This is a genomic window from Paractinoplanes toevensis (genome assembly GCF_018332695.1).
GTDB classification, from domain to species: Bacteria; Actinomycetota; Actinomycetes; order Mycobacteriales; family Micromonosporaceae; genus Actinoplanes; species Actinoplanes toevensis.
In genome coordinates, this window is the sequence record NZ_BOQN01000107.1 from 1 (window position 1) to 57028 (window position 57028).

Genomic DNA, 57028 nt, shown 5'->3' on the forward strand with positions numbered 1-57028 from the left:
CTTAAGCTACGCGGCATTGAGGTTGACCTCTCCGCTACTCGACCGGATCGCGGCAAATCCGGACGCGAACTCTCCTCCCGGCATGACCAAGCCTGTGGCTACCCTGCCGTTGTGCGGAAACGATTTGAGTTCGTCTTGGCGCTGACCCCTGCCGACCTGCGCCTGGTCGAAGCTGTGCGCGCCGACCCCTCAATGCCGCATCGCGAAATAACTGCGCACGCCGTGCGCGCTGACTCGCTCACCGCCGTCTGTGGAGCCGATGTCACTCCGGCTGCACCGAAGACTGACTTCACGAATGACCACATCGATGAACAGTGGGGGCCAATCCATGTATGTGAGCCGTGCAGCTTCGGCGCTTCGACGCCTTAATGCCGCACAGCCCGGTTGGCACGCAACGCCCCACGGGGCCAGCAGACATGCGCTTCCCGGCTACTTCACCGCCCCTGCACACCCGCTCTCGTACCCTTGATCGCCCCGGCGGGCGCTGTTCCCGCAACCGCCCGTCGGCGCACTACCCGAGAATCGCGCATTATCGGCGGTAGATCCGGACGTCGGGGCGTGTCCCGTTAGAACCAGGTGGTGGTCACTGCCTGAAGCAGCCCGGCGTCAATGTCCAACGGATCGGTCGTGCGGAGTGCACTCTCCAAGGCGATCGCTGCATCCCGTTCGGGCGAGTTGCCGTGACATGCGCAGTCCAGCCATTCCGAGGCATAGTAGGCGTCGCCGATGAAGCCGCCCGGATAGTCGAGATCCGGGGCGAGCCGCGCCAGGAACCGGATCGCCGCGAATTCGTCGCCCTCCGGTCGCACTCGCGCGACCTGCCCTACAAAACGAGCGACCAAATCGCCGGCCTCCTTGACGGGCATCTCCTGAATGCCAAGTTCAGCCAACACGTTGGGCACCAACTGGTCTACCAACCATGGCGACGCCGCTCGCGGCAGGCCGGCGAGTTCCGAGACACCTTTCCCATCTGCTCCTTGCGCAAGCAGATGAGCGGCCACGTCCGGCCAGTCGCTGCTCAGGATGAGGCCGAGGCGCCGCGCAGCACCGACGATGAGGCGCTCGTCGTCAGTGAGCAGACCGTTCACGTCCGCGCCTCCGTCTCATCACCGATCCAAGCTTTACATCGTGCCAGACAAAGAAGACGCGTCTGGCCAAGCGCCGATACGGTCACCGACGAGCAATGCACCCGCGGAACCCGCCGTCGGCCCCGCGCCTTCCCAGCGGCATGAGGGCGCGCGGACACTCCCGCCAAGCGAGCCGCCCAATCCTGTCGCGGCCCGAAGCGGCAGCTGGCATCCTGCCTCCGTGTATAGAGCGCTCGACGACGGCATTGAACTCGTGGCCGATGATGGACAAGCCCGTGTCCGTCTGCTTGCCCCTCAGCGGCCCTTCGCGGACGAGTTCGTTGATTTCCGCGTCGATTTGCATGATCACGGACTGAACGCGGCGACGGGGGTACGTACGATTGAAGGTGACGGCCTCGCCTCCTGGGCCAAGACGCTGGCCGAATCGTATGCCGGCTGGGACGGTGCGCAATCGTGGGAGTCACTTGAACGAGATGCTCGCATCCACGCGCTGCACGACGGACGCGGACACGTCATGCTCAGGTTCGTGATTCGTGGCCCGCGCGCATACGAAGAGGCCGCTTGGGAAGCCTCCGTCAGTGTCAACCTCGACGCCGGGGAGGACATGAGGGGCCTCGCCCGAGAGATCGAAATCTTCCTCGCGTAGCGGGTCTCTCTCGAAATCCGTTCGCACGCGCGCGGTCAGCGGCAGATCCGGATAACGGCTGGCGGTCCGGTGGCTTGGCGCGTCAGGGTGAACCGTGATCACTATTCAACGACTGCGTGTGCGCTGGAGTGCGGCAGCACGTAGGGTCCCGGCGGGGTCTGTGCAGCCCAGCGGTGCTTCCACCGTCGATGCCAGCCGGTGATGTGGTCATTCACGACGTGCTTGCAGACGAGGCAGACTGACGGGTTCGTCTCACGCGAGCCCGACCATCATGTGACCACCGCGTCCACCTTTACGGCGGATCGAGACGACCAAGCCGGGGACACGGCAAGTGATTGCGAGGCTTCAGCCGACGCGCACGATTGGCGGCAAATGAGTGCGGCACGATGAACCCCCTAGAGCACGAAGGCGCCCGTAATTTTTCGCAGCACGTTTCGAACGCCGGACCAGTCTTGCTTCGCAGCAATTGACGGATTCTTTACTGCGGCGGCAGCCTTTTCGCGAAATCTTCGATGCACATCCACCTTGTTGACAACTTCTCCCTGGTAAGAGCCTACGGCGGAGATTAGTGAACTCCACTGCACCGGCATTAAGGCGCCATCATCGTCGGAAAGAACATCTCTTCCGAGGTACAATTCAATACTTCCCGCCAACCCATTAACGTTCGCCAAGAACGTCCCCCCGCCGGGATGTTCCAGTGATGGCGGCCCTATCGTTGGATACGATTCGGCAAGTGAAATATCAGGGTAGCGAAGTACCCTAATGGTAGGCGGCAAGCGGCGCAGATCGAGAGATCGGAGCGCATCGGCGGCGGCGCTGTCATTGTCAAAGATTGCCACCGTTCTATTCGCTATGCCAGCCGCAGCGAAGGACTTCACAAGTCGCACCAGGGCACCTGCGCCGCCATCATTCTTCTGTTCGAAATCCAAGAACTTTATTAAATCAACTACATGTGGGTATAGAATCGAGAGTCCTGCCGCAAGAAATTCTGCGTCAGTTCTTCCCTCTGTCAAGACCACTATTGGGGAGAACAATGAACCGTCACGACGCAGGTCATTCAACTTGGCCGAAGCGTGTGAGCCGTCGCCCTCGCCGACCCATGCCCAGCCTGAACCCGTGACGTCCGTGATCACCTGCGCTTCCGGGAATGCAGCCACTGCAAGTCGCATCTCCCTCAGCGGATCGAAAGCAAAGCCAGCTAGACCTATCAGCCATTTGGGTGATCCAGGCAGCGAATTTCTGGAAGAAGTGCTATTGGAAAACACCATCGGTGCATCGTCGGCCATTTGCGAAAGGATTGACAGCCATCGAGGGCCATCTAGCATCCTAAGAGCCTCTACTTCATCGCCCTCGCCTTTCGGAGAAAGCCTATCGGCGTGGGCAAGAACGTTCCTTTCCCAGATATCCAGGCTGGACTTCAAATCGAATCCCAGGAGGTCGAGCCGATCAGCTACATCTCGGGCCTTGGCTTCGTATCGCCGTACCTGGACCTCGTCTGTCGCGCCTTCCTCGCGGCGGGGTGTTACTCCAGGCCGACTGTAGAACTCGGACCTCTTCACTACATGAACCTGAAAATCCGCATCTGTAAACGCAGCCAGGAGGCGGCTCTCATCGTCCTCATGCCATGTTTGTACGTATGGCCCGATAAACACGGATGCCGGTTCTAACATGTGCTTCCTTCGGTTGTCCAGGCATCGATTTTGCCCTGACCGGGAGGAAGGCGCCATATATTTCTATCGGCAGAGCCACACTGCGGCGGCTGGCCGGCTCCGGAGGCAGGGCACGGTTGGCGCCGGTCAAGGTTCTCGCCTTCGCAGCTGCAGGCCAACGGCACATGGCTCGTGTCGTGGGCGATTCAGATCTTGAGTTTTGGGCTGGCGTCGACCATATCTATTTAAGATTTCCTTGGTTTCGCTGACCGTAGTTCACCCATACCTTAGATTCGGATTGGAGTGAACAACCGCGTTGACCTCACGGGGATGATGAGGCTCGTGGAGTTGAAGAGCCGTTTCGGCCCGGAGTTCGTGGCAGCGCAGCAGGCCAGGTACGCCAACCGCCCCAGGTCTGGTCGGCCACTGACCTACGACGTCGCAACGTTGGAGCAGTACGAGCCCTGGCAGCTGTGGCTCGATGCACAGCTCGCTCTTCTGTCAGCCGCCGACGCCCAGGCGTTCGAGGGAAAGCTGCGGCTGGACGAGAGCCATTGGCCGTCGATCTTCGAGCTCGCCGCCCGCTCGCAGGCAGAAAGGGCGTGGAGTAGGCCGCCAGTCGGCAACGCAGTCGCAGTGTGCGTAGAGACACAGCGGCTCCCCCATGTTCCAGCGTCCGCCGTGGTCCATTGCGTCCAGTTTCGCGACCCTGCGTCCAGTTTCGCGATCCGTATACCCTTACAGCGCGTGATCAAGCCGGCGAGATCATGTGAACAACGAGTTTTGTCACATGCTCGCGTTATCGTTGGCGGAGACGGAAGCATCCAGGGAGGGCCGTGCTATGAACCCGCCGCAGGTCACCGCGCTATGTCAAACCGCCGCCGACGAGCCGGAAATGATCGAGCTGTCGGCGGAGGAGTACGGCCAGGCGGTTGAGCGCACGCTCAAATCACTCGGGTATACGCGCGATCAACTTCGACGTCAAGCAGAGGAAAACTCGTTCGATTCGCCCGTAGCGTTCATGGTGTGGAATACGATTCGAGACCATGGCGACATCGGGTGCGTTGACAAAGCAAGCGTTTGACTTCGCAGCAAAACTGACCGAGCTTCTTAATAGTACCGTCACCGATAACGTTCGACTGGCTGCAGTGTTTTCCGAAGAAGTAAACCGCGTTCATCTCGGCTATCGGCTGAGCAAGCACAACCTAGTTAGCAGGCAATACTTCCCTCTGCGTCAGCGCGACAACAATCCGCGACTGTACATGCAAGTCTCGGCTCAGTGTGTCCTTGACCCGGAGAAGCAGTATCTCACCATGCATCAGTCCGTCTTTGCGCTTGCGTTCGACGAGGACGGCGAAAGGGAGTTCTGCCACTTCGATTACGAGCGCGATAAGGGAGACGGCTACCCGGAGTCCCACTTCCAGATCAATGCCGACTCGGAATTTATGCAGGATTACCTGTCCAAATGCAAAGAAGCGGAACCGCCTCTCCGTTCGGTCGAGAGAGATGAGGAAGGTCGTCGCGTTCGCGGCCCTCGCATAATTGGTAAGATCCACTTTCCGTCTGGATCGCGAAGGTTCCGCACATCACTAGAGGACATCGTAGAGTTCCTTGTCGGCGAGAAAATCGTCCCTGACCTGACAATGGATCAGCAGAATTTTTTGAACCAGTCCAGGCAGGACTTTCACGACTTACAGTTGTGCGCGGCAATTCGTCGTCGGCCAGAAGTTGCGGCAACGGCGCTAAGGTCTGCGGGCTGGTCGGTCCAGACTCCATAACCGCGTCTGATGTCCGTGCGGATTGAGCGGAATGCTGCCCTCGGCAACCAGGTTGAATCCACTCTCATCGGCAGATCCGGAAGTCGACCGCACGAGTTAGGTAACTCTGCGTAGCGCGGAAGTCTCCATCCGGTCTGGACTGAGGGAACGCCGATGGCCCTCGGCGGACAAACTTCGATGGCGAGAACTGCTGCTGGAGCATGCTTCGATGACACGGACATTCTTTACTGGCAAAGGACAACGAGTTCTCCGTCGGCGTCGCCGACGGCGACGTGGCTCCAGTCGTGGGATCTGGGCTCTATCCCGCGAAGAGTGATCGACGCTAGTCATGGCCGATCGTTGCCTGAAGGTGCGACAGGGAGACGGGGCTGGTACGCGGTAGGCGATCTTCGGGAAGTGCCGACGCTGGGCCGATCGATCTTCTACCGTTCGCCAGCAGAGGATCGAGGACGAGGAAATGCCTGCCCATGCCGCCGGACACGTTTGTCACCTTCACCCCGGACCCGCAGGATCCGTCATGGCGTAGTGGGTGGGATCCCATGGTTGACCTTGCAAAGCCGACTGCGTTCCGGGACCTGCCTCAGTCGGTGTTCCTATGGCGGAACTTCCAGGTCAAGGTGGTCTTCACGGTGGGTGGCGTTGACCTCAGCCAGAGCATGGGCGTTCCCGTGAGCATTCTGGACTTCGTCCTGATGTTGCAGGCAGTAAAGGTGATCGTGCGCCGCGAAGGCAGGGCTGACATCGGATTGTCCGACCGGGGTGACCAGTGGTCGTTCTCGCAGCACGGTGAGCTGCTGAGGGTGCGTATCCGAGGTTTGCTCGATGATGGCTGGGTCGAAGGATCGTGCCTGGTTGAGGAGTTTGAACAGCTCGTCGATGTTTGCCTGGCCGACGCGCTGCGGCTGATGTTCTGGGAACAGCCCGCTCTTCGACAGAACACCTACCTTCAGACGTTGGTTCGCCAGGCGGCCGGAGCTTGATCATTCCGCGAGTAAGACGCGTTTGCGGAGCAGGTCGAAGCCTGCTCGGCCATACATCTGCCGTTTGAGCATCTTGATCCGGTTGACGTTGCCCTCGACCGGTCCGGAGCTGTAGGGCAGGCTCAGTCCGGCGGTCACAGCGTCGAGGTCGGAGATCACGCCGTTGACGAAGCGGTTGATGCCAGGCAGATCGGCCTGCTCGAGCTAGCGCCGGGCGGCCGGCGAACTAGTCTTCGCGGATCTCGAGCAGTAGTGGCAGCGAGTCGTCCTCGCGTTCGAGATTGATCTTTAGAGTAAGACCATGAGGCTCGGACCGTACTTCGAATGCGGGATCACACTCAGCTCCGAACAACTGCTGGGATCCTCGTCGAGCGCAGCGATCGTCGTCCGATCGATCGTTGCCTACTCCGATGGTATCCGGCTCAGCTGGTCGTTCCACACCCGGCGCCCGCTGGGAGACGCATGGGACGAACTAACTAACGGTCAACGACCAGGCAGCCTAAAGATCAGCTACGGCTATCTGGCCGACGGCCCGCCCCCGTTCCAGGCGCCGGTAGTCTGGCCTGAGACCAGCAGCGTGGAGTCCGAACTACTGTCCGCCGCCGGCGGCGACGGCGACTTCGCCGAATGCACCGTCACCCTCTGGGTGTCGCCACGCAAACCCGGAACGTTCCGCTTAGCCGCGCTCTGGCCGGACGAGGGAATCTCACAAGTTCTACACGACTACGCCATCCCCACCGACGAGCAGTGCTCCGAGAAAGTCGTGAAGATCTACCGACAAGCAAGCTGACTGCCGATCTTCGAGGCAACCACGGGAACGCCGCCGCCATCCCCTCCTGTCAGGTCGTGGCCTCCCCACCCCGCGGTCACAGCGAGCAGGGACACCTGAGCGGGTCCCAAATACGCGAACACAGAAACCGGCGGGCGATAGGCGGGCTCAGAATTCACGCCCGAACGGGACCGCCAGTCGGTTCTGGCGCATATTCCGTGAATGATCACCGGCAGGCGCATTTCGGCTGCACAAGGTCACGTCTGCGTGGACTCGTCGATCACAGGCTGCCCTTCCCGGCTGCAAGCAGGACGCAGGCATCCCGCAACAGCTCGACTCCGCCGACAATCGTAAGAACTACACAGATCTACGCGCACCACCAGCGGCAGACGAGTATGAAGTCGCCTCATGTGACGTCTGCTCCCAGGTGCGGCGACCGCTCTGCCGTAAGTTGACCGATCAGCCCCGAGAGAGTCGATGAGCACGTTTTATGGAACCCATGGGTTCGCGTGCCACGCGGTGGCTGTTTCCCTACTTCGCGTTCTCAGCAGGCATTCTGGCGCTGTGGGCCGGAGGGTTTCTCGGCGCCACGCTAGCCTTCGGCATCGCGGCCGCGATCGCATGGAAAACGGGCAGGAGCAGTGCGCTGCGGTGGACGTTGATCACATTCGCCGTGCTCAGCATGGTCGGGCTCGTGGTCATGGCCCTGGATACCAGCTCCGGTGTGGGCACGCTGATCAGTTCATCGGGCTGATCCCGAGAGGCGAGTTCTCGACGTAGGACGACGGATAGAACGTCTGCCGTTGGGCGACCCGGCCCTCCCCTCAACAGATCGACTGGGCTACGTACCGCGCCAGCGAGCGCACCGGCTTGCCCGCCTGGCTGATTCCAACTGCCTACATGTCCTACGTGCCTGTCCCGCCGCCGCCAGCTTAATTTCAACTCCAAGAGCCGGGTTGTGAGATCCCGGACTGCTGCGCTTCGGCTGATTGTAAGGGCCAAAGTCTGGAATTACTGGAGTCCTGAGCGCTGACGAGATCGGTAATATCATTCATCCTGCAATAGCACTCTCCTTGGCGCAACCGAACGCACTATCATCGGCAAATGAGTGAATTGATCGTGGGAGCTAACGGTCAGTTCTGTCGCGATCAGCCGCCACGGCCGTTTCGGCGGGGCTGTCCCCACGGCGAAAGGTGGGCACTCGAGACCGCTCCGGGACCGTGAACAGGACCGAGCCACCCCCGTTCTATGTGGCCCGGTCCGGCCCCGGTTCCGGCCTTTCCGCCGGCCGGTTCGATCGTGTGACACCAAGCGTGGCTCAGCGCTGTTAATGAACTGTTGTCGCCGAGGTCCGCCGGATGTGAGGCTGGTCGGTGGGCGAGTGGCGGCGTGCCGTCGCAGCTCGAGACGTTCGAGGACGGGAGGCCGCGGTGGAGGTCCGCCTGCTGGGTCCGGTGGAGACATGGGCGGACGGCCGGCCGGTCGAGCTCGGTCCACCGCAGCGACGGCACACGCTGGCTGCCCTGGCGGTCGATGTGGGTCGCCCGGTCACCATTGACGTTCTTGCCGCCCGAGTGTGGGACGAGCCGCCACCGGCGGCCGCCCGGATTCTGCAGGTGCACATCACGCACCTTCGGCGGCTGTTGGCCTCCGCCGCGGGCCCGCCATCGGCCCGCCTGCTGCGCCGCTCCAGCGGTTACCTCCTCGACATGGCGCCCGAACGAGTCGACGCCCACCGGTTCGCCGACCAGGTCCGACGTGCCCGTGGCGCCGACCCGCCCACCGCGCTGACGCTGCTACGCACGGCCCGGGAACTGTGGCGGGCCGAGCCACTCGGCGGGCTGAAGGGAAACTGGGTGGAACGGACCCGGCACGCGTACGGGGAGCAGCACCTCGCCGCCACGATGGCTTGGGGGCTCGCCGAGTTGCGGGCCGGCAACCCGCTCGTGGTGATCCGGCCGCTGGCTGAGCTCGCCATTGATCACCCGCTGACGGAGCCGCTGGCCGATGTCGTGATGCGGGCTTATGCCGCCGCTGCCCGGCCCGCCGACGCCTTGGCGTATTACGCCAAGTTCCGCCGCCGGCTCGCCGACGAGTTGGGTGCCGATCCGAGCGCGACACTGCAGGCCCTGCACCAGGCCATTCTGCGCGGCGAACCGGTGGTGCCGCGGGACACCATCGAGGTGGCGGCCAAAGCACCGGTCACTGTTGTCGTGCCGGCCCAGCTACCGGCGGACGTTCCCGGTTTCGCCGGCCGTGCCTCGGCCCTGCGCGCCCTCGACAATGTGCTGACGGAGACCGCGATGGCGGTCGCGGTGGTGTCCGGCACCGCCGGGGTGGGCAAGACCGCCCTTGCCGTGCACTGGGCGCATACGGTGCGGTCCCGCTTTCCGGACGGTCAGATCTTCGTGAGCCTGCGCGGCTTCGACCCCACCGGACAGGTCGTCTCCCCGCAAGCGGCACTCCGCAGCCTGCTCGACGGGCTGGGCGTCGCCCCCGAGCGGGTGCCGACCACCCTCGACGCGCAGACCGCCCTGTACCGCAGCGTGGTGGCCGGCCGGCGGCTACTGCTGGTGCTGGACAACGCCCGCGACGTCGAGCAGGTCCGGCCGTTGCTGCCGGGCACCGCCAGCGTTGTCGTCGTCGTGACCAGCCGGGCGCAACTGATCGGTCTGCTGGCCGACGGGGCGTCCGCCGTACCTCTGGGTCTGCTGTCCCGGGGGGAAGCCGAGGAACTGCTGACGAACCGGCTCGGACCGGGGATCGTCGCCCAGCGCGACGCACTCGACCAGGTCATCACGGCCTGCGCCAGGCTGCCACTGGCGTTGAGCATCGCCGTGGCCCGGACCCGGCAGACGAACTTTCCGCTGATCGCGCTCGCCGCCGAGCTCAGCGAGGTCAGTGACCGGCTGACCGCGTTGGACGTCGGCGATCCGGCCGGTGATGTCCGGACGGTGCTCTCGTGGTCGTACGCGGCCCTGAGCGAATCCGCCGCCAGATTGTTCCGGCTGCTCGGACTCGTCGTCGGACCCCACTTCGACGTCCCCGCGTTGACCAGCCTCTCCGGGTTGCCGGAGCGGGACCTTCGCACGCCCCTGCGCGAGCTGACTCGGGCGAGCCTGGTGACCGAGTACGCTCCCGGCCGCTACAGCCAGCATGACCTGCTGCGCGAGTACGCCGCCGAACTCGCCCGTCGCGACGATTCGGAGGACGTACGCCGGTCCGCTACCGTCCGCCTGCTCGATCACTACCTGCATGCCGCGTACGCAGCGGATCGCCTGCTCAACCCGGCCCGCGAACCCATCGTCCTGCCCATGGGCCAGCCGGCAGCCGGCGTGTGTCCGGAGCGGTTCACCGACCTTGGCGACGCGATGGCCTGGTACGGCGAGCACCACGCCGTCCTGCTGGCCGCCCTGCGGCAGGCCGCGGCGGTGGGACTCGACCGGCTCGCATGGCAGCTCGCCTGGTCGATGGACACCTATTCGTCCCGGAAGGGTCACCTGCACGATCAGGTCGAGGCCTGGCAGACCGCCATCGAGTGCGCGTGCCGCCTCGGCGAACTGCAGGCCCGCGCCTGCGGGCACCGTAGCCTGTCTCAGGCCGACACCAGACTCGGCCGCTATGGCGAGGCGAACGGCAACCTGAGGCGCGCGCTGGAACTCTTCACGAAGGCGCGCGACCGCATCGGCCAGGCCCGCACCCAGCACCACCTCGCCTACCTGTGTGGCCAGCAGAAGCAGCCCGCGACCGCCCTCGAGCACGCCCGGCAGGCCTGGGCGCTCTACGCCGGCACCGACGACCGGACCGGGCAGGCCGAGGCTCTGAACGCGATCGGGTGGTACCACGCGCTGCTCGGCGAGTTCGAACAGACTCTGACGCACTGCCGGCGGGCGCTGGAAATCTTCGAGGCGGACGGTGACCTGCACGGCGCCACCGGCGCCTGGGACAGCTTGGGGTACGCCCACCACAACCTCGGTCACCTCACCGAGGCCATCGACTGCTACCAGCACGGCCTCACGTCGGCCCGAAGCCTGGACCACGACCTGTTCGTCGCCGAGTTGCTGGTGCACCTCGGCGAATCCCACCATGCGGCCAGGCAGCCCGCCGCAGCGCGCATCGCGTGGACGGAGGCGGAACAGCTGCTGACAGCGCTCGACCACCCGAGCGTCTCCAGCGTCCAGGAGTCGCTGCGTCGCCTCGATGACTGAGCCGCGGCCGGATCAGCCGCATCGGCGGTTAGGGTCCGGCTCGCGCGGGGCTTCGCGGTCCTGGCCGGCGCTGTACCGACGGCGGCGGCCGGCTACGTCGATGAGGGCTCCGACATCAGGCCGTCGCCCGGATCCAGGCGACACACGCCTTGTCGACCGTCGCGAACGGTTTCTTGAACGCCCGGCGCGAAGCGTCGTCGTACTCGAAGCCGTTCTGCAGCCGGTAGCGGACGAAGTCGAACAGCGCCCGCTGCCCGTACTTGTTCGCCATACAATTCATCGCGAAATGCCCGAGCCCGTAAAAGGCGTCGATCTTCGACAGCGGTGCGTCGTCGGCCAAAGGCAGCATCACGATCGACGCGGGCCGGTGTCGACCGTGCACGGCCGCGTGCACCGCCGGCCGCCGCCAACTGGCCGACGCTGCCGCCGGCGACCAACCGATGTATTCGGCGATCCCCTCGATCAGCCATGTGTCAGCCCGGCCGGTGGCGTTGATGCCGCTGTTGGTCACCACGTGACCCATCTCGTGTTTGACCGTCGTGGCCAGCAATCTCTGGTCCCGGCCGAGCGCCGGCATGTTCAGCACCACGTCGGCGCCGTCCGCGTTGAGGTTGATCGAGTAGCCGATCACGTACTTGCCGTTGTCGCCCTGATACCAGGTGCGCCATGCCTTGGCGTCGGCCAGGTAGATGCGGTAGCGCTTCTGCGGGTTCTCGACGTAGCCGGCGATCCGGTCATTGAGCTTCGCCGCCGACTCGGCCAGCGCCAGAACGTCGTCCAGCTTCGCCGCCTCACTGGCCGTCGCGGCCACGGTGACCCGGTCGCCCTGCCGGATCGTCAACGCCGTGTTCTCCCACGGAGTCGGCTGCAGCGAATTCCTGGTCTTCGACGCCCCGACCGCCGCAATGACAAGCTTGCCTCCGACCGTTTTGACGGTCAGCGTCTGTCGCAGCTTGGGCGCCTCGTTGCCGCCGGACCCGTAGGTCGGGCATAGCCCCATGCTGAAGCAGTACGTGACATCAGCCTCGATCTTCATGACCGGGTCGGCCGGCTGCGACAACAGATGCGGCGTGTAGAGGAACTGGCTGACGTCCAATGCGCGCAAGGTGGTGAACATCTTGCGATAGCGCGTCTGCAGGGGAGCGTCGACCGCCGCCAGCCACCCGGCCTCGTCGCCGGCCAGCAAGGCGGCCCCCTGCTTACGCAGAAGCGAAATCGCCTGCTCGAACGGACTGACCGGAACGTCTTCCACAACCACGGACGCCGACGCCGACGGCGCGGGTGTGCCCTGAGCGGGCGCGGAACAGGCGGCGAGGGAGAGGACAATCATTGCGGCGAGGAGGCGGCGATACACGACCACGAATCAAACCAGGTTCGATCATTCCCCGCTGTCCCGCACGCTCCGAGATGGCCGGCATGCCGAGCGGTCGTTGTTCCCCATTGGATCGAGCGGCCCTGGAGACGCACAGCAGGTTGACGGGCTGATCGACCGCCGGCGCCCTGATGTGGGGTAGCGAGCGAATCGCCGCAGCACGATGGGTCGCCAGGACTATGTGACGTCTCGAGCACCGTAGGCAAAGGCACCCTGACGGTAGCGAGACAAGATGCCTGAAGCCACCTCCTCCGGAGTCCCGCTTGGCTCGATGACCAGGTGCCGGGCGTCGATGCGGGCTTGCTCGAACTGTCGGTGCATGTACCGCGTACCGGGCTCGTCGTCACGGTTGCCCTCCCGGATGGTGACGTTCTGCACGCAGCGTTCTACCGAGGGCAGCAGGACGGCGTAGTGCAACTCGTTCAGTCCGGTGGCTTCGAAGAAGGTCGGCAGGAACCATGGCCCCATGACTCCGTCGAAGACGGCCTCGTATCCCCCCTGTGCGAACTGCCCGGCTGCCGCACCCGAGGCGCGGATGACCGTCTGGTTCTGATCCTTCGCCTCCGGCAGCCACGGCTTCTGCGCACTCCGGTCGAGGAATCGGAAGAAGGCGTCTCCGCGGATAAGGACGCTTGGTGAGAGACGCGATGAAGCGATGGAGCTGACGGTCGACTTCCCGGCTCCGGGTGGGCCGGCGATGACGAGCAGGGTGGACATGTGGCCTGTGTATCCGCATCGCACGGTGTTATCAAGGCAGTATCGGGCTGGTTTCGGCACTTCAGCCAGGTGCTTAGTGCGGCCAGTGCCGATGGGGCGATGACGTCCGGGTGGGTGGCGATGGTGAGGTTGTGGCCGACGTCCGGAAGGGTGACCCGGCCCGGGCCCTTGGTATGAGCGTGAAGCGTTCCTTTCTCTCGCCCGGGGCACACGCCACCGGGCATGGTTGAACACGGGCACTTCGGGGAGCCTCGGCGTTCGGTCTAGCCTGCGGAGGCCGCGGTTCCCGCGTGCGCGGACATAACGCGGACGCGTAGCCGTTCACCCAGAAGTTCACTCGGCGTGATCCCCGTGGTGCGGCCGGACCGGAGTATCGGCACGTCGTCCAGGGCCTGTTCCAACAGCTGCAACGCCCGGGCCACCACCGCGGCGACTTCGGCGTCGGCCGGGGCGCGCTCGACCGCGGCCAGCAGCAGCAGGTCCAGATCGCCCTTCTGGATCACGTTGTCGAGGAATTGCTCCGCATCTCTTCCGCTGTGGAGCCGATCGATCAGCGGCTGCAGGGCGTGCGAGATATGCCAGTGCAACGCGGCCAGATACAGACCGCGCTTGCTGCCGAAGGTTTTGTAGAGGCTGTTGCGGTGTACCCCAAGATGCCGGACAAGGTCATCAACACCCACCCCGTCATAGGCGCGCGTGGTGAACAGCGCGGCGGCCTCGGCCGTCACCATCTCTTCGTCGAATCCCCTCGGCCGCCCCACGATCAACATCGTAGGCAGTTGGGGAACGATCGGTCAAGAACAATCGTTCCTAAACTGGCCTGGCTGTCGGTGCGCCCGGCCCTTCGCCCGGGCGGCCGCACCGCCACCGTCGGCGCCGTCCTGCTGGGCGTCGCCGTCCCGCGGCGTCGCCCTCGGCTTCGCCGTTCTGCTGTTCGTCTTCGTCAACGTCCCCGCCGCCTTGACCGGGTTGTTCGAGCGCCTGCTCGCCGCGTTCGGCGCCGCCGCGATCGCTGCCCTGGCCCTGGGCATCGCCCGCCGTGCGAGCGGCTAGATTGCGTGGCGTGGACCTTTCACATCTCGGGGCGGCGATCGGGCCGATGATTCGTGTCCACGGCGGGTTCGCCAACCGGATGTACCGGCTCGACACCGACCAGGGATCGTTCGCGGTGAAGGAGTTGAACCTCCTCGATCGCCGCGGGGCCTACCGTGCCGAGGACGTGTTCCGGTTCGAGCGGGCGGCCTTCGCCGCCGGCATCCCGATGCCCGAGCCGATCTCGGCCGCCCACGACACGCTCGTCCATCGGTGGGTCGAGGGCGAGAAGGTGCCCGAAGCGCCGGTGCCGGCGGCGTACGCGTACGAGATCGGTGAGATTCTCGCCCGGATCCACGCGCTGGACGTCGCGTGGACTCCCGCCCCGATCGAGGAGCCGACGGCACGGGACTGGCCCGACATTGCCGAGCGGGCGACGGCGACCGGCCAGCCATGGGCCGGCGAACTCACCTCCCAGCTCCGAACGTTCCTCGCCATCGCCGACTTCGTCGACGCCTGCGAGCGGCCGGGCCCCGTCGTGCTGACCCACCGGGACATCCAGCCGTGGAACCTGCTCGCCCGCGAGGGCCGGCCGGTGCTGCTCGACTGGGAGCTCTCGGGAATGCTCGACCTGTCCGGTGAGCTCGGCTCGACCGCGCTGAGCCTCGCCAAGGGACCCGGCTTCGACGACATCCGGCCCGCCATCTTCCACTCGGTCCTCGACGGCTACGTCGCGGGCGGCGGAGTGCTGCCGCCGGCGGGTCCGAGCTGGTTCGTGTACCTGATCGGCGGCTGGCTGGGTCACACGAGGTGGAACATCCTCCGCTGCCTCGCCGGTGTCGAGGCCGGCACCGGCCCGGACCTCGCGCTGTCACATGAATCCGTGCGCAACGGAGTCCGCGGCCTCCCCGAACTGTACGGCCGGCTTCCCGACCTCGAGGCCCTGCTCGGTCCCGGATAGTGTGGGGCGATGGGGTCGGCGGCGTTTCTGCTCGAGCGCCTGCGGCGATCCGGCGTGCGGGACGTCGTCGCGGTGGAGCCGGTAACCGGTGGGCTCGCCGCACTCGCGGGCCTGGCAACCCGGCAGGACGCGCCACCGGTGTTCGTCAAAGCGTTCGCCGACGCCCCGGACGACGACGTCTTCACCGCGGAGGCCGAGGGGCTGGCCGCCCTGCGCCAGCACGGCGTGGCGACACCCGACGTGATCCTGGCCGACCGGGAACTGCTCGTGCTGTCCGTACTGCGGGCGAGACCGAGCAGCGAGACCTTCTGGGAACAGTTCGCGCACGCACTCGCCCACCTGCACACGAGCACGATCCACCCCCGCTTCGGGTGGCACCGCGACAACTGGCTGGGCCGCCGCCGGCAGATCAACACCTGGAACGACGACGGCTTCGCCTTCTTCGCCGAGCATCGACTGCTGCGGTGGCTGGGGGAACCCCGCGTCGAAGCCGCACTCGACGCCGGCGACCGCGCGGCGCTGGAGCGGCTGTGCCACCGGTTGCCCGAGCTGCTGCCGGACCGGCCGGCCTGCCTGACGCACGGCGACCTGTGGGCCCAGAACCTCATGGCGACCCCGGACGGCCGGCCCGCGCTGATCGATCCGGCGGTGTCCTACATGTGGGCCGAGGTCGACCTCGCCCACCTGTGGACCACCGCGCCCCCGCCCGAGGCGCAACGGTTCTTCGCGGTCTACGCCGAGCGGACCGCGCTCGACAGCGGCTGGCAGTCCCGCATGCCGATCGTCCAGCTGCGACAGCACTTCGCCGTGCTGGCCCAGTTCGACAACGACTGGGGCGCGGGCGAGCTGATCCGCGCCACCCTCGCCCCGTTCCGCACGTCGGCGCAGCAACCACCATCGCCGACGCCGCTCGGTCCAGGCTACGGAGGACGCGGCAATGACCGAGACCGTTGACCAGCTGCATCCGATCCGTGCGGTTCCAGCGTGGACATGGCCTACGGCGTCAGGGTGATCGTCACGGTGCGCGTATAGAAGTCGCGGGCCGCGGTGCCCTGCTCTCGCGGGCCGTAGCTGGACTCCTTCTCGCCGCCGAACGGGGCGTGGAAGTCCACCCCGGTGGTCGGGGCGTTGACCTTCACCATGCCCACGTCCAGTTGGTTCGACAGGGTCAGCGCCGACCCCAGATTCTGCGTGTAGACGGCCGCGACCAGCCCGTGCCGCACCTCGTTGGCCACCCGCACCGCGGCGTCGGCCGACTCGGCGGGGAGCACCACGCACACCGGCCCGAAGAACTCCTCGCTCCGCAGGTCGTCGCCGGCGGGCACGTCCGCCAACACTGTTGGGGGCTGGAACCAGCCGTCGCGGTCGGACTGCCGCGCTCCGGTCAGCAGCCGGGCACCACCCGCGGTGGCGCGTTGAACCGCGGCTTGGATCGCCTCGCGCGGCCGTGACTCGATCAGCGGGCCGATCACCGTCGCCGGGTCCGCCGGATCGCCCACCGGCAGCGCCTCGACGGCCGCGACCAGCCGCTCGGTGAACTGCGAGGGATCGCCGACCACGATCACCCGGCTGGTGGCGGTGCACTTCTGGCCGGCGTAGCCCATCGCCGCGGCAGCGATGGCCGTCGCGGCCGCGGCCTGGTCGGCGTCGGGCAGAACGATGGCGGCGTTCTGGCCGCCCATCTCGCATTGCACCGGGATGCCGCGCCCGACCGCCCGTCGGGCAACCGCCTGCCCGGCGGCCACCGAGCCGGTGAACGAGACGGCGTCGGCCGTATCGACGATGGCCTCGCCGGTTCCGCCGAGGCCGGTCAGCACCGTCAGCACGCCGTCCGGGAGCGCCCCGGCGAACAGTTCGGCCAGCCGCAGCGCCACCGCCGACGACTGCGGCGCGGGCTTGAGGAGTACGGCGTTGCCGAACGCCAGGGCCGGCGCGGCCTTCCAGAGCGGTATCGCCACCGGAAAGTTCCACGGGGTGATCAGCCCGACGACGCCGTGCGGGCGACGCCGGGTGTGCAGCAGCGAGACACCGTCCGCCGGCGGGTAGACCTCGCCCTCGGGAAACAGGGCCTGCTGGGCGAAGTACCGCAGGATCGCCACCCCGCGGCCGATCTCGGCGCCCGCCTCGCCGTACGGCTTGCCGACCTCGCGGACGACCAGGTCGGTGAGTTCACCGGTCGCGGCCGCGAGCGCCTCGGCGCAGGCGTGCAGGGCGGCTGCCCGGGCGTGCGCCGGCCCACGGGCCCACGCCGGGGCCGCGGCCCGGGCCACGTCGGCGGCGGCCGCCACCGTTTCCGGGGACGTGTCGGGTACCCGTACGATCAAATCGGTCGGCGCCTGCGGCGATCGGCTGTCGATCGTCATGGTTTTTCCTTCCCAGCGGTGGCATCGCCGATCGCGATGACGGGGTTGGTCAGCGTCCCGAGGGCGGGGGACGTTATCTCGATCGTGTCGCCGGGGTGCGTGGTGAAATCGGCGTCGGGGACGACGCCGGTGCCGGTCAGCAGCACCACGCCGGCCGGGAAGCTCAGTGCCCGGAACAGCCAGCCGGCCAGGTCGTCGAAGGTGCGGGCCATCTCCGAGGTCGAAGTGGTTCCGGTGAAGACCTCGCGGCCGTCCCGCAGCACCCGCAGCCCGATCGGGAACGGTCCGGGGTCGACCGCCCAGCTCGGCACGATCGCCGGCCCGATCGCGCAGGACCGGTCGTAGATTTTCGCCTGCGGCAGGTAGAGCGGGTTCTCCCCCTCGATCGACCGGCTGCTCATGTCGTTGGCCAGCGTGTAGCCGAATATCTCGCCGGCCGCGTTGAGCACCAGGCCGATCTCGGCCTCGGGTACGTCCCAGCCGGAGTCGGCGCGGATCCCGACGGCGTCGTGGTCGCCGACCACCCGCCACGGGCTGGCCTTGAAGAAGATCTCGGGGCGGTCGCTGTCGTACACGTCGTCGTAGAGGGAGCCGTGCCCGGATTCCTCTTTTCGCCCGTCGCGGCTGCGCAGGTAGGTCACCCCGGCCGCCCACACCTCCTGCCGGTCGACCGGTGGCAGCGTCTGTCGGCCGGGCATGCCGCCGCCGGCTTCGCGGGCGGCGGCCTCGACCGCCCTTCGGGCCTGATTCAGCGGTACGGCGAGCAGGTCGGCGAGAGTACCGTCGAGCACGCCCCATTCGCCGTCCTGGCACACCGCCCAGCGTGATTCGTCGCCGGCCGGCAGGCGGTGAAGGGAGATCGACATTTGACCATCCTAAGTCGGTGGAACCGCCGCTACGCTGGTCCGGTGCTGCGAAGGGACCTGCCGACATGCCCCGTGTAGTGCCCGCGGTCATCCGCGCGCTCGACATCCTCGAACTTTTTCTGGACCGCCCCCAGCTGTCGGCCCGTGAGGTGGCGGAGCGGCTGGACCTGCCCCGCACCACCGTGCACGAGCTGCTGGTCACGCTGGTGGCCCGGTCGTACCTGATCTCGGTGCCGGGCCAGCCGGTGCAGTACCGGCTGGGTATGCCCCTGTTCCAGCTCGGTGCGGCGTTCGCCGGGCGGCTCGATCTGGTTCGCGAGGCGCAGGGCGTTGCGCGGGACGTGGCCGCCGCATCCGACGAGGCCGTGCACGTGGCGGTGCTCGACGGCGGTGACGTCGTCTACCTCGTCAAGGTCGACAGCACCCACCCGGTCCGGATGGTCTCCGGGGTCGGCCTGCGGCTGCCGGCCCACTGCACGGCGGTCGGCAAGGTGCTGCTGTCGAGCCTCGATCCGGCGGGCCTGGACGCCGTCCTGGCGAAGGGCACCCTGCCGGGCATGACGCCGAACAGCATCACCGACCCGGACGACCTGCGGGCGCAGCTCGAAGACGTACGGGCCGAGGGCGTCGCGGTCGACATCGGCGAGTCCGACGACGCCATGCGCTGTGTCGCCGCGGCGATCCGCGATCATTCCGGCGCCACCATCGCCGCCATGAGCCTCTCCGCGCCGATCATCCGCTGGACCGCGCAGGCGCAGGTGGAGTGGGTGAAGCTGGTTCGCGAGGGCGCGGCCGCGCTGTCCGCCCGGATGGGTTACCCGGCTCAGCCGCAGTAACCGGACACAAGATCGAAACATTGACACCTCTCAAGGTGTTCATCTACCGTCGCGTCCACACACCATACGGTATATCGAACGACGTTCGAAATCTCGAACACATGCGCCGGCGCCGCTCCCCCGGCCTGATTGCCGATCGCATCGCGCTAACGGCGTTGAACAGCTAAAACACGCGAAATCTCGGATGAGCCCCGCTTCAACAGGGGAAGCGAAGGAGGCGAATGGCCGTGGAGAAAAACTTGTCGTGGTCCCGGCGGGACTTTCTGGGGATGAGTGCGGGGGTGCTCGGCGCAGCCGGTCTGGCCGCGTGCGGGGGCACCTCCGACTCGGCGCCCAAGGTGCAGGCCGACGTTCCGAAGGAACTGATCGATGCCGCGTCGTCGATGAAGGGCACCTCGATGGGGGTGCTGTCGCAGAAGCTGTACTCGACGGCGGCCAACGGACAGCTCGACGCGTCAATCAAGAAGTTCGCCGACGCCACCGGGACGAAGATCGAGAACAGCCTGGTCCAGGCCGACGCCGGCGACGTGGTGGCCAAGATCCACGCCGAGGTCAAGGGCGGCGTGGCACGCGACCTGGCATTCATGACCGACTCGCGGTTCGTCGCGCAGTTCCAGGCGCTGGGCGACCTGGAAGACGTGACCGACGTCGTCACGGCGCTGACCGCCAAGTACGGCGAGCCCTGCGCCGAGGCCAAGAACTTCTGCGTCTTCAACGGCAAATGGTTCGCGATCCCCTATCACTTCATCGGGATCGGGTCGTTCCTGCGCAAGGACTGGATGCAGGAGAAGGGCATCGCGCCCAAGGACGTCTACACCTGGACCGAGCTGCGGGATCTGTGCCTGGCGATCTCCGATCCGGGCAAGCGCCGGTTCGGCTGGGGCATGACGGTGAACCGGTCCGGTGACGGCAACGGCATGATCGAGGCGCTGATCAACTCGTACGGCGGGGCGATCGCCGACAACGACGGCAAGAAGGTCACCTTCGACTCCCCGGAGACGGTGCAGGCGGTGACGTTCCTCGGCGACATCTACACCAACCCGACGTACAAGCCGATGTTGCCGCCGGGCGTGGCCAGCTGGACCGACACCAGCAACAACGAGAACTGGCTCGCCGGGGTCCTCGGTTACACCCGCAACAGCTTCAGCATCTACGCCGATTCCAAGACCAAGAAGAATCCGGTGTACGGCAACACGCACGTCTTCTCCGACTGCATCGGGCCGGCGACCGACAAATCGCTGTTGCTCGGCCAGTCCCAGGGTTTCGTCGTGTTCAAGGGCGCCAAGAACCCCGCGCTCGCCAAGCTCCTCGCGCAGTACCTGGTCAGCGCGCCCGCGCTGGTCGGCGTGTCGAAGGAGGCGCCCGGCCTGGTCATGCCCGCCTGGGAGAAGGTCTGGGACGCCGATCCGTTCTTCGCCGGCGGTGACCCGGCCTTCCCGATGGTGCGGCAGATGTCCCAGCAGACGCTGCCGCTGTCCACCAAGAACGGCCTGGCCTTCCCGCAGAAAGCCAGTGCCGGTCAGCAGGCCGTCGTCGCCGCCTATGTCCTCACCGACATGATGCAGCAGGTCGTGCAGGGAACGGCGGCCGCTCAGGCCGTGAAGGCGGCGCACGCGAAGATGGTGCAGATCTTCGCCCAGCAGGGGCTGCCGCAGTGAGGTCGGTCCGCACGGCGCCGGCCCCGGTGACGCGAGCTCCCTCGCCACCGGGGCCGGGCTCCCTGACGAAGACCCAGCGGCGGCTCGGTCGTGACTGGCGGCTGGCCGCGGTGTTCCTGGCCCCGACGGCTCTGCTGGTCGGCGCGCTCGTGCTGGTGCCGATCGCGCGGTCGATCGTCACCAGCACCACCGAGCGGCACGGTTCGGAGAGCGTGTTCGTCGGCCTGGGCAACTACCTCGCCCTCGCCGGCGACGAGCAGTTCCGGACGGGCGTGGTGAACTCGTTCGTCTTCACCTCGTACGCCGAGATCTTCAAGGTTGTGCTGGGTCTGGCCGCGGCCCTGCTGCTGCACCATCGGCGGCGTGGGCGAGCCCTGATCACCGGGCTCCTGCTGATGCCGTGGGTGGTGCCGACGGTGGTGACGGCGTTCAGCTGGCGCTCGCTGCTCGACCCGATCTTCGGCAGCGTCAACGCCCTGCTGACCGATTCCGGGATCGGGCCGCTGCTGGCCTCCGCGCATCTGGTCGACAGCTGGCCCGCGGGCTGGCTGTCCGACCCGTCGCTGGCCATGCCGTCGGTGATCCTGGTGAACGTGTGGAAGGGGGTGCCGTTCTTCACCGTCTGCTTCCTGGCCGGGCTGAAGGCCATCCCGGCTGACCAGTACGAGGCGGCGACCATCGACGGCGCTTCGGCGTGGCAGCGGTTCGCCCACGTGACGCTGCCCGGGCTGCGCCACGTGATCACCGTGACGGTGACCCTGTCGTCGATCTGGACGTTCAACAACTTCGACCTCATCTGGCTGCTCACGCAGGGCGGCCCGGGCGACGTGACCGCGCCGTACGTTCTCGTCGCCTACTCCAAGGCGATCCTCCAGCTGCAGTACGGCGCGGGGGCGGCGGTCACGCTCGTCATGCTGCCGATCGTCGCCGGCCTGGTGTTCTTCCTGGTCCGGACGTTGCGCGCGGACACCGGAAACCGGCCGCCCCGATGGACCGGCCCGTCCCGCACGGCGCTGCCGTGGGTCGGCGCCGCGGTGTTCACCGGTCTCCTGGCCTGGGCGTCGCCACAGATCTTCTGGAAGGCGGCGGTGATCCTCGGCGTGATCCTGCTGATCGCGGCGGCGGTCGGCCGGGTCGTCTCGGGGCTGCAGAACAGGGGCGGCCGGCGGGCGTCGTCACTGGTGTCGGGCCTGGGATCCGGTGTCGCGCTGGCCGGGTTGCTGGCCTTCGTGCTGGGCCCGCTGTACTGGATCACCGTCACGGCGTTCAAATCCGAGGGCCAGGTCGTCACGCGCGAACACGACCTCTGGCCGACGCCGTGGACCCTGGAGCAGTTCGGTGCCCTGTTCACCAACCAGCCGTTCGGACGCTGGTATCTCAACACCATCCTGGTGTCCGCGGCGTCGACCGCGGTGGCCCTGGTCTGCGCGGTCCTCGGCGGCTACGCGCTGGCCCGGCTGCGGTTCCGCGGTGCGCAGGGCTTCACCGTCACCGTGCTGCTCACCTACGTGATGCCGGGTGCGCTGCTGTTCATCCCGCTCTACCAGCTGCTCATCGGCGTACGGCTCACCGACTCGATGTGGTCGCTGGTGCTGACCTACCCGACCTTCACGCTCCCGTTCGCCACCTGGCTGCTGTCCGGGTATTTCGCGTCGATCCCCGCCGAACTGGAGGAGGCGGCCCTGGTCGACGGCTGCACCCGGGTCCAGGCGTTCCGCCGGGTGGTGCTGCCGCTCGCCAAACCGGGACTGCTGGCGGTCGCCCTGTTCACGCTGACCAACGCCTGGAACGAGTTCCTCTTCGCCTTTGTGTTCATCACCAAGGACGAGTACAAGACGCTCCCGGTCGGGATGCAGTCGATGATCGCCGGGGACGTCGTGCCGCAGGGACAGCTGGCCGCCGCGTCGCTGCTGGTCAGCATCCCGGTGGTGATCATGTACGCCTTCGGGCAGCGTTTCCTGACCGAGGGGCTCACGGCGGGCGCGGTGAAGGGCTGACCACAGTATCGTCATGGCCATGCGGATCACGGTGCTGGGCGCGGGTTCCTGGGGCACCACGGTCGCGTCCGTGCTGACCCGGCGGGACCACGAATCGCTGATCTGGGCGCGCAACCCGGCCGCGGCCGAGGAGATCAACGCCGAGCACAGCAACGAGCGCTATCTCGAGGGCTTCCCGCTACCGGCCCGGCTTCGCGCCACCGCCGACCTCGCCGAGGCGGCGGCCCACGCCGAGCTGCTCGTCGTCGGCGTGCCCACCGGAGCGTTCCGCGCCACCCTGGAGCAGGTCCGGCCCGACCTGCACCCGTGGATCCCGGTGGTGAGCCTCAGCAAGGGCTTGGAGCGCGACTCGTTGCTGCGGATGACCGAAGTGATCAAGGACGTGCTGCCGGGCCATCCGGCCGCCGCGCTCACCGGGCCCAACCTGGCCAAGGAGATCATGGCCGGCATGGCGGCGGCCACGGTGATCGCGACGGAGGACCTCACCGTCGCCGCGGAGATCCAGCGGGTGTTCCGCCGCGGTCTGCTGCGCGTCTACACCAACCACGACGTGATCGGCTGCGAGGTCGGCGGTGCGCTGAAGAACGTCGTGGCGATCGCCACCGGCATCGCCCAGGGCCTCGGAGTCGGCGACAACACCCGGGCCGGCGTGATCTCCCGCGGGCTCGCCGAGCTGACCACGCTGGCGGTCGCGATGGGCGGCGAGCCGAGCACGCTCGCCGGGCTGGCCGGAATGGGTGACCTGGTGGCGACGTGCATCAGCCCGCACAGCCGCAACCGTTACGTCGGCGAGCAGCTCGGCCGCGGGCGCAGCCTGGACGACATCCTCGCCGAGATGGGCCAGGTCGCCGAGGGAGTCAAGACGGTGCACGCGGCGGTTCAGCTGGCCGACCAGCACGGGCTGGCCATGCCGATCACCCGCACGATCCACCGCGTCGTAACCGGCGACATCACCGCCGAGCGCGCCTACGACGGCCTGCTGCGCGCCCATCCGGCCGGGCACGAGTCCGAGCCGGGATAGCGCACGGACCATCGGCCGGTCAGCCGCGCCGGCATCGGTAGGCGACCGGCGTACCGGCCTGCAGCGGGGTTGGTTCGGTGATGTTGATCGTGGCGGTCTCGGTGGTGGCGCCGACGCCGCTGAACGTCCACTCGAGGGTGAGGGCGGCGGTGCGCTGACCGCTGCCGACCTGCTCGGTGAGCACGGCACCGGGCGGATTGCCGGACCGGAGCCACTGGTAACGGATCACGCCGCGCCGTCCGTTGGTGCGCACGGTGGCGACCACGTCGACGGTGACATCGCAGCGGTTCCCGGCCGCCCGGGGCACCGCCACCGTGGCGCTCTCCACCACGAGCGGGCTGAGTCGCTGCCACAGGTAGAGCCCGACCACGACGACCAGCGCGAGGGTCAGCAGGCTGGAGAGCACCGACACCAGTCGGCGCCAAACCGGTCGCGGGCGGGTGGCCGCGGGGACGACCGGCCAGTGCGGGCTGCCCGTCGGGGCCGGCGGCACGCCGGGCCCGAAGCGCAGTTCCTCGCCGGCCCGCACGGCCGGCGCCGGCGCGCCCGGACGTCCGGGCGGGCCGATGCTGACGGTGGTGTCCGGATCGCCGAGGTACACGGTGGGGGCGGGCCGGTTGATCGTTGCCCACGGATCGGCGGGCGGCGGCATCACCCGGTCGTCGAACGGTTCCTGCGACACCTCGTGCTCCTAACCGGGGGTGCAGATGTTGGTGAGGGTCACGTACACCGGTTTCGCGGATGATGCCGAGTTACCGGCGGCGTCGGTCCCGAGGACGGAGACCGGGATGCGGGTGGCCGACTTCGGCGCCGGCAGCGGGCCGAGCGTGCCCTGGAAGACACCCCGCCCGGCGGACTTCATCGCGACGGTCGAGGTGGCGCCGTTCAGGACGTAGCGGAAGCTGACCGTCAGCGCGTCCGCGGCGGTCCGGTCGTCGGTGACCGAGACCGCGATGGTGCTGGTGCGGTTGCCGTACCGGCAGTTCTCGGCCTCCAGCCCGGTCGGGCGCGCGCTGACGGCGCCGACCGTGGGGGCGGTGGTATCGGCCGGAATCGACGAGGTCGTACTGGTCGACGGGGCCGGTGTGGGCGTTGTGGTGGGCGGCGCCGGTGTGGTGGTGGACGGCGCCGCCGGCAACGCCGGGGCGGTCGTCGCGGCCGGCGTCGCCGAGCTGCCGGGGGTCACCAAGGAGGAAGACGGGATCGAGGGGGTCGTGGGGGCGGCCGGCGGGATCGCGCTGGACGGCGCCGTCACCACCGGAACGACGGCGACCGGGCTCGACCGGCCGTCCGCCGCGACGGCCGGTGACTCGGCGGCGGCATAGCGGTACCCCGCCCCGCCGACCAGGAGGGCCGCGACGATCGCACCGCCGGCCAGTGCCGTCCACTTGCGACCACGGCGGAAACCGCCGACCGTCGTGGACGCGAGGCTGGTGGCGCCCCCGGTGCCGTCGGGAAACGGCCACAACGCGGCGAGCAGGGCGGCCCGGCGGGCCAGATCGCCCAGCCCGCGCTTCTCCCAATCCGGGCCGTACGCCGTCCCGGCCACCCGCTCCAGGAGGTCGAGGAAGGCGACGGCGTGCTGCGGCCGCTCGGCGGGCTGTTTGGCCATGCCGTGCCGGAGCAGATCGTGCACCGCCGCCGGGGCCGGATCGGTCGGGATGGGCGCGTTGGCGTGCTGCTCGTGCAGGGCGAACAGGTTCGCTCCTTCGTACGGTGGCTTGCCGGTGAGGCACTCGAAGAAGGTCGCCGTGGCGGCGTAGATGTCGCAGGCGGGCGTCGCCGGGACGCCCGTCCACTGCTCGGGGGCCATGTATCGCGGCGTACCGGAGACGACGGTGTCGGCGCCCTGGCCGACCGCGGCGGCGATGCCGAAGTCGGCGAGCTTGCTCCGCCCCTCCCCGGTGACCAGCACGTTCTCCGGCTTGTAGTCGCGGTGCACCACGCCGTGGGCGTGCGCGGCCGCGAGCCCGGCGAGGGAGCCCTTCAGCACGCAGAGCGCCGACTCGGGGGTCGTCGGGCCGTGCTCGCGCAGCATCTGCCGCAGCGACACGCCGTTGACCAGCTCCATCACGATCGCCGCGTCGTCGGCCGACTCGACGTACTCGTAGAGCCGGGAGACGTTCGGGTCGTCGATCTCGCCGAGCAGCCGCGCTTCTTTCCGGAAGGCGGCCCGGAACGAAGCGCTGTCCCCGAGGCCCCGGACCAGATATTTGATCGCGACCGGCGTCCCGGTCTGGTCGTGGACGGCCAGCACGACAGTGCCCGAGGCGCCGGCGCCGAGCGGACGAACAGGCGTGTAGCCGGACAGCTGCCAGCCGCTCATTCGGGGCACTCCACCGTCAGGGGCGGATGTCTGCCTCCGCCGCGCCGATCATTCTGTCGGCGCAGAGACGACTGTGGATCCCCGCAACGGTTGCTTTCGCCGACCGGACGGGCGACCCCCGCTGAGGGGTGACACCTAGATCGGGAAGCGGCCCCGGCGCCACTGCCAGTGGCGGCCGGCCGCCAGGTGGTCGATCACCGCGCGCTGCAGGACCGTACGGCGTGGCAGCCGGTCGAGTGGCGTGGTCAGGGTGCGGAACACGAAACGCAGCACCTCGACGTCGGCGTCGGGACCGTCCGACGGGTCGTACGGCTCGAGCTCGAACCTGCGCTGGAACCGGACGATGTTGGAGTCCCCGGGCAGGTACTCCGCCAGTTGCGGGTCGAGCAGCCACGAACCGCAGGAGAACGCGGTGTACGGCTCGTCCGGGAAGTTGCTCGGGAAGAACGCCCGGGCCTCGTCCAGCGACGCGTCCACCGCCTCCGGGGTCAGCGGGCCCGCGTCGGGAATGTGCAGGTCGATGGCGGTGCCGCCGCGCTGGTGCTGCAACCGGCCCAGCTCGTAGATGCCGCCGCGGGCGTGCAGCGTCAGCCAGGCCTGCATGACCGGCCAGCCCTCGCCGTGCATCCGCCGGTCGACCGCGAGGTTGCGGCCCAGGTCGGCGAGGGTCGCCCAGGACACGGCGCCGGGGACGCCGTGGTCGCCGTGATACCGCCGGACTACATCGACCAGCGCCAGGTACCCGTACGCGTAAAGGTGTTGCCAGGCGGGGCCGCGCTCGCGCGGCAGTTCCGGGCCGGGCGCCAGCCATTCGTGGCCGCCGAGATCGGCGCGGACCAGCGCGATCGAACGGTCGAGCAGCCAGCGCAGCTCCGGAGTCCACAACGGGGAGCCGGGGTCGGGCCAGCCCGCCATGATCTCGGCGGCATCGTCCGGGCGGACGGCGAGCCGGTCGAGGAGCGCGGGCGCGTCGGCCTTGGCCGGCAACGGAACCGACGGCCGGTCGCCGGCGAGGTGGGCAACCCGTTCGACGTCCTCGACAGAAACCCCGAGCCGGGCGGCGGTGTCATCCAGATCCACGAGGCGACCCTACGCGGTCACCTTGGTCAATGCCTCGGAGATCTGCCAGACGCGAGCGGCGTCCTGCGCAGCCGCGAGTACAGCTTCTGCTCCGCGGGCGGCCCGGCCAGGTGCCCGAGGCCGCCCGGCCCGCGCAGTGTCCGCCGTCGCCGCGTAGAGGGCGGCCAGACCCGCGGTCTCGGCGGTCCCGAACAGCATCCCGCGCGCCGACATCGCCCCGATGAATCGCCGGGCCGCGCGGAGATCGTCACCGAACTCGGCGAGACGCTGCGGCAGAACGCGCTCAGCGTCGCGCTCACCGGCGACCTGACCACGTTCCGCGGCCCGGCCCGCAGCGGCCCCGGTTCCCGCGCGGCCCGGCTCGCCGAAATGCTGCTCGCCCGCAGCGACGAGTTCCGGGCGCTGTGGGAGGAGCACGAGGGTCGGCATCCAGCCGGACGACGTCAAACGCTTCGACCACGCCGAGCTGGGCCGGCCGGAGCTGAACTGCCAGTCCCCGATCGACCCGGGCCAGTCGCCCTACCTGCACGTCTACACCGCCGTGCCGGGCAGCGAGAGCTACGAGAAACTACAGCTCCTGGCGGTCGTCGGCGCCGGATAGCGGCCCGGTGGGCAGCTCCCGCCGCACCACCTTGCCGGTGGCGTTGCGCGGCAGCGCGTCCAGGAAGACCACGTCGCGCGGCACCTTGTAACGGGCCAGGCTCGACTTCACGTAGTCCTTGATCGCCTGGGGATCGCGGGCCGACGAGTCGGTGGGCACCACGAAGGCGCGCAGCCGCTTGCCGAACTCCGGGTCGTCCACGCCGATCACCGCGGCCTCGACCACGTCGTCGCGCTCGGCCAGCAGGTTCTCCACCTCCACGGGGTAGACGTTCTCGCCGCCGGAGATGACCATGTCGTCGTCCCGGCCGTCGATGAACAGCAGTCCCTCGGCGTCGAAGTGGCCCTGGTCGCCGGTGGCCATGTGGCCGTCGATGACCTGCTTGTGCTGACCGTCGGTGTAGCCCTCGAACGGGATGCCGGTGCGCACGAACACCCGCCCGTGCACCTCGGGTTCGGTGATCCGGCGGTCGTTCGCGTCGTAGAGGGCGACGTGCACGGTGACCGGCGGTCGGCCGACCGTCCCGGGTGCCCGGCGCGCCTCGGCCGGCTGGGCCACCGACGCGACGGCGACCTCGGTGGACCCGTACACGTTGTAGATCACGTCACCGAACACGTCGTGGAACCGGCTGGTCAGCTCGGGGGCCAGGGCCGACCCGGCGACGAACACGGCCTTCAGCGACGACGTGTCGTACTTGCTGATGATCTCCGGGCCGAGGGCGAGAATGCGGGTGAGCATGGTGGGCACCGCGACCAGCATCTGCGCCCGGTGCTCGGCGATGGCCCGGACGATGCTCTCGGCGTCGAGACGGCGCAGCAGCACGGCATGGTTGCCCAGCGACAGCCCCACGGTCCAGGCGCCGAAGCCGGTGCTGTGGAACAGCGGCGACGCGAACACCGCCGCGCCCTGCCGCGGGAACGGGATCCGGTCCGCGATCAGGGCGCTGGCCAGCGGCGACACCTTGGTGCGCGGAGCGCCCTTGGGCAGCCCGGTGGTGCCGCTGGTGAGGATGATGAAACCGCCCGGCCGGTCGGGCAGCGGCAGCGGCGTGACCGGGTGCGCCGCGATCAGCTCGTCGATGTGCGTGCCGGCGCCGGAACCCCAGGTCAGGTAGCGGGGGATGTCGTCCGGCAGGCCGCCGGCCAGGTCGGCGAACTCGCTGTCGTACAGCACCGCCCGGACGTTCTCCCGGGCCACCACCTCGGCGAACTGCTGCTTGGCGAGGCCGGTGTTCATCAGCGCGAGGCGCAGGGTGGCCCGGGCGGTGCCGCTGATCGCCAGCAGCAGGCCGCGGTGGTCCCGGGCCAGCACCCCGACCACCGCCCGGTCCGGCAGGCCGAGCCCCTTGAGCGCGTGGGCCAGGGCGTTGGACTGTTCGTCGAGCTCTCGGTAGGTCAGGGTGCCGCGCTCATCGGTCACCGCCGGCAGGTCCGGATGCTCGGCGGCCGCCTTCATGATCAGGGCGGCCTGCGGCCCGAGCCGGGCGTTGTTGACGGCCGCCCGGAGCAGCCGGCGCGGACGCAACAGATTGACGATGCCGATCTGGTGCATCCGCAGGACGGCGTGCAAATGCTCGATCATGTCGGAGCCCTTGCTCGAGGGGCGGCGCGGTCTGGCGTGACCGTAGAGGAGTGAGCTGGGTCACGGCAAGGGAGCGCGAGCGTCAAAGCCGGGCCGCGGCAACCGATCCACGGTAGGCGGCCACGGCGGCCGGGACCTGATCGAGGCTCTGGTCGCTGCCGTTGCGGTCGTGGCCGGCCCACCACTTCATGAAGCGGGCCGCCGGGACGCCCTGGTAGGCGGGGCCGATGCCGGCCGGCTTGCTCGCGGCCGCGGTCATCGCCCGGACCCAGGCGACGAATTTCGCGCCGTCCGGGTCCCAGGCCTTCTCGGCACCGGGGCCGACGCCGTCCTGCACCGTGCTGCCGATCTCACCGATCGCCCACGGCCGGCCGGTTTCCCGCCAGACGTCACGCGGGTAGCGGAAGAACTCGTCCGGGGTCGCGTACCGGCCGAGCGCGGTCGGCATGCCCGGGAACGCGTAGGTGTCCCAGGAGACGACGTCGGCGGGGTCGTTCTTCTTCTCGACGAAGGCGCGCCAGTCCCCGCCCAGCTTGGCCGCGTTGTAGTGCTGCCAGTACCACATCAGGTTCTTCTCGAGCGTGATCAGGGAGCGCGCCCGATGCGCCTGGATGATCCGGCGGTAGGAGCGGTAGATGTCGAGATAGACGGCCGGATCGGCGCGGGCGTCCCGGTGCTTGAACCAGTTGTCCTGCACCTCGTGGAAGTAGATGAGCGACAGGCGTACGCGGTGGTCCCGGGCCCAGTCCAGCAGCGCGGGAAGCCGGGCCTCGTCGCGGGTCTTGTGCGACAGGGTGATGGCTTCGTCCGGGTGCGTCGCGGCCGCCCAGGTCAGCAGGGTTCCCGGCATCGTGCCGTCACCGGGCAACGGCAGGCGGCCGGCGCTGAACAGCCGAATGCCGATCGGGCCGCCGTAGCGGGTCCGCTGTTCCTCGTACAGCGCTTGGTACGTCGCGGCGTCGTCCTTCGCCCGTCCCTGGGTCGTGGCGATCACCCCGAACCGGGTGGCCGGCTCCGCCGCCGCGGCCTGCGCCGGCACCGCACCGACTCCCGCGACCAGCACCGTCGCCACCATCCAACTTCGTCGCACAGCAGTCCCCCGTCAGGCGAAATGTCCGTTTCGCTGCCGAAGGTACGCGCCGCCGGAGCCGGCGGCGGTTCATTCGTCCAACATCAACTGGACGTGCTCACCGGGGCCGGCTCGGCGACCGGCGGTGCGGCCTCCACCGGCACGATCGCCTTCCGGAGTCCGGCCCACGAGCGGTAGCGCTGGAACGGGAACTCGAACACCCTCGCGAAGAACCACGCGCCGGCCAATGACAGCCCACCGCCGAGCACGGTCGTGACCGCGAACGCGGCGGTCCCGTGGCCGAGCCGCGGCGCGACCAGTTTCAGGCTGATCGCGACCACGATCGGCACGTGGATCAGGTAGAGGCTGTAGGAGAACGAGCCCAGCCGCTCCAGCGGCCGCGAGTCGAGCAGCCGGATCAGCACGGCGGGCCGGCCGCTCACGATCGCCAGCAGGAACATCGTCATGGCCGGGGCGATCGCCATGTCGACCCAGTAGTAGTGGCCGACCATCCAGCGCGAGCCCTGCTGCAGCACCAGGACGCCGACCGGCACCGCGGCCAGCACCGACAGCCACACCCAGGGCAACCGGCGCCACCGGTCACCGGACGCGACCACGCCGGCCGCCACCACCCCGGCCGCGAAGACCGGCAGGAGATGCGGGGTCAGCCAGTTGTCGCCGGCCGGCGGTGACCCGTCGAAGACCACGAACCCGATCACCACCACCGGAATGGTGACGGCCGCGAGCATCGCCGCCGGGCCGATCCGCCGGCACAACACCAGCAACAGCGGGAGTACGCCGTACAGCAGAACCTCGACGCTGATGGACCAGAAGGCGCCGTTCGGGGTGGGCGCCCCGATCAGGTCCTGGAGCAGCAGGGTGTAGACCACCACCGATTCGCCGGTCGGCTCCGGATTGTGCGGCTGGCGCACCACGGTCCACGCGATGACCAGGCTGAACGCCAGCGCCGCCCAGTAGGCCGGGAGGATCCGCCAGGCCCGCCGCCGGAAGTAGAGGCCGAGGCCGCCCAGGTGCCAGCCGTTGCGGGCCGCCGACATGGCCAGCGAGAACCCCGACAGGACCAGGAACAACACCACGGCGAGCCGGCCGAACCCGAGCCAGCTCAGCCAGTCCGGGCCGCGATAACGAGGAAAACCCCGGAAGGTGTACGCCCAGCAGTGGAACAAAAGCACATACAGGGCACAGAGGCCGCGCAGGCCGTCCAGCCCGGCCACCCGTTTGCCGCTCACTTCACAGATCACGCACAGCAGGCGCAAAAGGTTCGATCGGTTTTAATCGGTGTCGCCGAGGAGGCCGGACCGGTACGAAGGTCACGTGCCCCTCCTCGCGCTGTCCTCCGCCGTTCTGCTGCTCGGCATCGCGGACGCGATGGTCAACTCCTACATCGTCCTGTTCGCCGCGGACGTGGTCGGCCTGACGCCGTTCCAGATCGGCGTGTGGGCCTCGGTGTCGGCCGTCGGCGGGATCGGGATCAGCTGGTGGCTGGGCCGGTTGTTCGACCGCCGGCCCGCGCGGGCGTACGCGATCGTCGTGACCCTCCTGGCTTCCGCGGGCTATCTGCTGCTCCCCCGGATCTCGAGTTTCCCGGTGCTGCTGCTGATGGCGGCGACGGTGCTCGGAGCGGTCGGCGCGGCCTTCCCGCAGTTGTTCACCCTGGCCCGTTCGGTGCTCGGCGAGGGCACCGCCGGCCGGCGTTCCGCACCGCTGCTGCGCTCGGCCTGGTCGCTGGCCTGGGCGGTCGGGCCGTTGCTGGGCGCGCTCGTGCTGTCCCGGGGCGGCTATTCCTGGCTGATGTGGACGGCCGCCGGGGTGTTCCTGGTTTCCGCGCTGACCGTCCTGGTCGTGCCGCGGCCCGGTCCGGTCGAGGTGGCGAGCGCATCCCCGGGCCGCACCCCGGTCCTGCTCACGGCGAGCGTCACCCTCTTCTTCACGGCGATGTTCGCGGGCGGCCTGGCGCTCCCGCTGTTCGTCACGCGCGGCCTGCACCAATCGGCGGCGTCGGTCGGCGTGCTCTTCAGCGTCTGCGCGGCGGTCGAGGTGGTGGCCACCCTCGGGCTGGCCGTCGTCCCGGCCACGGTCAGCCAGCGGGCCGTGATCCTCGGCGGCTTCGGCTCGTTCGTCTGCTACTACACCCTGACGGTGGTGTCCTCGGGCATGGCGATGCTCGTGATCGGGCAGGCCTTCCGCGGCGTGGGAATCGCGATCGTCGGGGCCGCCGGCATCCGCTACTTCCAGGACCTCCTGGCCCCGGCGACCGGCCGCGCCACCACGCTGTTCGCCAACGCGTCCACGGCCGGCCTACTGGTCTCCGGCGTCCTTTCCGGGCTCGCGGTGGAACACTTCGGCTTCCGCACGACGCTGATCCTCTGCGGCGCGGCGGCGGCGCTGGGCGGGCTCGCGTTCACCCTGGGCTCCCGGCCGCACCTGACTCAGCGCGGCGAACTACAGACCGTGCGGCCGTCCGGGCCGAGGGCGTAGCCGGCGAAACGGGCCGCCGGCTGGACGGTCAGGCCTCCATCAACCCGGTCAGGTTCTGCAGGCTGCTGATTAAGGCGCCGGTGTATCCGAAGATCCGCCCGCACCACTTCGCGACGGCCGAGATGATCTGCGCGGTGACGACCGGGATGGTGACGATCGCGAGCGCCTCGGCGGCCCACACGATCACCCGCGCCACCAGGTCACAGATCAGATCGCGGACGATGTCCCGGGTGAACTGGACCAGGTTGCCCGCCGCCTGGGTGGCCGCCGACATGGTGCCGGCCAGCACCGCGAGGCCACCGAGGCCGTCCACATTGTTGGTCATCATCGACCGGTACGAGTCGGCGGCGCCGCCGCCCCAATCGGGCAGATCGGCGGCGAGGCTGGACCGGAGGTCTTCGGCCATGGTCTGGAGGGCACCGGCCATGTTGGCCCAGGTCTGAGCGTGCGCGGTGACCTTGTCGGGGATGCCGGCCAGCTTGTCGAGCATGTCACGTAGCGGCTCGAAATGCTCCATCACCCAGCCCAGCCCATTGGCCAGCAGTGCGCTGAACGGGTCGATGACGGTGGCCGCGGCGTCGCCCACGAACGACCCGCCGGCCAGCATGCCGTCGACCCAGCTGCCACCCTGCACCGACTGCTGGAGACCCTGGAAGCCGTCGGCGAGCGAGCTACCGGTGTACGCGGTCCGGGTGGTCGTCGACGTAGCCACCAGGGAGGAGTTGGACGCCATGGTCAGTCCAGCCCGCCGGCTGCCCGGATCGTGCTCTGTGCGTTGGCGTCGGCGGCGTCGTAGTCGCGACCGGTGGCATCGAGGGCGTCGGCGAGCAGTTGGAGGTTCTCCTCGACGTACGTGTAAAGCTGCTCCTGGCCGTCGTGCCGGCGCTCCAGAATCGCCGAGATCCACCCGCACAGCAGGCCGTAGGCGCTGTCGTCCTGTGCGATCGAGCTGCTCGCGCCCTTGATCGCCGCGAGCTGGTCGCGCACCGCGCGCACGTTGGCGGCGTGCCGGAACAACTGAGACGAGTCGACCTGGAAAGCTTCCGTCACCTCAGTACCCCTTCTGATCCGGCTCGTCCTCGTCGGCCGGCCGCTCCAGCGCCTGGCGCATCCGGTCCGCCGTGGTGCGCGCCGACAGCGAGTCCGCCCCCATCGTTTCGACCGCGATGTCGTGCGCCCGGTCGGCGGCCTTGACCCGGGCCTCGCGCAGCGCGCTCATCACCGCCCGTGCCACCGCCCGCGGCTCGTAACGGTGGATGCGGTCGGTGAGTTCCAGTTCGACCAGCACCCCGGCGGAGTCGATGGTGACCTCGGCCAGGCCGTTGTCATCCCGCGCCGTGGCCCGCAGCCGCTCCAGCTGTTCGCTCATGGCCGCGGCTCGCGCCGCCGCCCGGTCGACGTTCTCCTTCCACGAGCGCAAGTACTCGCGGGATGCGTCCGGATCCAGGAACGCCTGGGTATCGGAAACCTCGGACATGCGCCGGAGTTTAACAACGACCTGCACCGATGGATTACGCCGTGAGAACGACCACCCGGGCGTCGACGTTGACGATGTGCCCGTCGCCGAGGCGGGCCACCGGCTCGACCCAGTGCACGTGCCCGCAGAGCGTCAGCGCCGGTGCGTGCCGTTCCAGCGCGCTGCGCACCGCGGGCCGCCCGAGCTGCCCGGGCCGGTCCCCGACCGGCCCCTCGTGCAGGAGGAGCACGTCCGGGGGTGGCGTCGTGACCTTCCCGACGAGAGTCAGGAAATCCTTCTCCGTACGCCGCAGGGCGCGACCGGGATCCCCGACGATCCCCGACACTCCCGCGACCGTGACACCGCCCAAACCACGACGGTCACCGTCCAGCAGCACGACGTCCGGGCCGAGGTCCGCCACCTGCGCGGCGGTCACCTCGTCGTGGTTGCCGGCCACCCCGAACACCACCGGGCAACCCGCGGCGGCGAAGGCCAGCCACACGTCGAGGACCGCGCCGGAGGCGCCGCGCCGGTCGGCGCCCGGCGCCGAGTACAGATCTCCGGTCAGCAGAACACCGACCCGGTCGGCGGGCGGCAGCAGGCCGCTGTCCGCCCATACGCCCAGGTAGTCGGCGAGCGCGATGCCCAGCAGCACGGGGTCCCCGCCGAGCGGCGAAGGCGCCACCCCCTGCAGGTCCCCGGCGGCGAGCAGGACGTCGCAGCCGGCCGGGAGCTTGTCGACCGGCAGCCGCTCGACGCCGAGCTGGACGTTCTGCGGGACACCGCCGGGACCGGCCGCCCGGTACGGAATCGTCGCCAGTCGCTCCGGCCGCGTGCCGATCAGCCGCATCGGCCGTCAGTCCACGACGCTGCGGTAGAGAAACCGCCACTGCGGAAGCGGCGCCAACCTGGTACGCACCTCGTCCGGCCGGTCGAACTTGTCCACGAACAACAGGTAGCGGTACTGCGGGAAGTCGGGCTCCTGCAGGTACTCGTCGTCGCCGTCGCGCAGGTCGTTGGACTGGAGCCGGAGCTTGCCGGCACCGGTCCGCGGACGGGCCGCGAAGTAAACGCCGCGGTAGTCGCTCTCATGCGTGGCCCATTCCACCTCGAGAGCCTCGGCGAGCCGGCCGGGCTGATCGCCGAGGCTGGGCTCGCCGTATCCGTACACGTCGTAGATCAATGTGTGCTTCCCGTTCAGAACCAGACCTTGATGGTCGGCTTACGGCCGGCGGCTTCTTCGATAGTACGGAAGATCATGATATGGACCTCGCGCCCGGTCTCGGCCGACGCGTCGTCGAGTATGCCGTCCAGCCCGAGCCGGTCCAGGTCACGCTCGGTCAGCGGCCCGGTCGAGACGCCGTCGCCGCGGAACGGCACGCCGTTCTCGTGGGCGGCCCGGTTGACCGAGTCGCCGCTGATCGCCACGTCGTAGTCGCTCACCCGGCCCTCGTCGAACGGCTCCCCGGTGTCCGCGCTCCGCCCGGTGACCGCACTGCCCTGGAATCCCATGTCCAGGTCCGGGTAGAGCTCGCGCATCCGGTCGCGGAACCGGGTCGCGAACTCCCGGAACTGGCCGAAGTCGCGGAAGCCGTACGGAACACCCTGGGGCTGGCCGGCCGGGGACGAGCGCGATCCCGCCGAAGGCGACGGTCCGCCGCCCTCGGCGGTGGGTCGCCCGAGTTGCAAAGCGTCACGGGTCTGGCCCTCGCCGTGCTCCACATTGCCCGGCCGTCCGCCCCGCCCCCGACGGCCGCGGCCGCCGGAGGGTGGGTCGTCGCCGCCACCGCCGCCGTGACCGCGGGATCTCGGAGTCAACGTCAGCCTCCATCGATGTCGGCAACGACCCTAGCGCCGCGGCGCTACCCCCGACCGTAGGCGCGGAGCACGGTCTGCTTCACCGAGTTTCCGTCGCGGTCGGTGGCGGTCACCCGCAGCGACACCGTGCCCCGGCCGGCAGGCACGACGACCGCACCGCCGAGGACCAACGCCGACTTCCAGGTGACCCCCTCGTCGGCGGAGAGCTGCACGGACACCGTGCGAGCGCCCGGAACGCTGATCCCGAGCAGGTGGGGCCAGGTCGTGGCGGTGCCGGTCAGGGACACCGGTGCCGCGTACCCGACCTGGAGCATCGGCAGCGGGCCGGCCTTCGCCGACCGGAACGTCCACTCGGTGTTCGTCGACCGGGCGTACTGCCATTCGTTGCCCTCCCGGGCCGTGGTCAGCTCCAGCCGATAGCCGGCCGCCCCGGCCGGGATCGTGATGTCCCGCCAGGCGTCCCGGGTCTCGCTGATCAGCGTGCCGTTGCGGTAGAGCCGCGCGGCCGAGTCGTCGGCCTCGTCGATCGTGAAGTGCTGGTCGCTCGCGTCGACGAAGTCGGCTACCCGCAGGTTCAGCACGTCGCCGGTGCGCCGGTTGGTGTAGCCGGCCGGGGTGGCCGGGCGGACCACCGGCGCCGCCCAGGTCTCGGTGGCCGTGCCGGTTCGAGGGTAGGAGCGGGGCTGGTCGGCGAAGCCGGTGTCGAGGGCCGCGCCGAGGTCGCCCCACGGGTATTCCTGGTGGACGTGGTGCTGCCAGATGCTGTCGCCGGCCGAGACCCACTCGTCGCGGACGGACGGGGTGGCCACCGCGCGCTGCTGGTCGTTCCAGGCGTAGTCCTGCCAGGGGCGCCAGCCGAACCGCTGCTCGCGCACCCAGGCGAGGCCACCGTTGTCGGCGTAGCGGCTGGTGATCCGGTACGAGTTGGCCGCCGTGACCCGGTGGACGATCTGGTCGGGCACCCGGCCGGTGGAGACCTGCAGTACGTCGTACAGATAAGGGCTGGCCGGTGTCATCGTGAGGTCGACGGTCCGGCCCTTGGCCTGGATCTGCCGGGCGTAGTCGTCGGCGATCAGCAGGGCCGGGATCGGCAGTCGTTCCTCGGCGGACGGGTCCCACACCGTCCAGGCCGCCGACTCGGGGCCGCGATTCAGCAGCACCAGGGCCGCGCCGGCGTCGGCCGCCTTCCGCACCTGGTCGTGGTCGTCGCCGTCGCTGGGTAGGACGACGGCCTTGCCGTTGACCGCACCGGTCAGCGAGAAGGCCAGGGCGTAGCGGCGGGTGCCGGTGTAGACCGGCGAGGCCGGCAGCGCCCGCAGATCGTAGGTGCCGGCCGACGGGACGACGGCCCGGGCGAACGGCGCCACCAGCTGCCACCGCGACGAGAACTCGTAGGCGCCCTTGCGGACCGGGGCGGTCGGCGTCACGTTGACCTTCTCGGTGGCGCTGAAGTCCATGAAGCCGTTGTCGATCTGCCGGCCGGTGCCGGTGACCCGGTGCACGTAGTAGCTGAGCACGGCCTGCTGCTGGGCGGGCCGGGGCGTCTCGATCCGGATCGGCTTGGCCTTGCGGGCGTCCAGCACCACCGTCATGTCCCGGTCGATGTGCAGCTCGGGGATGGTGACCAGGGTGTCCTCGGGGTGCAGGCCGGTGCCGACGGCGAGGGTGGCGTCCACCAGATAGTCGCCTTCGGCCACGTCGACCTGGCCGGCCTCGCCGTTCTCCAGGTAGCCGAGCACGTCGAACCGGCGGTCGTCGCCGAACATCTGGAAGACGGGTACGGCGGTGGGCCTGCCGTCCTGGCCGACCGCGCTGAACGTGACCCGGTGGTGCGGCGGGTCGATGGTGGCACCGAGCGCGGTGGTGACCAGCACGCCGCCCGGGCCGGTGGCCCTGAGCCAGCCACCGAGCACACCCTTGGAGCTGCCGTTGCGGTCGAGGGTGAGCGGCACGTCGGCGGTGCCACCGGCCGGCACGGTGACGGTCTTCACGGCGGTCACGGCCGGCAGACTCGACGTGAGCGACAGGGTCACGGCCGACGACCCGGAATTGCGGTACGTGACGGTCCGGCCGGCCGCCTCGAGGCCGAAGTCGGCCACCCCGGTGCCGGTCACCGCCTGGGTGGTGGCGCGGGCCAGGTCGACCCGGCCCGCGCCCTGGCCGTACACGGTCGCGGCGGCACCGGTCACGGCCGTGCTGACCAGCGCGTCCTTCAGGCGAGCGCCGGACCAGTCGGGGTGTTGCTGGGCCAGGATCGCGGCCGCGCCGGCCACGTGCGGGGTGGCCATCGAGGTGCCGGACGCGGCCGTGTAGAGGTTGTCGACCGGGGTGCCCATCGTGGTGCCGGCCGCGCGGGCCGCCACGATGTCCACGCCCGGCGCGGTGATCTCCGGCTTGAGTCCCTGGTCGCCGAGGCGCGGGCCGCGGCTGGAGAACTCCGCGAGCTGCTCGTCGTGGCCGACCGCCCCGACGGTCAGCGCCGACGTGGCGGCCCCCGGCGTACCGACCGTGTAGTCGGCTCCCTCGTTGCCGGCGGCGACCACGAAGAGCGTGCCGCCGGCTGCGCTGAGCGCGTCGACGGCCTCGCTCATCGGGTCGGTGCCGTCGGTCGCGTCACCGCCGAGGCTCATGTTGACCACCTTGGCGCCGCTGTCGACGGCCCACTGCATGCCCGCGATGATCCCCGACTCGTATCCGCTGCCGCTGTCGTCGAGCACCTTGCCGACCATCAGCCGCGCGCCCGGAGCGACCCGCACCGCGATTGAGGCCACGTGGGTGCCGTGCCCGAAGTGGTCGACGGTGTTCCCGCTGCCGCTGAAGTCCTCGGCCGCGCCGACTTTGCCGGCCACGTCCGGGTGGGTGGCGTCGATACCGGTGTCGAGCACGGCGACCTTCACCCCCGTACCCGTCAAACCGGCCTGCCAGGCCGCCGGCGCGCCGATCTGCTCGATGTTCGCATCGGCCGCGGTTCGGACCTTGCCGTCCAGCCAGATCCGGGTGGCCGCGGCCGTGCGGGCGCTCTTCTGGCTTTGCCAGAAGGATTTCTTGTCGACCCGGACGGCCACGGCGTCCAGGCTCGGCAAGGGGGTGGTCGCGCTTGCTGGGAGCGTACGCAGTGAGCCCGCGCCCGCCGACCGGATGATGACCGGCAGCGTGCTGCTGTCGGCGTCGCCGTAGCCTTCGGCGAGCAGGTGCTCCACGTCGAACAGTTCGGCGTCGAGCTGCCCGCTCCGGACCATCGGCACCACGTCGAGCGGCAGCACCTGCAGGCCGTCCCCGGCCTCGGTGGTGCGGAACGAGACGTTCTCCCGGCCGGGCGCCGGCCGTACCGTCGCCGCGTACCGTCCGTCGCCGGCCGGCGTGAGCGAGACGACGTCGCCGGTGATGAGCGTGATCGCCCGGGCCGCGCCGGAGCCGGGGGCGGCCGGCGCGGCCAGGCTCGGCGTCGCCGGCAGGCCGGCGCCGATCAGAGCTCCGACCAGCACCACCGCGGTTCTTACCTTGCGTCGCACGGCCGTCTCCTTCGCGTAACCGGCGCCCCCGGGGTGTGGAGGCGCCGATTCGCATTTTCAAGAACGCCGATGCGACCCGGCCAGATCAAACGACTGCCGAACGCTAGCCATGGCGCGATGTGGACAGGACCGGGCGCCGTGAGTGACGGCCCCAGCTCACTGGTACGGCAGGGTGACCGTCGACAGTGCGCCCAGCGACACCGTGCTCGGCGCCGAGCCGATGGCGCTCCAGATCTCGACCTTGACCGTGCCGTTGGCCAGGTTGCCGAAGCCTCCGGTGGCGGTGATCTGGCCGGCCGCGTCGGTGTACCGCTCCCACCCGGTGACCGGGTCGGTGGCGAAGTAGCGGAACGTCTCGACCCGGTCGAAGGTGCCGTCACCGGTCAGGTCGTACGAGACGCGGGCCTGGGTGGCGTTACCGACCGAGGTGCCCGCGTCCACCGCGATGCCGAAGGCGGTCGCGGCACCGGACCGGTAGGCCAGGTTCAGGCCGGTTGCGGTGAAGACGGTCGGCGAGTGCGGCTGGTTGTCGTTGGCGCCCGACGCCTTGACCACGGTCGCGGTGCCGGCCGTGCCGGCGGCGGAGGCCAGCGCACCGCCGCTCTGCAGGTACCGGACCGCTCCCCCACCGGCCGGCGGGGCGGACGTGGTCGGGCTGACCGTGGGGGTCGGGCTGGTCGTCGGACCGGTGGTCGGGCTGGTCGTCGGACCGGTGGTCGGGCTGGTCGTCGGGGTCGGGTTGATCCCGCCGCCGGTCGCGTTGCCGCCGGACCAGTTCACCGCGCCGGCCGCGACCGTCTTCCCGGCCGGCACGGCGAGCACCTTGCCGTCCGAGAACGTCACCGTCAGCGCCGCGTTGGTGATGTTCGACGCGACGTACGTCCTGGTGCCGTTCTTGCTGAACACCCGGGCCAGCGGATGGTTCGCGGTGACGGTGAGATCGGTCGTGCCGAGGGCGGCGAGGTTGCGGATCCAGTGGAACGTGTGCGCCCTGGTCTCCCCCTCCTCGGGGGTGTAACCGCTGCCGGCCCGGAACTTCGCGAGGGCCGCGTCGCCGTCGCCGAGGGCCAGGTACTGCCAGGCGATGTCCTGCCACAGTGCCGGTTCGTGGCCGGCGTTGGTGACCATCTCGGCGTAGTTGCGCTTCACGTAGGCCGGGTCGTTGCCGAGGTAGAAGTGCCCGCCGGTGACCGGCAGCATGTTGATGCCGTGGATCTGCTCCGGCGCGGAGGCGAACCAGGTGGAGTAGGCGCCGCCGTCGCCCCAGACCATGCCGACCGTGTTGTGGCCGAACGCCGCTGGGAAGTTCTCGTTGCGGGTGTCGAACCAGTACTCGTTGATCGCCGCCGACTGTGTCGTCCAGAGGAAGATGCCGGCGTCGCGGATCGCGGTGTTGCCGGTGGCCTGACCCCACTGGATCAGGCCGTTGGCGAAGTTCATCCCCTCCGACGAGGACTCCTGGTTGTTGCCGGCGAAGAACGCGCCGTGCCCGGCCGCCCAGTCATGACCGGCAAAGATGTCAAAATCCCGGAGGTACGGGAACCGGGTGTCGCCCCGGTCGTAATTGTTGGCGTCGCGGATCAAAAGATCGACCATGCCGCCGTACGCCGAGGTGGCCGCCCAGGACGGGTCGAACTTGGCCAGGGTCGCGGCGGCGGCGATGAAGTAGCCGTAGTGGAAGTGGTGGTCGTTGAGCTCGGCGTCGGACCCGTAGGACGCGGGGTAGCCGATCAGCGTGCCCCAGTTCTTGTCGTAGTAGAACAGCTTCTGCGACTTGCCCGCGGAGGCGGTGAACCAGTCGGTGAGCTGGGCCCGGATGGCGGCGAGGGCGGTGTCCCGGACGTCGGTGCGGCCGAGCTGGTCGGCGATCTCCGCGATCCGCGCGCCGGCGCCGAGGGCCTTGCCGGTCCAGTAGGTGTCGTTGCCCAGCACGTTGACCGGGTTGCCCTTGACCTGGTCGAGGTACCCGTTGAGGGTGGCCAGATCGGCCCCGCTGCTGTCGGCCACCGCGGGCACCTCGGGCAGCACCCCGTTGAAGACGGCCGAGGTGGTGAACGACGAGGCGCCGACGAGGACCTTCATCGTGCCCCGGGCGGTGACGTAGGTGGGCGCGATCGGCGTCGCGCCGCTCAGCGCCCGCCACTGGTGCGGATACAACCCGATGACGGTCCCGGTGCCGGTTCCCTCGCGGGCGGTGGTCAGATAGGTGTACGTCGTGGCGACCCGGCTGGTGCTCTGGTTGTACGAGTAGGACACCCGGGTGCCGGTCACGTGGTTGTGCGCGTAGGTGCCGTAACTGGCGGCCAGCGCGGCCCGGTCGGTGGTGCCGGCGGGCAGCACGGCGATCGAGAAGTAGCCCTTCCCGGCCAGGGTGGACGTGATGACGTTGCCGCTGACCGTCCAGGTGGCTCCGGTCGGCGCGTACGCCACGTAGTCCTTCCCGGCGATCGAGTACCCGATCTGCGACCCACTGTTGGACCAGACGGTAGGCGTACTCTTCGCGGTGATCTGGGCATTTCCCCCGGTGACCTGGAAGTAGGCGAACGGCAGGCCGTGCCCGATGGTCGCCTTCATGGTCCGCACACCGTCACTCCAGTACGGCGTGACGGTCCAGTCGGTCCACGAGTCGACCAGGGTCCGCGGCGCGTTCAGCCCGGCCACCCCGGCGGTGAAGTCCTCCTGGTAGATGTAGTGGTATTCGCCCACCCCGGTGGCCGAGCCACTGATCTGCGGCGTGGTGTTGTAGGAGAAACCGAGCCCGCCCGCGGTGGTGTCGTAGCTGATCGGGTGCGCGTGCAGGTTCTCGCTGTAGGCGCAGTCGAACTTCTTGAAGACGAGCGAGGACCACCAGTCGTTGGTGGGGACCGGGCCGGCCGGCGCGTTGGCGGTCATGAACTGCCGGGGGTTGGTGGCCAGGTCGCCGCAGCCGACGGGCAGGCTCGCCCCGGCCGGGAGGGTTTCGGTGTAACTGCCCGCGCCGACGGTGGCGGCGCCGGCCGTTCCGCTGAGGGCCACCGCGCCGAGTCCGGCGGCGACCGCCGCGACCGTCGCGAGCACGACTGATCTGGTACGCCGCATCACGCCTCCGTAGCCCTGTGAGAGCGCTCTCTCGTGCCCGGAACTGTAGGGGGGACAAAGCATGTCGTCAATGTTTCCAAAGTATTAACAGCACGATCCGCGTTTTAGCATGGCGGCATGAGCCGGGAGACCGAGATCCTCAACCGGCGGCTGCTGCGCGCCCGCGACGCGATCGACCGGGCGTACGCCGAGCCGCTCGACGTCCGCGCCATCGCGGCCGTGGCCCACCTGTCGCCGGCCCACTTCAGCCGCTGCTTCCGCACCGCCTTCGGCGAGACGCCGCACCGCTACCTGCAACGGCGGCGGATCGAGCGCGCCATGCGCCTGCTGCGCGAGACCGGCCGCAGCGTCACCGGCATCTGCTCCGACGTCGGCTTCCAGAGCCTCGGCACGTTCAGCCGGACGTTCCGCGACATCGTCGGCGAGACGCCGTCGGGGTACCGCCGCGATCACCGCCCAGCCGTCGTGCCGCACTGCGTCCAGATGGCCAACACCCGGCCGATCGAGCAGTTTCGGAGAAGCCACCGGCCGGTCGCCCTCTCTAGCCTGAGCACATGATTACCAAACTCAACGTCGCGTCGATCTTCGTCCTCGACAAGGACGAAGCCCTCGACTTCTACGTCGGCCTGCTCGGCCTGGAGAAGGGCAACGACGTACAGCAGGGCGACTACCGCTGGCTGACCATCCGCGTCCCGGGCGGCGGCACCGAGATCTCGCTGGAACAGCCCGGCCCGCCGCTGCACGACGAGGCGACGGCCGAGCAGCTCCGCGAGCTGATCGCGAAGGGCGCCCTGACCGGCCTCGTGCTCAACACCGACGACGTCCGAGGACTGTACGAGACCCTGAAGTCCCGCGGTTTCACCGATTTCACCCAGGAGCCCACCGACCACTTCTACGGCACCGACATGGGCCTGCGCGACCCGTCCGGCAACGCGATCCGCATCCTCCAGCAGGGGTCGTAGTCTCTGGTCCGGACGGCGATCGTGACGGAGGACGACGATGGGTGTGCTGTACGACTATTTCCGGGCGCCCGGCCCGGCCGAGGTGCGCGAGCACCTGGACGAGAACGACGGGGAGTCGCCCGTGCCGTCGGCCTTCGACGGGATCGAGCTGAAATCCATCGACCCGACCGTGCTCCTGGGCCGGCTGGTCGGTCTCGCGACCGACCGGGAGTGGAGCCCGGACCTGGCCCACGATCAACTGATCTGGCCGGCGGGCGCCGAGCAGGACATGGCGTACGAGGGCCCGTGGGTGACGGTCCTCCCCGACAGCGCCCGTGACGTGCTCGCCGGCATCCCGGCCGACCGGATTCCCGGCCTGGCCGACAGCTGGGCCACGGCCGAGGAGTTCGGCCCCTTCAGCGACCCCGAGTTTCTGCGCGAGGTGATCGCCGAGTTCACCACCCTCGCCGCGCAGGCCCGCACCCACGGCGAGTCCCTCTACTGCTGGATGAGCCTGTGAACCCGCGCGAGGTGTTCCTCCGGCTGGTGCACGGCGTCTGCGACGGCCCCTACGAGGAGCTGTCCGGGCTGTACGCCGAGCAGACGCACGTCACCCACCCGTTCCACCCGCTCGGCCCGCCGCCGCTGCGCAGCCGCGACGAGCTGCACGAGCACTTCACCTCGCCGCCCCCGGACACCCGCACGCTGCACCGCAAGCCGGTCGAAATCACCGTCCACGAGACCACCGACCCGGAGGTGATCGTCGCCGAGTTCACCTACCAGGGGCAGGTCGCCGAGACCGGTGAGGCGTTCGCCGTGCCGTGCGTCTTCGTCATGCGAATCCGGGACGGGCTGATCGTGGAGTCCCGCGACTACATCGATCCGATCGCGAGCGCCCGGGCCTGGGGCCAACTCGACGCCCTCCTCGACGCGCTCCGGCCGGCACCGGCGAGCACGAAGCTGGACCTCGACCGGGTTGATCTGGAAGAGCTGGCGATGGCGCTGGAGGACCAGAGCGCGTACGAGCGTCGCTGGCTCATCGATCCACGCTCCGGCGAACTGACGTTCTGGACCGAGGACGGCGGCATCGACGGCAACAACCCGGTCGACCTGGACGAACTCGACCCGGACCTGGTGCTGGTGGAGCCCCTGCCGTCCCGGGTCTGGTTCCGGGACATGGCCGACTTCGCCGGGCTGGTCAGCGACGAGCGCGTGGCGGCCCGGCTGACCCGCGCGCTGGACGGCAAGGGCGCGTTCCGCCGGTTCAGGAACGAGTTGCACCAGCGGCACCCGGACCTGATCGGAGTCTGGAACGCCTTCCGGAACGTACGGGCGGCCCGGCACGCGGTCGACTGGCTGCTCGACAACGAGTTGATCGACGAGGAGCGGGCGACCCGCTTCCGCACCGAGCATCCCGACCCGGACGTCCCCTGAGGCGCCGCCCCCGGCTCCGGTGCGAGAACCCGGGAGCCGGGGTGGGCCGGCCGTCAGTTGACGACGCGGATCCGGACGGCGTCGATGGCCGGCGTCTCGTTGGCCCGCTCCATCATCGGAACGCGGTGCGAACCGTCGCCGGCCCAGGAAGCACACTGCGCGGTGCCCGAGGTCGGCAGGCCGGCGACCTGGATGGTCACCGTGTCCGGGGCCCTGCCACCCTTCTTGTCCTCGGTGGCCACGAAGAACGCGGGCACCGGCGCCGGATCGGGCGCGACGCGGGTCGAGGCGAGCATGCGGCAGGCGGTGTGGAAGTGGCCACGGACGATGCCGTTCTGCAGCACCGAACTCTCCACGTAGTAACCACCGGCACCGGCCGCGAGGAATCGGTCCCGGATCAGGTTCCGGGTGCTCACCTTGAGGGTGAACGGGGTGTTCACCTTGACCACCGGCGGCGCCTGGGTGATCAGCAGCGACGAGTTGTTGGCCGCGCTGGAGACCTCACCGAACTCGGTGGAGACGCACCGGTCGCCCTTCTGGAAACCGTCGTGCGGCGCCAGGGTGCTGCCGTCGCAGCTGTTCGCGAGGATGCCGAGGTTGGCTCCCGGCACGGCGGCGGCGGGCGCGGTCGTGGCGGCCGGCTCCGCGCTGCCGTTCTGGCTGAGCGTGCAGGCGGCCAGGCCTTCGGCGTTCAGGTCGGGTTTGGCGGCGAACCGGCCGATCGCGGTCTCGATCCGGTTGATGGTGGCGGTGCGCTTGTCCTTGAGCGGGCCGAGAATCGCGTTCTGGACGAAGTTGGCATCGCCCTGGCCCTTGGTGGCGGCGAGCCGAGCGTTGGCCTCGGCGATCTGCTTGTCGAGCAGTTGAAGGTTGCTGTTCACCTCGGCCGCCGCCTGGGCCGGCACGGCCACGCCGACCTTCACCTGCGGGCAGACGATCGTGGGCGTTCCCTCGGCCGCGGAGGCCACACCCAATCCGACACCGGCGACCGCAACGGCGACGGCGGCGACGGCGCCGATCCGCCAGCGACGCGACTTGACACGAGAAGACCTGATCCGAGACCTGTACATCGCCATCCACGCCTTAGGCCAATACGAACTGGTTGTCTGGCCTCAGATACGGGAGCGCTCCCACCCAGGTTCAACGGGCGCGGCACTGATCAAAAAGATCGGCGGCTCAGGACCATCGGCCCCGGCGGACCACGTCGTCCTTGGGGCGCCGCCGGCTGCTGAGGTCGCGGGGCGGCTCCTGGCTGTAACCGATGGAGATCGCGCCGATCGGGTTGAGGTGCTCGGGCACGCCGAACTCGGTGCGGAAGTTCTCGACCCGGTCGGCGGGCAGGCCGAAGAAGCAGGCGCCCAGCCCGGCGTCGACCGCGGTCAGCAGCATGAGCAGCGCGGCGAAGCCGGTGTCGATGTCCCAGTAGGGCGCGGGCCACCAGGCGTCGGAGCGATCGCCGTGGCCCTTGTCGGCCTGCGCGTACCGGTCGAGGTAGGCGTCCTTGTTCGCCAGCGGCACGATCAGCAGCGGCGCCTGAACGGTGGCGGCGAACCAGCGGTCGGGCTCCTCGGCGGGCCGCGCGGCGTCCCGGAAGAGCGCGATGTCGGCGGGCTTGTCCAGGACCAGGAAGCCCCAGCCCTGCGAGAAACCGGCCGACGGCGCGCGCAGGCCGTTGTCGACGATCCGGTCGACCACCTCCGGCGGAATTGTCCGGTCCGGATCGTAGCTGCGAACCATGCGGCGCCGCCGGACAACGTCCTGAAAGTCCATGGTGGCAACGTACCGGTCAGGCGCCGGCGGCGAGGGCCTGGTGGACCGAGCGGACCGCGCTCGCGCCCTCGCCCACCGCCGCCGCGACCCGTTTCATCGACTCCGAGCGCACGTCGCCGGCCGCGAACACGCCGGGAACGCTCGTCTCGAAGGCCAGCGGCCCGCGCCCGGCGCCGGTCCAGCGGTCCCCCAGCTGCACGTCGGTGGGGAGGAAGCCGTTGTCGTCGAGGGCGACGCCGGTCAGCCATTCCGTGGCCGGCGCCGCGCCGATGAAGCAGAACAGCCCGAAGCACCCGCACGCCTCCGGGTCCCCGGCCGCGGTGAGGGTGATCTCGTCGAGCCGGTGGGTGCCGCGCAGCGCGGTCACCTCGGTCGACGTCCGCACGGTGATCCGCGGCTCGGCGAGGATGCGGTCGACCAGGTAGCTCGACATCTTCGCGTACAGGTCGTGGCCGCGTACCACCAGCGTCACCTGCCCGGCCCGCCGGGCCAGATAGATCGCCGCCTGGCCGGCCGAGTTCGCACCGCCCACCACGGTCACCGGAAGCCCGGCCACCGCCTGCGCCTCCAGATCGGTGGCCGCGTAGTAGATGCCGCTGCCGACGAAGTCGGGCCAGCGGTCGAGCGGCAGGTTGCGGTAGGCGGCGCCGGTCGCGACCAGCACCGTGCGGGTCGGGATCTCGGTGCCGTCGATCAGGGTGATCAGATGGCCGTCCGGGCCGGAGTCCAGCGACGCCACCGCGCACGGGCTGGCCAGGTGGGCGCCGAACTTGAGCGCCTGCACCGCGGCCCGGCCGGTCAGGGCCGCGCCGCTGAGGCCGAACGGGAATCCCATGTAGTTCTCGATGCGGGAACTCGCGGCGGCCTGCCCACCGGGGGCGACCGCGTCCAGCAGCACGGTCTCCAAACCCTCGGACGCGCCGTAGACGGCGGCGGCCAGGCCGGCCGGCCCGGCGCCGACGATGGTGAGATCGGCAACCCCTTTGGGCGTACGCCGATAGGTCAGTCCCAGATGCTGGCTGAGGATGCCCGGATTGACCCGTCGCAGGGTTTCCCGGGGCGTGACCACGGCGGGCAGATCGCCGGCCGTCAGGCCGGCGTCCGACATGGTCTGCCGTCCCTCGTCCGAGGTGTCGGTGAGCCACAGGTGCGGCTGCTCCTGGCGGGCCAGGAACGTCTGCAACGCCAGCCCGGCACCGGACGACGGGTCGCCGATCACCTCGAGGTTGCGCCCGGTCCGCCGGGCGAGCAGCACCCGGCGGGCCACGAAACCGCGCAGCAGCAGATCGCTGAGCTCGGTGTCCTGCGCCATGAGCAGGCGGAACGCGGCCGGGTCGATCCGGTGGATCACGCCGGCCGCGGCGACCCGCGCGGACAGCAGCCGGGTCTGCCCGGTGAGCAGGTTCAACTCCCCGGCGAACTGGCCGGGGCCGGCCGACAGGAACAGCTCCTCCGGCGCGGTCGCGGTGGGTATCCGGACCAGCTCGACGGTGGCGGTGTCGACCAGGATCAGGTCGCAGTCCTCGTCGCCGACGTCGAACAGGATGTCCCCGACGGCCACCTCGTGCCGGGTGCCGTAACCCGCCGCACGGGTGAACAGCACCTGGTCGAGCCGGGGGAAGGCGTTCGCGAAGAGCTCGCTTTCCTGCTCGCCGAGCTCGGGAAACGCGGAGGGGAAGGTCGACACCCCGGAATCGTCGCAGAGCCCTCCCACAGTCGCCAACGGGCGTCCGGTATGGTTCTCCCAACGCGGACGTAGCGCAGCTGGTAGCGCATCACCTTGCCAAGGTGAGGGTCGCGGGTTCGAATCCCGTCGTCCGCTCTCTTCCTCCCCGGGAGTCGCGGTGCTGGACCCTCGCACACCGGTCCTGGTCGGTGTCGGCCAGTCGGCCGAGCGCCTCGACGATCCGGATTATCAGCGCCTTTCCGCGGTTCAGCTGGCCGCGGCGGCCGCGCGTGCGGCCCTGGCCGACACCGGCGCCGATCCGCAGGCCATCGCCGAGAGCATCGACGTGGTCGCCGGGGTGCGGCAGTTCGAGATCTCCGTGCCGGGCGCCGAGACCCCGCTGGGCCGCTCGGACAACTTTCCCCGCTCGGTCGCCTCCCGGCTGGGCGCCAAGCCGCGCCGGGCGGTCCTCGAGGTCACCGGCGGCCAGTCGCCGCAGCACCTGGTCAACGAATTCGCGGCGGCCATCGCCGCCGGCGAGGCCGGCGTCGTCCTGCTGGCCGGCGGCGAGGCCATCTCCACCATCGAGGCGTACGCCGGGGAGGCCGACCGCCCGGACTTCACCGAGCACGTCGACGGCGATCTGGAGGATCGCGGTTACGGCCTCGACGGCATGGTGTCGATGACCCTGATGGCGCACGGCCTCGCCGACATGCCCGCGCAGTACGCGCTGCTGGAGAACGCCCGCCGGGCCCGCCTCGGCCTGTCCCGCCCCGCCTGCGCGGCGGCGATGGGCGCCCTGTTCGCCCCGTTCACCGCGGTCGCCGCGGCCAACCCGTTCGCCGCCGCGCCGACGATCCGCGACGCCACGGAACTGGCCACGGCCGGCGAGGCGAACCGGCCGATCGCCGACCCGTACACCCGCTACCTGGTGGCCCGGGACAAGGTCAACCAGGGCGCCGCCGTACTCCTCATGCCGTTGTCCGACGCCGAGCGCCTCGGCGTACCGGAAGATCGTCGGATTTTTCTGGCCGGCCATGCCGACCTGCGGGAACGTGACCTGATGGAACGACCCGACCTGGGTTCGTCGCCGGCCGCCGCGGCCGCGGCCCGGCAGGCCCTCGCGGTGGCCGGCATCGGTACGGACGACCTGCGCACGATCGACCTCTACAGCTGTTTCCCGATCGCGGTTTTCGCGGTGGCCGACGCGCTGGGCCTGACGGCGGGCGACCCGCGCGGCCTGACCGTGACCGGCGGCCTGCCGTTCTTCGGCGGCCCGGGCAACAACTACTCGATGCACGCCATCGTGTCGACCGTCCAGCGCCTGCGCGGCACCCCCGGTTTCGGCTTCGTGGGTGCCAACGGCGGTTCGATGACCAAGTACTCGGCCGGCGTCTACACCACCACCCCGGTCGCGTGGGCGGCCGGCGACAGCGCCGGCGTGCAGGCGTCCCTCGACGCGGTCCCGGTGGTGACCGAGGCCGAGGAGGCCGACGGCCCGGCGACGATCGAGACCTACACCGTGAAGTACGGCCGGGAGGGCCGCCGCCGCGGCATCGTCGTCGGCCGGCTGGACGACGGCCGGCGCTTCGTCGCCAAGGGCCCGGCCGGCTTCCTGGCCGACCCCGCCACCGAGCCGATCGGGGCCCGCGTGCGGGTGCGTTCGACCGGTCTCACGAATGAGGTCACCGTGCCGGTCGCCGACACCCCGGGTACTGTCTGACGAATGGCGAACGACCCCACGATCCGGTACGCAGAGGTCGATCCCGACGGCCTGGTGATCGCCGCCCTCACCGGCGAGCTCGACATCGACCGCGCCGACGAGGTGCGCGACAACCTGGCCGCCGTCTCCGCCACGCCCGGCTGCAACTATCTGCGCGTCGACGTGAGTGGCCTCGACTTCATCGACTCCTACGGCCTGGGCGCCCTGGTGAGCGCCCGCAACAGCGCGGCCGCGAACGGCGTGACGCTGACCCTGGCCGAGCCGTCCCCGCCGGTCCGCAAGGCGATCGAGGTCACCGGCCTGGGCGACGTCTTCGGCCTGTAGCTCACCGGCCGTCGACGTGGTGGCCGGGCCGGACGGCGATCCGGAGATGGTCCTCCGCCGGGTGCTGGGCGCCCTGGAATTCTCAACTCCGGCCTGACCCGACCGATCCCCAGGGTCGACGAACGGGGGTCCGGACAGCGCAACCGGGCGGCACCCGCACGGGCACTTGTCGTGCACCGAACCCCCGGCAATCTTCTCTCCATGCCCGGCCGACAACGCGCCGGACAACGCGGGGGAGATTGAATGTTGCGCAAGTCCGTGTACTCGCTGGCCGCCATGATCGCCGGTCTGGGTGCCGCGTTCGCCGGAACCGCCGGGGCTCAGGCCGCCGACGCACAGCCGACGACCGCCGCCAAGTCCGCCTGCGTGACCGACGCGAAGCTGGTGCCGAGCTGCAACGTTCTGTGGGGCGCTGCCGCCGGTGGTTTCACCGGTAAGCCGCGTGACCTGGAGCTGAAGAGCTGGGAGAAGCTCAGCGGCCGCACCTCCACCATCTTCCACACCTACCACAAGGGTGACGAGAAGTTCCCGACCGCCGGTGAGATCGCGATGAGCAGCGACCCGGCGCACCCGCGGGTGCTGCTGATGAACTGGCGCGTCGAGTACGGCTCGAACTGGCGCAACGTCGCCGCCGGCAAGCTGGACCGCCGCATCGACGCGTTCGCTTCGCGGGTCAAGTCGACCTACGCGAACAAGAAGTTCTTCCTGATCCTGAACCACGAGCCGGAGGACGACGTCCGCACGGACGCCCGCTCGGGCATGACCGCCAAGGACTTCGCCGCCTCGTTCCGGCACGTGATCAAGCGGCTGCGCGCGCAGGGCGTCAACAACATGGTCAGCGTCGTGGCGTACATGGGTAACGAGAAGTGGATGGCGCAGTCCTGGTGGAAGGACCTCTACCCGGGCAACGACGTCGTCGACTGGATCGGCCTGGACTCGTACGTCAGCTCGGAGCCCGGCTACTACCACCACGGTCTGTTCGGCGACGCGGTCAACCGGCGCGCCCCGGGCGGCGACGGCTTCTACGACTGGGCCGTCAAGAACCACAAGGGTAAGCCGATCATGATGGCCGAGTGGGGCGCCTACCACCGCATCAACCGGGTGTTCGACAAGTCCGCGCAGTTCAACAGCGTTCTGCCGGAGCTCGCCAAGCGTCCCGCGATCAAGGCGATCGTGTACTTCGACACCAAGCGTGACCAGTTCGGCGACCGCGACATCAGCATCAACAGCTCGGCCCGCAGCCTCACGACCTTCCGCAAGCTGGCCGCGAACCCGCTGTTCAACGTTCAGGTCCGATGATTTTGCTAGCCGCCCGGCCATTGGCCGGGCGGCTAGTTTGCTTATCAGGCCAGGTTGACCGGCAACTCATCAAGACCGAAGACGATCGAGGCCCGGCGGAACCTCAGCTCGGCGGGCGGCACCGCCGGCGACATCGCCGGGAAACGACGGACCAGAGCGGGGTACGCGACCCGCAGCTCCATCCGGGCCAGCTCCGCACCGATGCACCGGTGGATGCCGTAACCGAACGCCATGTGTGACCGGTTCGCGGCCCGGTCGGGGTCGATCAGGTGCGGGTCAGGCCCGAACTTCACGTCCCGGTCGGCACCGGACAGCGAGCACATCACCACATCACCGGCCCGGATCTCGGCGTCCCCGATCCGCACGTCCCGGACCGCGACCCGCGGGAACGCCACCTGCACCACGGTCAGGTAGCGCAGCAGCTCCTCCACCATCGCGTCGACGTCCACGCCGGCCCGCATCTTCTCGGCCATCACCGGGTTGGTCATCAGCACCAGCGCACCCAGCGCGATCATGCTGGCGCTGGTCTCCAGGCCGCCGGTGAGCACCCCGTCGGCGACCCCGGCCAGCTCCCGGTCGTCGATGTCGTCGCCGTGCGCCTTGATCAGCGCGCCGAGCAGCCCCTCCCCCGGTTCCCGGCGCTGCTGCTCGACCAGCCCGCCGATGTAGTCGAGCGAGTCGCTGATCGCGCCGAGCGCCGCGTTGCCGCCGGCCCCCAGGTCGAAGCGGGTGGTGCTGAGCTCCTGGAAGTACTCCCGGTCGGCGTACGGGACACCGAGCAGTTCACAGATGGTGAGCGCCGGGATCGGCAGCGCGAAGTCGTGCCACAGGTCGACCGGGCCGTCGGCGGCGGCGAGAGCGTCGAGCCGGCCCGCCACGATCGCCTCGATCCGCGGTTGGAGCCGCCCGAGGCGCCGCATGGTGAACTCGGGGGTGAGCATCTTCCGGAGCCGGGTGTGGTCCGGCGGGTCGGCGAACCCGAGCCCGCCCGGGTTCTGCTCCATCCCGATCCCGATCCGCGCGGCGAACTTGGCGAAGTCGTTGCTGTAGCCGTCGACGCTGCCCAGCACGGTCCGCACCGGTTCGTAGCCGGTGACCAGCCAGGCGCGGATGCCGAACGGCACCGGCAGCCGGGTGACCGGCTTGTCCGCACGCCACCTACCCATCTGCGGCACCGGGTCGAGGCCGTCCCGGTGCAGCGGCCAGAGGATCTTGTCGGGCAGCATGGACAGGCCCGCGTACGGCCCGTTTCCCCCGGTGAATCGGCGTGCGACCAGCCCCAGGACCTGAGACCGCACCGCCGACACCATCGATGTCATGCCCACCGCGTTCCTCCACCCCTCGCGTGTTCGGAGCATGATCACACGCGTCCCCTGGTTTTCATCGCAGTGCCGCCATGAAAATCCTCACTTACCGACCGCCCGGTGTCAGCGCCCCGGCGGGATTCTCACTCTGACCGGGCCGATGCGATGGACCGTTGGTGGGCGTGGTGGGATGCACGACCTATGAATCCCGTGCCCTTCGAGATGCCGGCCGACGCCGAGGACGGCGAACGCATCCAGGACGAGCTGCGAACCCGCCTGATCATCCCGGCCGACCGGGCCGGCCCACCGGCCACCGTCACCGGCCTGGACATCTCCTACGCGGTGGGCAGCCGGCACGCAGTGGCCGCGGCCGTCACGATCGGCGTCGGCGACCTGCGGGGCCGGGAGGTCGCGGTGGCCGAGGGCGACATCTCCTTCCCGTACGTGCCGGGCCTGCTCGCCTTCCGCGAGCTGCCGCTGCTGCTGGAAGCCCTCGGCCGGCTCGAGACGCCACCGGAGGTGCTGGTCTGCGACGGGTACGGCATCGCCCACCCGCGCCGCTTCGGCCTGGCCTCGCACCTGGGTGTCCTGCTCGACCTGCCGTCCTTCGGCGTGGCCAAGAACGACTTCATCGGCACCCACGACGAGCCGGGCGAGCGCCGCGGCGAGTGGTCGGCTCTGGAGGACGGCGGCGAGCTGCTGGGCCGGGCGGTCCGCACCCAGACCGGGGTGAAGCCGGTGTTCGTCTCGGTCGGTCACCGGATCAGCCTGGCCGACGCCACCGACCTGGCGATCGCCCTGAGCCCGCACTTCCGCATCCCGGAGCCGACCCGCCAGGCCGACATCATCTCCCGCGAGATTCTCCGCGACGGCCGCCACAGCCTCGACTGAGGAGCAGTGTCACCGGGCCGCCGCGAAGGCCGCCACGCCCATGTCGGTGGTCACGGCCGCGGCGGCCGAGTCGGCGGCGCGATTGAGTTCGGCGACGGCCCGGTGCTGGGCGCCGGGGGCGACCACCGTCCGTCGTGGTCGCGTGCCGGCCGCCGCCTCGACCAGCCGCACCACCGCGTCGGCGACCTCCCGCGGGTCACCCAGGGTCGGTCCCTGGTGGCCGGTCAGCGCGGCCACGTAGGCGCCGAACGCGGCACCGTAGGGCGCCATCCGATCGTGGTCGGCCGGCATGGTGGCGTTGACGCCGATGCTGGTGGGGTAGGACGCCGGGTCGAGGATGACCGACTCCACGCCGAACGGGGCCAGCTCGTCGTGCCAGGCCTCGGTCAGCGCGGCGAGCGCGGCCTTGCTCGCGGCGTACAGGCCGCTGAACGGCACCGTCACCCGGGCGGCGACGGAACCGATCTGGACCAGAGCGCCGCTGCCCTGTTCGCGCAGGTGCGGGAGGGCCGCGCGGTTGACCCGCAGCGCACCGAGCACGTTCAGGTCGAACTGCCGCTGCGCCTCCTCGGCGGTGAACGACTCGACCGGGCCCACGAAGATCCCGCCGGCGTTGTTCACCACGACGTCGAGGCGACCGGCCGCTTCCACCACCGCCGCGACCGCCCGGTCGGCGGAGGCCTGGTCGGTGACGTCGAGCTCGACCACCCGCAGATCGATGCCTTCGGCCGAGGCCAAGCCGGCCAGCTCGGCGGCGGCCTTCTCGTTGCGGCCGCGCACATCGCGCAGGCCGGCGAAGACGCGGTGCCCGCGCCGGGCCAGTGACTCGGCCGTCAACCGGCCGAACCCGGTGCTCGCCCCGGTTACCAGAACTACGTGACCACTCATTGGTTGCCTCCCGCATCCAAACGGGGTGGCACCCCGTTTCGAGCGGAAGGCTATCCGGGGTGGCCCCCCGTTTGTCAACCGGCTACGATTCGGGCCACAGCCGAAACGCCACGATCAGGAGAGACTCGGTGCCGGGCACGCGATCATTGCGGTCGGACGCACGACGCAACTACGACCTGATCGTGGCCGCGGCCGTCGCCGAGGTGGCGCGTTCCGGGGCGGAGGCCTCGCTGGAGAAGATCGCTCGCGATGCCGGCGTCGGCTCGGCCACCCTCCACCGGCACTTTCCGAGTCGCCAGGCCCTGCTCGAGGCGGTGTTCCACGACCGCGTCGAGGGGCTCTGTGCCCAGGCGCGCGAGCTCACCGGGGCGGCCGATCCCGGGCGGGCTCTCGCCGACTGGCTCCGGGCCGTCGCGGTGCACGGCGCCACCGCCCGCGGCCTCGCCGCGTCGTTGCTCGCGTCGGGGCGGGATCCGTCCCCGCCCTCCTCGTCCAGCTGCGAGTTCATGCTGCACGACGCCGGGAGCATGCTGCTGCGGCGGGCGCGGGACGCCGGCGCCGCCCGCCCCGAGGTCTCCATGGACGACCTGCTCACCATGGTCAACGCGGTCTCGCTGGCCACCGAGGACGGGCCCTACGCCGCGCGGCTGGTCACGCTGGCCATCGAGGGCATCCACCCCGGTCCGGCCTGAGGCCCCGGCCCGGCCTGAGGCCCCGGCCTCCGGGGAGACCGGGGCCGGTTCGGTCAGCCCGGGATGCCGTTGACCGGCGGGACGGTCACGGTGCGGTTGTCCGGGGTGCCGCCCAGGATGATCTGGCGCAGCGCCGAGTTGTTGGTGGTGCTCAGCTCGGAGAGCTTGTTGGCCGGGTTGGCCAGCACCTGGATGTAGTAGGTGCCGTTCGGCAGGTCGGTGATCTCGAACGACTGGCCGGGACGGCTCTGGCTGTAGGTGTCGCCGTTGCCGATGTCGAGGACCTCACGCACGGCGATCACCGTGTTGGCCCCGCACGACGTGGAGAGGTCGGTGTTGTCCGGGCGCCACTTGGCGTTCGGGATGGTGTAGTCGACCGCGTCCGTGTTGGCCAGGCAGAACGCCTCCTTGCCGCTGCGCTCCACCTGCTTCTGGTCGGCACCGAGCAGGTTGTACTGGGCGAAGTCGGTGAAGTGCCAGTGCTTGTGGCCCTCCCGGTTGTCCCACTCCATCGTCCCGGCCTGCACCGAGCCGACCTGGTTGCCCTTGGCGTCGAAGAAGTACTGGTACGCGTCCATCAGCTCGGTGCCGGTACGCCGGAACCCGTCCACGAGCAGCGGCGACGTACCCCCGTTCCACACCGTCGCGCCGAAGTTGACGTACCACTTCTGGTCTTCTTCCTGGGAGATGGAGATGCCCCAGGCCGGCAGCGACTTGAGGTCGGGCCGTGGCCCGGCCGCCGGTTTGGCCTTGAGCGTCGCCGGACGCTTGGCCGGCGCCCGGAACTCCGACCGGAACGCACTGACCTGCTCCCCCGCGTTCGGGTTGTCGGCCTCCGGCGCGGTGGCGGCCTTGACCGAGGCGAGCGACCGGCCCTCGGTGTCGCCGTCGACCACGGTGAGGTCGACGTTGACCGTCGACTGCTCGGCCGGGATGCCGAACAGCTTCTGGTAGGTCGGGTTCACCGTCGCCGTGACCGAGTATTTGCCGAGCGGCAGATCGAAGTCGTCGACCGCCGGCAGGGCGTTGACGTCCGAGTCCCAGCCCGCCTGCACGCCCCACACCGCGCCGAGCGCGAACGGGTTCTCCCCGCCGCACATCGTCGGGTAGGGCGTGGTGGCCGGGGCGTCCGGCC

The 57028-nt window shown here is 69.5% G+C and carries 53 protein-coding genes, 1 tRNA gene and 1 pseudogene (1 of these 55 cut by a window edge); 26 read left to right on the top strand and 29 right to left on the bottom strand.

Going from position 1 to position 57028, the window contains the following annotated elements; genetic code table 11:
* Positions 1-369 (top strand): hypothetical protein (locus Ato02nite_RS39330; protein WP_213011790.1); only part of this gene is annotated, 369 nt, incomplete at its 5' end.
* Between the two features lie 197 nt (positions 370-566).
* Here the strand turns inward: Ato02nite_RS39330 and Ato02nite_RS39335 are convergent.
* A complete protein-coding gene (locus Ato02nite_RS39335) occupies positions 567-1088 on the bottom strand; it encodes a hypothetical protein (protein ID WP_246607964.1) in 522 nt (173 codons plus the stop codon).
* Positions 1089-1308: 220 nt separating this feature from the next.
* Between Ato02nite_RS39335 and Ato02nite_RS39340 the strand changes: the two genes are divergently transcribed.
* The gene (locus Ato02nite_RS39340; protein ID WP_213011791.1) at positions 1309-1734 is read left to right on the top strand and encodes a DUF6228 family protein; all 426 of its coding nucleotides are present in this window, start codon (positions 1309-1311) and stop codon (positions 1732-1734) included.
* A 395-nt stretch (positions 1735-2129) separates the two neighbouring features.
* On the opposite strand, the gene Ato02nite_RS39345 is transcribed toward Ato02nite_RS39340, so the two are convergent.
* Positions 2130-3020 (bottom strand): hypothetical protein, encoded by an 891-nt coding sequence (locus tag Ato02nite_RS39345; protein ID WP_213011792.1) that lies wholly within the window; start codon positions 3018-3020, stop codon positions 2130-2132.
* 1204 nt (positions 3021-4224) lie between these two features.
* Between Ato02nite_RS39345 and Ato02nite_RS39350 the strand changes: the two genes are divergently transcribed.
* The 3 genes from Ato02nite_RS39350 (at position 4225) to Ato02nite_RS39360 (ending at position 6141) form a co-directional block, all read left to right on the top strand.
* A complete protein-coding gene (locus Ato02nite_RS39350; protein ID WP_213011793.1) occupies positions 4225-4467 on the top strand; it encodes a hypothetical protein in 243 nt (80 codons plus the stop codon).
* Positions 4430-5161: a hypothetical protein gene (locus Ato02nite_RS39355; RefSeq protein ID WP_213011794.1), complete on the top strand. Its 732-nt coding sequence runs from the start codon at positions 4430-4432 to the stop codon at positions 5159-5161. The genes Ato02nite_RS39350 and Ato02nite_RS39355 overlap by 38 nt, the downstream gene beginning before the upstream one ends.
* Positions 5162-5700: 539 nt before the next feature.
* Positions 5701-6141, top strand: a complete 441-nt coding sequence (locus Ato02nite_RS39360; protein WP_213011795.1) for a hypothetical protein — start codon at positions 5701-5703, stop codon at positions 6139-6141.
* Here the strand turns inward: Ato02nite_RS39360 and Ato02nite_RS39365 are convergent.
* Positions 6142-6336: pseudogene (locus Ato02nite_RS39365) on the bottom strand (ISL3 family transposase); the annotation flags it as partial. It lies immediately after the preceding gene.
* A 106-nt stretch (positions 6337-6442) separates the two neighbouring features.
* Here Ato02nite_RS39365 and Ato02nite_RS39370 point away from each other — a divergent pair.
* The 3 genes from Ato02nite_RS39370 (at position 6443) to Ato02nite_RS39380 (ending at position 11118) form a co-directional block, all read left to right on the top strand.
* The gene (locus tag Ato02nite_RS39370; RefSeq protein WP_213011796.1) at positions 6443-6931 is read left to right on the top strand and encodes a hypothetical protein; all 489 of its coding nucleotides are present in this window, start codon (positions 6443-6445) and stop codon (positions 6929-6931) included.
* Positions 6932-7409: 478 nt separating this feature from the next.
* Positions 7410-7664, top strand: a complete 255-nt coding sequence (locus Ato02nite_RS39375) for a hypothetical protein (RefSeq protein ID WP_213011797.1) — start codon at positions 7410-7412, stop codon at positions 7662-7664.
* A gap of 676 nt (positions 7665-8340) precedes the next feature.
* On the top strand, positions 8341-11118 hold the full coding sequence (locus tag Ato02nite_RS39380) for an AfsR/SARP family transcriptional regulator (RefSeq protein ID WP_213011798.1): 2778 nt from the start codon (positions 8341-8343) through the stop codon (positions 11116-11118).
* Between the two features lie 115 nt (positions 11119-11233).
* Here the strand turns inward: Ato02nite_RS39380 and Ato02nite_RS39385 are convergent, their stop codons facing one another.
* From Ato02nite_RS39385 to Ato02nite_RS39395, 3 genes are all read right to left on the bottom strand, one after another.
* Entirely contained in the window at positions 11234-12448 is a 1215-nt protein-coding gene (locus Ato02nite_RS39385; RefSeq protein WP_213011799.1) for a hypothetical protein, read from the bottom strand.
* A 219-nt stretch (positions 12449-12667) separates the two neighbouring features.
* The gene (locus Ato02nite_RS39390; protein WP_213011800.1) at positions 12668-13207 is read right to left on the bottom strand and encodes an ATP-binding protein; all 540 of its coding nucleotides are present in this window, start codon (positions 13205-13207) and stop codon (positions 12668-12670) included.
* A 263-nt stretch (positions 13208-13470) separates the two neighbouring features.
* Positions 13471-13977, bottom strand: a complete 507-nt coding sequence (locus Ato02nite_RS39395; RefSeq protein ID WP_246607965.1) for a TetR/AcrR family transcriptional regulator — start codon at positions 13975-13977, stop codon at positions 13471-13473.
* 293 nt (positions 13978-14270) lie between these two features.
* Here Ato02nite_RS39395 and Ato02nite_RS39400 point away from each other — a divergent pair, with 293 nt between their 5' ends.
* Together Ato02nite_RS39400 and Ato02nite_RS39405 are read left to right on the top strand one after the other, a co-directional pair.
* Positions 14271-15200 (top strand): phosphotransferase family protein, encoded by a 930-nt coding sequence (locus Ato02nite_RS39400; protein ID WP_213011801.1) that lies wholly within the window; start codon positions 14271-14273, stop codon positions 15198-15200.
* A gap of 9 nt (positions 15201-15209) precedes the next feature.
* Positions 15210-16154 carry a fructosamine kinase family protein gene (locus Ato02nite_RS39405; RefSeq protein ID WP_213011802.1) on the top strand — a complete coding sequence of 315 codons (945 nt, stop codon included), beginning with the start codon at positions 15210-15212 and terminating at the stop codon, positions 16152-16154.
* A gap of 41 nt (positions 16155-16195) precedes the next feature.
* On the opposite strand, the gene Ato02nite_RS39410 is transcribed toward Ato02nite_RS39405, so the two are convergent.
* A complete protein-coding gene (locus tag Ato02nite_RS39410; protein WP_213011803.1) occupies positions 16196-17563 on the bottom strand; it encodes an aldehyde dehydrogenase family protein in 1368 nt (455 codons plus the stop codon).
* Positions 17560-18429 carry a fumarylacetoacetate hydrolase family protein gene (locus tag Ato02nite_RS39415; protein WP_213011804.1) on the bottom strand — a complete coding sequence of 290 codons (870 nt, stop codon included), beginning with the start codon at positions 18427-18429 and terminating at the stop codon, positions 17560-17562. The genes Ato02nite_RS39410 and Ato02nite_RS39415 overlap by 4 nt, the downstream gene beginning before the upstream one ends.
* Positions 18430-18494: 65 nt before the next feature.
* Here Ato02nite_RS39415 and Ato02nite_RS39420 point away from each other — a divergent pair, with 65 nt between their 5' ends.
* From Ato02nite_RS39420 to Ato02nite_RS39435, 4 genes are all read left to right on the top strand, one after another.
* The gene (locus Ato02nite_RS39420; RefSeq protein ID WP_213011805.1) at positions 18495-19265 is read left to right on the top strand and encodes an IclR family transcriptional regulator; all 771 of its coding nucleotides are present in this window, start codon (positions 18495-18497) and stop codon (positions 19263-19265) included.
* Between the two features lie 221 nt (positions 19266-19486).
* Positions 19487-20923, top strand: a complete 1437-nt coding sequence (locus tag Ato02nite_RS39425) for an extracellular solute-binding protein (RefSeq protein ID WP_246607966.1) — start codon at positions 19487-19489, stop codon at positions 20921-20923.
* Positions 20924-20949: 26 nt separating this feature from the next.
* On the top strand, positions 20950-22920 hold the full coding sequence (locus Ato02nite_RS39430; RefSeq protein WP_246607967.1) for an ABC transporter permease: 1971 nt from the start codon (positions 20950-20952) through the stop codon (positions 22918-22920).
* A gap of 13 nt (positions 22921-22933) precedes the next feature.
* Complete coding sequence (locus tag Ato02nite_RS39435) at positions 22934-23941, top strand: NAD(P)H-dependent glycerol-3-phosphate dehydrogenase (RefSeq protein ID WP_246607968.1); 1008 nt, start codon at positions 22934-22936, stop codon at positions 23939-23941.
* A 19-nt stretch (positions 23942-23960) separates the two neighbouring features.
* Here the strand turns inward: Ato02nite_RS39435 and Ato02nite_RS39440 are convergent, their stop codons facing one another.
* The 4 genes from Ato02nite_RS39440 to Ato02nite_RS52140 all read right to left on the bottom strand — a co-directional run bounded on the left by Ato02nite_RS39440 (position 23961) and on the right by Ato02nite_RS52140 (position 27776).
* Positions 23961-24623, bottom strand: coding sequence for a hypothetical protein (locus Ato02nite_RS39440; protein ID WP_246607969.1), 663 nt, complete (start codon positions 24621-24623; stop codon positions 23961-23963).
* Between the two features lie 9 nt (positions 24624-24632).
* Entirely contained in the window at positions 24633-26267 is a 1635-nt protein-coding gene (locus tag Ato02nite_RS39445) for a serine/threonine-protein kinase (protein WP_213011808.1), read from the bottom strand.
* 135 nt (positions 26268-26402) lie between these two features.
* Entirely contained in the window at positions 26403-27347 is a 945-nt protein-coding gene (locus tag Ato02nite_RS39450; protein ID WP_213011809.1) for an acyltransferase domain-containing protein, read from the bottom strand.
* 9 nt (positions 27348-27356) lie between these two features.
* On the bottom strand, positions 27357-27776 hold the full coding sequence (locus Ato02nite_RS52140) for a Rossmann-fold NAD(P)-binding domain-containing protein (protein WP_246607970.1): 420 nt from the start codon (positions 27774-27776) through the stop codon (positions 27357-27359).
* Between the two features lie 37 nt (positions 27777-27813).
* Here Ato02nite_RS52140 and Ato02nite_RS52145 point away from each other — a divergent pair, with 37 nt between their 5' ends.
* Positions 27814-27948, top strand: coding sequence for a hypothetical protein (locus tag Ato02nite_RS52145; protein ID WP_246607986.1), 135 nt, complete (start codon positions 27814-27816; stop codon positions 27946-27948).
* Here Ato02nite_RS52145 and Ato02nite_RS39460 read toward each other — a convergent pair.
* The 3 genes from Ato02nite_RS39460 to Ato02nite_RS39470 form a co-directional block, all read right to left on the bottom strand.
* Positions 27916-29529 carry an acyl-CoA synthetase gene (locus Ato02nite_RS39460; RefSeq protein WP_246607971.1) on the bottom strand — a complete coding sequence of 538 codons (1614 nt, stop codon included), beginning with the start codon at positions 29527-29529 and terminating at the stop codon, positions 27916-27918. The two genes, Ato02nite_RS52145 and Ato02nite_RS39460, sit on opposite strands and share 33 nt — an antisense overlap.
* An 82-nt stretch (positions 29530-29611) precedes the next feature.
* The gene (locus Ato02nite_RS39465) at positions 29612-30619 is read right to left on the bottom strand and encodes a hypothetical protein (RefSeq protein ID WP_213011810.1); all 1008 of its coding nucleotides are present in this window, start codon (positions 30617-30619) and stop codon (positions 29612-29614) included.
* Positions 30620-30702: 83 nt separating this feature from the next.
* The gene (locus Ato02nite_RS39470) at positions 30703-31848 is read right to left on the bottom strand and encodes an acyltransferase family protein (protein ID WP_213011811.1); all 1146 of its coding nucleotides are present in this window, start codon (positions 31846-31848) and stop codon (positions 30703-30705) included.
* An 85-nt stretch (positions 31849-31933) separates the two neighbouring features.
* Here Ato02nite_RS39470 and Ato02nite_RS39475 point away from each other — a divergent pair, with 85 nt between their 5' ends.
* The gene (locus Ato02nite_RS39475) at positions 31934-33097 is read left to right on the top strand and encodes an MFS transporter (RefSeq protein ID WP_213011812.1); all 1164 of its coding nucleotides are present in this window, start codon (positions 31934-31936) and stop codon (positions 33095-33097) included.
* 28 nt (positions 33098-33125) lie between these two features.
* Here the strand turns inward: Ato02nite_RS39475 and Ato02nite_RS39480 are convergent, their stop codons facing one another.
* The 8 genes from Ato02nite_RS39480 to Ato02nite_RS39515 form a co-directional block, all read right to left on the bottom strand.
* Positions 33126-33830: a WXG100 family type VII secretion target gene (locus tag Ato02nite_RS39480; RefSeq protein WP_213011813.1), complete on the bottom strand. Its 705-nt coding sequence runs from the start codon at positions 33828-33830 to the stop codon at positions 33126-33128.
* Positions 33831-33832: 2 nt separating this feature from the next.
* The gene (locus Ato02nite_RS39485; protein WP_213011814.1) at positions 33833-34147 is read right to left on the bottom strand and encodes a type VII secretion target; all 315 of its coding nucleotides are present in this window, start codon (positions 34145-34147) and stop codon (positions 33833-33835) included.
* Position 34148: 1 nt separating this feature from the next.
* Positions 34149-34574 carry a YbaB/EbfC family nucleoid-associated protein gene (locus tag Ato02nite_RS39490; RefSeq protein ID WP_213011815.1) on the bottom strand — a complete coding sequence of 142 codons (426 nt, stop codon included), beginning with the start codon at positions 34572-34574 and terminating at the stop codon, positions 34149-34151.
* Positions 34575-34608: 34 nt separating this feature from the next.
* Positions 34609-35403 (bottom strand): metallophosphoesterase family protein, encoded by a 795-nt coding sequence (locus Ato02nite_RS39495; RefSeq protein WP_213011816.1) that lies wholly within the window; start codon positions 35401-35403, stop codon positions 34609-34611.
* A gap of 6 nt (positions 35404-35409) precedes the next feature.
* Complete coding sequence (locus Ato02nite_RS39500) at positions 35410-35736, bottom strand: hypothetical protein (protein WP_213011817.1); 327 nt, start codon at positions 35734-35736, stop codon at positions 35410-35412.
* Positions 35737-35750: 14 nt separating this feature from the next.
* Complete coding sequence (locus Ato02nite_RS39505; RefSeq protein ID WP_213011818.1) at positions 35751-36371, bottom strand: hypothetical protein; 621 nt, start codon at positions 36369-36371, stop codon at positions 35751-35753.
* 44 nt (positions 36372-36415) lie between these two features.
* Positions 36416-39883, bottom strand: a complete 3468-nt coding sequence (locus Ato02nite_RS39510; RefSeq protein WP_246607972.1) for a S8 family serine peptidase — start codon at positions 39881-39883, stop codon at positions 36416-36418.
* A 156-nt stretch (positions 39884-40039) separates the two neighbouring features.
* A complete protein-coding gene (locus tag Ato02nite_RS39515) occupies positions 40040-42961 on the bottom strand; it encodes a glycosyl hydrolase (RefSeq protein ID WP_246607973.1) in 2922 nt (973 codons plus the stop codon).
* Between the two features lie 117 nt (positions 42962-43078).
* Here Ato02nite_RS39515 and Ato02nite_RS39520 point away from each other — a divergent pair, with 117 nt between their 5' ends.
* Genes Ato02nite_RS39520 through Ato02nite_RS39535 form a run of 4 tightly spaced genes read left to right on the top strand, consistent with a single transcriptional unit; the run spans position 43079 to position 45336 of the window.
* The gene (locus Ato02nite_RS39520; RefSeq protein ID WP_213011820.1) at positions 43079-43519 is read left to right on the top strand and encodes a helix-turn-helix domain-containing protein; all 441 of its coding nucleotides are present in this window, start codon (positions 43079-43081) and stop codon (positions 43517-43519) included.
* A complete protein-coding gene (locus Ato02nite_RS39525; RefSeq protein WP_213011821.1) occupies positions 43516-43923 on the top strand; it encodes a VOC family protein in 408 nt (135 codons plus the stop codon). The genes Ato02nite_RS39520 and Ato02nite_RS39525 overlap by 4 nt, the downstream gene beginning before the upstream one ends.
* Before the next feature lie 37 nt (positions 43924-43960).
* Entirely contained in the window at positions 43961-44422 is a 462-nt protein-coding gene (locus tag Ato02nite_RS39530) for a hypothetical protein (RefSeq protein ID WP_213011822.1), read from the top strand.
* Positions 44419-45336, top strand: a complete 918-nt coding sequence (locus tag Ato02nite_RS39535; RefSeq protein WP_213011823.1) for a UPF0158 family protein — start codon at positions 44419-44421, stop codon at positions 45334-45336. The genes Ato02nite_RS39530 and Ato02nite_RS39535 overlap by 4 nt, the downstream gene beginning before the upstream one ends.
* Before the next feature lie 53 nt (positions 45337-45389).
* On the opposite strand, the gene Ato02nite_RS52150 is transcribed toward Ato02nite_RS39535, so the two are convergent.
* The 3 genes from Ato02nite_RS52150 to Ato02nite_RS39550 form a co-directional block, all read right to left on the bottom strand.
* Positions 45390-46406, bottom strand: coding sequence for a hypothetical protein (locus Ato02nite_RS52150; RefSeq protein ID WP_246607974.1), 1017 nt, complete (start codon positions 46404-46406; stop codon positions 45390-45392).
* Positions 46407-46512: 106 nt separating this feature from the next.
* The gene (locus Ato02nite_RS39545) at positions 46513-47106 is read right to left on the bottom strand and encodes a nitroreductase family protein (RefSeq protein ID WP_213011824.1); all 594 of its coding nucleotides are present in this window, start codon (positions 47104-47106) and stop codon (positions 46513-46515) included.
* A gap of 16 nt (positions 47107-47122) precedes the next feature.
* Positions 47123-48793, bottom strand: a complete 1671-nt coding sequence (locus Ato02nite_RS39550; protein WP_213011825.1) for an FAD-dependent oxidoreductase — start codon at positions 48791-48793, stop codon at positions 47123-47125.
* A 62-nt stretch (positions 48794-48855) separates the two neighbouring features.
* Here Ato02nite_RS39550 and Ato02nite_RS39555 point away from each other — a divergent pair.
* The 4 genes from Ato02nite_RS39555 (at position 48856) to Ato02nite_RS39570 (ending at position 52118) form a co-directional block, all read left to right on the top strand.
* Positions 48856-48928 (top strand) — tRNA-Gly (locus Ato02nite_RS39555).
* Positions 48929-48950: 22 nt separating this feature from the next.
* Positions 48951-50495, top strand: coding sequence for an acetyl-CoA acetyltransferase (locus Ato02nite_RS39560; protein WP_213011826.1), 1545 nt, complete (start codon positions 48951-48953; stop codon positions 50493-50495).
* A gap of 3 nt (positions 50496-50498) precedes the next feature.
* Positions 50499-50819 (top strand): STAS domain-containing protein, encoded by a 321-nt coding sequence (locus Ato02nite_RS39565; RefSeq protein ID WP_213011827.1) that lies wholly within the window; start codon positions 50499-50501, stop codon positions 50817-50819.
* Between the two features lie 243 nt (positions 50820-51062).
* On the top strand, positions 51063-52118 hold the full coding sequence (locus Ato02nite_RS39570; protein WP_213011828.1) for a glycosyl hydrolase: 1056 nt from the start codon (positions 51063-51065) through the stop codon (positions 52116-52118).
* A gap of 44 nt (positions 52119-52162) precedes the next feature.
* On the opposite strand, the gene Ato02nite_RS39575 is transcribed toward Ato02nite_RS39570, so the two are convergent.
* Positions 52163-53416 carry a cytochrome P450 gene (locus tag Ato02nite_RS39575; RefSeq protein ID WP_246607975.1) on the bottom strand — a complete coding sequence of 418 codons (1254 nt, stop codon included), beginning with the start codon at positions 53414-53416 and terminating at the stop codon, positions 52163-52165.
* Positions 53417-53644: 228 nt separating this feature from the next.
* Here Ato02nite_RS39575 and Ato02nite_RS39580 point away from each other — a divergent pair, with 228 nt between their 5' ends.
* Positions 53645-54313, top strand: a complete 669-nt coding sequence (locus Ato02nite_RS39580) for an endonuclease V (RefSeq protein WP_213011891.1) — start codon at positions 53645-53647, stop codon at positions 54311-54313.
* Positions 54314-54322: 9 nt separating this feature from the next.
* On the opposite strand, the gene Ato02nite_RS39585 is transcribed toward Ato02nite_RS39580, so the two are convergent.
* Positions 54323-55201, bottom strand: coding sequence for an SDR family NAD(P)-dependent oxidoreductase (locus tag Ato02nite_RS39585; RefSeq protein WP_213011830.1), 879 nt, complete (start codon positions 55199-55201; stop codon positions 54323-54325).
* Between the two features lie 128 nt (positions 55202-55329).
* Here Ato02nite_RS39585 and Ato02nite_RS39590 point away from each other — a divergent pair, with 128 nt between their 5' ends.
* The gene (locus Ato02nite_RS39590) at positions 55330-55893 is read left to right on the top strand and encodes a TetR/AcrR family transcriptional regulator (protein WP_213011831.1); all 564 of its coding nucleotides are present in this window, start codon (positions 55330-55332) and stop codon (positions 55891-55893) included.
* A gap of 53 nt (positions 55894-55946) precedes the next feature.
* On the opposite strand, the gene Ato02nite_RS39595 is transcribed toward Ato02nite_RS39590, so the two are convergent.
* Positions 55947-57028: the 3' portion of a lysyl oxidase family protein gene (locus Ato02nite_RS39595; protein WP_213011832.1), read on the bottom strand. 433 nt of this gene lie beyond the right edge of the window; the window shows 1082 of its 1515 coding nt (coding positions 434-1515); its start codon lies beyond the right edge, outside the window; it ends in the stop codon at positions 55947-55949.

Excerpts from the sequence above, each read along its gene's own strand:
- Ato02nite_RS39345 (WP_213011792.1), bottom strand. The coding sequence starts at position 3,020 with ATGGCCGACGATGCACCGATGGTGTTTTCCAATAGCACTTCTTCCAGA.
- Ato02nite_RS39350 (WP_213011793.1), top strand. The coding sequence starts at position 4,225 with ATGAACCCGCCGCAGGTCACCGCGCTATGTCAAACCGCCGCCGACGAG.
- Ato02nite_RS39355 (WP_213011794.1), top strand. The coding sequence starts at position 4,430 with ATGGCGACATCGGGTGCGTTGACAAAGCAAGCGTTTGACTTCGCAGCA.
- Ato02nite_RS39360 (WP_213011795.1), top strand. The coding sequence starts at position 5,701 with ATGGTTGACCTTGCAAAGCCGACTGCGTTCCGGGACCTGCCTCAGTCG.
- Ato02nite_RS39370 (WP_213011796.1), top strand. The coding sequence starts at position 6,443 with ATGAGGCTCGGACCGTACTTCGAATGCGGGATCACACTCAGCTCCGAA.
- Ato02nite_RS39375 (WP_213011797.1), top strand. The coding sequence starts at position 7,410 with ATGGGTTCGCGTGCCACGCGGTGGCTGTTTCCCTACTTCGCGTTCTCA.
- Ato02nite_RS39385 (WP_213011799.1), bottom strand. The coding sequence starts at position 12,448 with ATGATTGTCCTCTCCCTCGCCGCCTGTTCCGCGCCCGCTCAGGGCACA.
- Ato02nite_RS39390 (WP_213011800.1), bottom strand. The coding sequence starts at position 13,207 with ATGTCCACCCTGCTCGTCATCGCCGGCCCACCCGGAGCCGGGAAGTCG.
- Ato02nite_RS39395 (WP_246607965.1), bottom strand. The coding sequence starts at position 13,977 with ATGTTGATCGTGGGGCGGCCGAGGGGATTCGACGAAGAGATGGTGACG.
- Ato02nite_RS39405 (WP_213011802.1), top strand. The coding sequence starts at position 15,210 with ATGGGGTCGGCGGCGTTTCTGCTCGAGCGCCTGCGGCGATCCGGCGTG.
- Ato02nite_RS39410 (WP_213011803.1), bottom strand. The coding sequence starts at position 17,563 with ATGACGATCGACAGCCGATCGCCGCAGGCGCCGACCGATTTGATCGTA.
- Ato02nite_RS39415 (WP_213011804.1), bottom strand. The coding sequence starts at position 18,429 with ATGTCGATCTCCCTTCACCGCCTGCCGGCCGGCGACGAATCACGCTGG.
- Ato02nite_RS39420 (WP_213011805.1), top strand. The coding sequence starts at position 18,495 with ATGCCCCGTGTAGTGCCCGCGGTCATCCGCGCGCTCGACATCCTCGAA.
- Ato02nite_RS39425 (WP_246607966.1), top strand. The coding sequence starts at position 19,487 with ATGGCCGTGGAGAAAAACTTGTCGTGGTCCCGGCGGGACTTTCTGGGG.
- Ato02nite_RS39435 (WP_246607968.1), top strand. The coding sequence starts at position 22,934 with ATGGCCATGCGGATCACGGTGCTGGGCGCGGGTTCCTGGGGCACCACG.
- Ato02nite_RS39445 (WP_213011808.1), bottom strand. The coding sequence starts at position 26,267 with ATGAGCGGCTGGCAGCTGTCCGGCTACACGCCTGTTCGTCCGCTCGGC.
- Ato02nite_RS52140 (WP_246607970.1), bottom strand. The coding sequence starts at position 27,776 with ATGCCGACCCTCGTGCTCCTCCCACAGCGCCCGGAACTCGTCGCTGCG.
- Ato02nite_RS39460 (WP_246607971.1), bottom strand. The coding sequence starts at position 29,529 with ATGATCGAGCATTTGCACGCCGTCCTGCGGATGCACCAGATCGGCATC.
- Ato02nite_RS39480 (WP_213011813.1), bottom strand. The coding sequence starts at position 33,830 with ATGGCGTCCAACTCCTCCCTGGTGGCTACGTCGACGACCACCCGGACC.
- Ato02nite_RS39490 (WP_213011815.1), bottom strand. The coding sequence starts at position 34,574 with ATGTCCGAGGTTTCCGATACCCAGGCGTTCCTGGATCCGGACGCATCC.
- Ato02nite_RS39495 (WP_213011816.1), bottom strand. The coding sequence starts at position 35,403 with ATGCGGCTGATCGGCACGCGGCCGGAGCGACTGGCGACGATTCCGTAC.
- Ato02nite_RS39515 (WP_246607973.1), bottom strand. The coding sequence starts at position 42,961 with ATGCGGCGTACCAGATCAGTCGTGCTCGCGACGGTCGCGGCGGTCGCC.
- Ato02nite_RS39520 (WP_213011820.1), top strand. The coding sequence starts at position 43,079 with ATGAGCCGGGAGACCGAGATCCTCAACCGGCGGCTGCTGCGCGCCCGC.
- Ato02nite_RS39525 (WP_213011821.1), top strand. The coding sequence starts at position 43,516 with ATGATTACCAAACTCAACGTCGCGTCGATCTTCGTCCTCGACAAGGAC.
- Ato02nite_RS39530 (WP_213011822.1), top strand. The coding sequence starts at position 43,961 with ATGGGTGTGCTGTACGACTATTTCCGGGCGCCCGGCCCGGCCGAGGTG.
- Ato02nite_RS52150 (WP_246607974.1), bottom strand. The coding sequence starts at position 46,406 with ATGTACAGGTCTCGGATCAGGTCTTCTCGTGTCAAGTCGCGTCGCTGG.
- Ato02nite_RS39545 (WP_213011824.1), bottom strand. The coding sequence starts at position 47,106 with ATGGACTTTCAGGACGTTGTCCGGCGGCGCCGCATGGTTCGCAGCTAC.
- Ato02nite_RS39565 (WP_213011827.1), top strand. The coding sequence starts at position 50,499 with ATGGCGAACGACCCCACGATCCGGTACGCAGAGGTCGATCCCGACGGC.
- Ato02nite_RS39570 (WP_213011828.1), top strand. The coding sequence starts at position 51,063 with ATGTTGCGCAAGTCCGTGTACTCGCTGGCCGCCATGATCGCCGGTCTG.
- Ato02nite_RS39580 (WP_213011891.1), top strand. The coding sequence starts at position 53,645 with ATGCCGGCCGACGCCGAGGACGGCGAACGCATCCAGGACGAGCTGCGA.
- Ato02nite_RS39585 (WP_213011830.1), bottom strand. The coding sequence starts at position 55,201 with ATGAGTGGTCACGTAGTTCTGGTAACCGGGGCGAGCACCGGGTTCGGC.